At 47.3% G+C, this 57,671-nt stretch carries 35 protein-coding genes and 1 pseudogene (1 of these 36 running past the window's edge); 19 read left to right on the forward strand and 17 right to left on the reverse strand.

What is annotated here, in order from left to right:
* Positions 1 to 212: 212 nt before the first annotated feature.
* Entirely contained in the window at positions 213 to 3,881 is a 3,669-nt protein-coding gene (locus QUB14_RS13950; RefSeq protein WP_445251842.1) for a CHAT domain-containing protein, read from the reverse strand.
* Between the two features lie 569 nt (positions 3,882 to 4,450).
* On the opposite strand from QUB14_RS13950, the gene QUB14_RS13955 reads away from it, so the two are divergent.
* Positions 4,451 to 10,192: an AAA family ATPase gene (locus QUB14_RS13955; protein ID WP_333217572.1), complete on the forward strand. Its 5,742-nt coding sequence runs from the start codon at positions 4,451 to 4,453 to the stop codon at positions 10,190 to 10,192.
* A 141-nt stretch (positions 10,193 to 10,333) separates the two neighbouring features.
* Here QUB14_RS13955 and QUB14_RS13960 read toward each other — a convergent pair whose 3' ends face one another.
* Entirely contained in the window at positions 10,334 to 10,528 is a 195-nt protein-coding gene (locus tag QUB14_RS13960; protein WP_333217609.1) for a hypothetical protein, read from the reverse strand.
* 192 nt (positions 10,529 to 10,720) lie between these two features.
* On the opposite strand from QUB14_RS13960, the gene QUB14_RS13965 reads away from it, so the two are divergent.
* The 4 genes and pseudogenes from QUB14_RS13965 to QUB14_RS13980 all read left to right on the forward strand — a co-directional run.
* On the forward strand, positions 10,721 to 11,353 hold the full coding sequence (locus QUB14_RS13965) for an alpha-ketoglutarate-dependent dioxygenase AlkB (RefSeq protein WP_333217573.1): 633 nt from the start codon (positions 10,721 to 10,723) through the stop codon (positions 11,351 to 11,353).
* Between the two features lie 618 nt (positions 11,354 to 11,971).
* Positions 11,972 to 12,865 carry an isoaspartyl peptidase/L-asparaginase family protein gene (locus QUB14_RS13970; RefSeq protein WP_333217574.1) on the forward strand — a complete coding sequence of 298 codons (894 nt, stop codon included), beginning with the start codon at positions 11,972 to 11,974 and terminating at the stop codon, positions 12,863 to 12,865.
* Between the two features lie 203 nt (positions 12,866 to 13,068).
* Entirely contained in the window at positions 13,069 to 14,343 is a 1,275-nt protein-coding gene (locus tag QUB14_RS13975) for a carbamoylphosphate synthase large subunit (RefSeq protein WP_333217575.1), read from the forward strand.
* A 315-nt stretch (positions 14,344 to 14,658) separates the two neighbouring features.
* Positions 14,659 to 14,826, forward strand: a pseudogene (locus QUB14_RS13980) (type II toxin-antitoxin system Phd/YefM family antitoxin); the annotation flags it as partial.
* 18 nt (positions 14,827 to 14,844) lie between these two features.
* Here the strand turns inward: QUB14_RS13980 and QUB14_RS13985 are convergent.
* The 5 genes from QUB14_RS13985 to hisD form a co-directional block, all read right to left on the reverse strand.
* On the reverse strand, positions 14,845 to 15,456 hold the full coding sequence (locus QUB14_RS13985) for a hypothetical protein (protein ID WP_333217576.1): 612 nt from the start codon (positions 15,454 to 15,456) through the stop codon (positions 14,845 to 14,847).
* Positions 15,456 to 15,809 (reverse strand): STAS-like domain-containing protein, encoded by a 354-nt coding sequence (locus QUB14_RS13990; protein ID WP_333217577.1) that lies wholly within the window; start codon positions 15,807 to 15,809, stop codon positions 15,456 to 15,458. The genes QUB14_RS13985 and QUB14_RS13990 overlap by 1 nt, the downstream gene beginning before the upstream one ends.
* A gap of 15 nt (positions 15,810 to 15,824) precedes the next feature.
* Complete coding sequence (locus QUB14_RS13995) at positions 15,825 to 16,634, reverse strand: ATP-binding protein (protein WP_333217578.1); 810 nt, start codon at positions 16,632 to 16,634, stop codon at positions 15,825 to 15,827.
* A 163-nt stretch (positions 16,635 to 16,797) separates the two neighbouring features.
* Complete coding sequence (locus QUB14_RS14000; protein ID WP_333217579.1) at positions 16,798 to 17,226, reverse strand: universal stress protein; 429 nt, start codon at positions 17,224 to 17,226, stop codon at positions 16,798 to 16,800.
* A 326-nt stretch (positions 17,227 to 17,552) separates the two neighbouring features.
* Complete coding sequence (gene hisD / locus QUB14_RS14005; protein ID WP_333217580.1) at positions 17,553 to 18,866, reverse strand: histidinol dehydrogenase; 1,314 nt, start codon at positions 18,864 to 18,866, stop codon at positions 17,553 to 17,555.
* Positions 18,867 to 19,761: 895 nt separating this feature from the next.
* Here hisD and rpsT point away from each other — a divergent pair.
* From rpsT to QUB14_RS14040, 7 genes are all read left to right on the forward strand, one after another.
* Positions 19,762 to 20,064 (forward strand): 30S ribosomal protein S20, encoded by a 303-nt coding sequence (gene rpsT, locus QUB14_RS14010; protein ID WP_190660452.1) that lies wholly within the window; start codon positions 19,762 to 19,764, stop codon positions 20,062 to 20,064.
* Positions 20,065 to 20,288: 224 nt separating this feature from the next.
* The gene (locus QUB14_RS14015; RefSeq protein WP_333217581.1) at positions 20,289 to 21,068 is read left to right on the forward strand and encodes a TatD family hydrolase; all 780 of its coding nucleotides are present in this window, start codon (positions 20,289 to 20,291) and stop codon (positions 21,066 to 21,068) included.
* On the forward strand, positions 21,037 to 21,219 hold the full coding sequence (locus QUB14_RS14020) for a hypothetical protein (RefSeq protein ID WP_333217582.1): 183 nt from the start codon (positions 21,037 to 21,039) through the stop codon (positions 21,217 to 21,219). Before QUB14_RS14015 ends, QUB14_RS14020 begins: the two co-directional genes overlap by 32 nt.
* A gap of 451 nt (positions 21,220 to 21,670) precedes the next feature.
* Positions 21,671 to 25,057 (forward strand): DNA-directed RNA polymerase subunit beta, encoded by a 3,387-nt coding sequence (rpoB, locus tag QUB14_RS14025; protein ID WP_333054817.1) that lies wholly within the window; start codon positions 21,671 to 21,673, stop codon positions 25,055 to 25,057.
* Between the two features lie 142 nt (positions 25,058 to 25,199).
* On the forward strand, positions 25,200 to 26,288 hold the full coding sequence (locus QUB14_RS14030; protein WP_333217583.1) for a helix-turn-helix domain-containing protein: 1,089 nt from the start codon (positions 25,200 to 25,202) through the stop codon (positions 26,286 to 26,288).
* Between the two features lie 83 nt (positions 26,289 to 26,371).
* Positions 26,372 to 28,246, forward strand: coding sequence for a DNA-directed RNA polymerase subunit gamma (locus QUB14_RS14035; RefSeq protein ID WP_333217584.1), 1,875 nt, complete (start codon positions 26,372 to 26,374; stop codon positions 28,244 to 28,246).
* Positions 28,247 to 28,705: 459 nt separating this feature from the next.
* Positions 28,706 to 32,839 carry a DNA-directed RNA polymerase subunit beta'' gene (locus QUB14_RS14040; protein WP_333217585.1) on the forward strand — a complete coding sequence of 1,378 codons (4,134 nt, stop codon included), beginning with the start codon at positions 28,706 to 28,708 and terminating at the stop codon, positions 32,837 to 32,839.
* Between the two features lie 311 nt (positions 32,840 to 33,150).
* On the opposite strand, the gene QUB14_RS14045 is transcribed toward QUB14_RS14040, so the two are convergent.
* On the reverse strand, positions 33,151 to 33,546 hold the full coding sequence (locus QUB14_RS14045) for a response regulator (RefSeq protein WP_006632892.1): 396 nt from the start codon (positions 33,544 to 33,546) through the stop codon (positions 33,151 to 33,153).
* Positions 33,547 to 35,155: 1,609 nt separating this feature from the next.
* Between QUB14_RS14045 and gyrA the strand changes: the two genes are divergently transcribed.
* From gyrA to QUB14_RS14060, 3 genes are all read left to right on the forward strand, one after another.
* Complete coding sequence (gyrA, locus tag QUB14_RS14050; RefSeq protein WP_333217586.1) at positions 35,156 to 37,708, forward strand: DNA topoisomerase (ATP-hydrolyzing) subunit A; 2,553 nt, start codon at positions 35,156 to 35,158, stop codon at positions 37,706 to 37,708.
* 217 nt (positions 37,709 to 37,925) lie between these two features.
* Entirely contained in the window at positions 37,926 to 39,359 is a 1,434-nt protein-coding gene (locus QUB14_RS14055; protein ID WP_333217587.1) for an ATP-binding cassette domain-containing protein, read from the forward strand.
* 125 nt (positions 39,360 to 39,484) lie between these two features.
* On the forward strand, positions 39,485 to 39,637 hold the full coding sequence (locus QUB14_RS14060) for a high light inducible protein (protein WP_015179166.1): 153 nt from the start codon (positions 39,485 to 39,487) through the stop codon (positions 39,635 to 39,637).
* A 214-nt stretch (positions 39,638 to 39,851) separates the two neighbouring features.
* Here the strand turns inward: QUB14_RS14060 and rpoD are convergent, their stop codons facing one another.
* The 5 genes from rpoD to trxB all read right to left on the reverse strand — a co-directional run bounded on the left by rpoD (position 39,852) and on the right by trxB (position 45,385).
* Positions 39,852 to 41,018, reverse strand: coding sequence for an RNA polymerase sigma factor RpoD (gene rpoD / locus QUB14_RS14065; RefSeq protein ID WP_190735350.1), 1,167 nt, complete (start codon positions 41,016 to 41,018; stop codon positions 39,852 to 39,854).
* 685 nt (positions 41,019 to 41,703) lie between these two features.
* A complete protein-coding gene (locus tag QUB14_RS14070; protein ID WP_223300711.1) occupies positions 41,704 to 41,868 on the reverse strand; it encodes a hypothetical protein in 165 nt (54 codons plus the stop codon).
* 255 nt (positions 41,869 to 42,123) lie between these two features.
* Positions 42,124 to 42,285 carry a hypothetical protein gene (locus QUB14_RS14075; RefSeq protein ID WP_333217588.1) on the reverse strand — a complete coding sequence of 54 codons (162 nt, stop codon included), beginning with the start codon at positions 42,283 to 42,285 and terminating at the stop codon, positions 42,124 to 42,126.
* A 579-nt stretch (positions 42,286 to 42,864) separates the two neighbouring features.
* Positions 42,865 to 43,749, reverse strand: coding sequence for an ABC transporter permease (locus QUB14_RS14080; protein WP_190660478.1), 885 nt, complete (start codon positions 43,747 to 43,749; stop codon positions 42,865 to 42,867).
* A 265-nt stretch (positions 43,750 to 44,014) separates the two neighbouring features.
* Complete coding sequence (gene trxB, locus QUB14_RS14085) at positions 44,015 to 45,385, reverse strand: thioredoxin-disulfide reductase (RefSeq protein ID WP_333217589.1); 1,371 nt, start codon at positions 45,383 to 45,385, stop codon at positions 44,015 to 44,017.
* 638 nt (positions 45,386 to 46,023) lie between these two features.
* Between trxB and QUB14_RS14090 the strand changes: the two genes are divergently transcribed.
* Positions 46,024 to 46,989 carry a methyltransferase domain-containing protein gene (locus QUB14_RS14090; protein WP_333217590.1) on the forward strand — a complete coding sequence of 322 codons (966 nt, stop codon included), beginning with the start codon at positions 46,024 to 46,026 and terminating at the stop codon, positions 46,987 to 46,989.
* Between the two features lie 230 nt (positions 46,990 to 47,219).
* Positions 47,220 to 47,459, forward strand: coding sequence for a helix-turn-helix transcriptional regulator (locus QUB14_RS14095; RefSeq protein WP_333217591.1), 240 nt, complete (start codon positions 47,220 to 47,222; stop codon positions 47,457 to 47,459).
* A 59-nt stretch (positions 47,460 to 47,518) separates the two neighbouring features.
* On the opposite strand, the gene QUB14_RS14100 is transcribed toward QUB14_RS14095, so the two are convergent.
* A complete protein-coding gene (locus QUB14_RS14100; RefSeq protein WP_333217592.1) occupies positions 47,519 to 48,628 on the reverse strand; it encodes a diguanylate cyclase in 1,110 nt (369 codons plus the stop codon).
* Positions 48,629 to 49,017: 389 nt separating this feature from the next.
* Positions 49,018 to 49,512: a DUF427 domain-containing protein gene (locus QUB14_RS14105; protein ID WP_333217593.1), complete on the reverse strand. Its 495-nt coding sequence runs from the start codon at positions 49,510 to 49,512 to the stop codon at positions 49,018 to 49,020.
* A gap of 113 nt (positions 49,513 to 49,625) precedes the next feature.
* Between QUB14_RS14105 and QUB14_RS14110 the strand changes: the two genes are divergently transcribed.
* Both QUB14_RS14110 and QUB14_RS14115 read left to right on the forward strand, forming a co-directional pair.
* Positions 49,626 to 50,903, forward strand: a complete 1,278-nt coding sequence (locus QUB14_RS14110; protein ID WP_333217594.1) for a GH25 family lysozyme — start codon at positions 49,626 to 49,628, stop codon at positions 50,901 to 50,903.
* Between the two features lie 431 nt (positions 50,904 to 51,334).
* On the forward strand, positions 51,335 to 53,293 hold the full coding sequence (locus QUB14_RS14115) for a cation:proton antiporter domain-containing protein (RefSeq protein WP_333217595.1): 1,959 nt from the start codon (positions 51,335 to 51,337) through the stop codon (positions 53,291 to 53,293).
* Between the two features lie 48 nt (positions 53,294 to 53,341).
* On the opposite strand, the gene QUB14_RS14120 is transcribed toward QUB14_RS14115, so the two are convergent.
* Positions 53,342 to 56,041, reverse strand: a complete 2,700-nt coding sequence (locus tag QUB14_RS14120) for a CHAT domain-containing tetratricopeptide repeat protein (RefSeq protein ID WP_333217596.1) — start codon at positions 56,039 to 56,041, stop codon at positions 53,342 to 53,344.
* 318 nt (positions 56,042 to 56,359) lie between these two features.
* Positions 56,360 to 57,671, reverse strand: the 3' portion of a protein-coding gene (locus tag QUB14_RS14125; protein ID WP_333217597.1) for a S8 family serine peptidase. The gene runs 416 nt beyond the window's last position; the window shows 1,312 of its 1,728 coding nt (coding positions 417-1,728); its start codon lies beyond the right edge, outside the window; its stop codon occupies positions 56,360 to 56,362.

Below are 57,671 nucleotides of genomic sequence, written 5' to 3' on the forward strand. Positions count from 1 at the left end.
AAGGGAGCCATCGCCCGGAGGTCGCTCCGGGCGGGGCCGGAGCGCCTTTGTTAAGAAAGATGTGAGTAAGGCATAGCCTTAAGAAGGGGGGGATAAGAGTCTTATCAAAGTCAACCCCTACTCCGCAACAACCAGGGGGATTTAGGGGGATCGAGATATGTGCAACTTCACATTAAATTGGTATTACGATTGCTTTGTTCCTCGCAATGACATTACCAAGGACTCCCAATCATTGTAAAGCCCGACCAATAATAAGGATGGGAGAGGTTTTCATTAGTCAGTGTAGCTAATTCTGGCGGCAATTCTAACTTCTTATTTGAGTTAGACAAAATTAAACGGCCATTTTGAATGCGAACTTGACCTTTGATCATAGCAATTTGAGCCTGCCGCAACGCTTCCGCTTTAATCGGCGCGACCTTCAACTGATGGTAAAATTCAGCCATTAACCCTAAAGTACCTTCATCGCTGACGTTCCAAAGGGTGGCTAAAACTGACTTCACCCCTGCTTGCACAGCTAACCCCGCAAAACCTAATTCGGTGCCATCATCACCCACAGCAGTTTTGCAAGCGCTCAACACCAATAGCTCAACTTTAGGTGGCTGATTCCATCCTAGCTGGCGCACGCGATCGAGTGTTAACCTGCTATCTGATAACTGAATGTAAGAATTGCTCGGTGCTCCTGGCTTAAAGTATCCGTGAGTGGCGAGGTGAATAATCCGATAGGGTCTCTCTTGGCGCTGTGACCTAAGATTGTTGAGAGTAAAGGTTTGGTTGAGGAAGGATTTGCCTTTCCATTCGGAGGCAATAGCGTTAAGTTCTGCGGGCACTGCTAGCAAGGGTGGGTTATTAGTAAATTGTGAGGCTCCCATTGCTAAAACTTCAGCATTTTTAACACTTGCATAGCTAGTATCGGTTAAGTTGACGCTGGGAATGAGTCCGATGCTGTATTTTTCTACTAGAAATTGGGAACCGTCATGGAGGGCGGCTAAGGGGAGCAATCGCAACCCCGCATCCATACTAAAAACTAGCGTATCGATGCCCTCAGCTTTCAAATCAGCTTCCAAGGGCGCAATCATCCACTGGTAAAGTTGTTGGGATGCTGGCAAATAGCTCTCAGTATTGATGTTTCTGAGATTAAGGAGTTCAGACCTCAAATTGGCGACGACTTGCATCAAAGCTTCGCGCCGGGCGGCGGGGATGGCTTTATGAATAGGGATGCCGCTAGGGGGGACTATAATCAGGTCTAATTGTTCAGGGCGGGATAAGGCGTAGATAATGGCTGGTTTTTTACCAGTTTGGCTGGCGATGATTCTAGTTCTTTGCTGTATGGCCGTAAAAGATTGCAAATCGCGCCTAGTTTCCTGGTTAATGTATGACCCCACTTTTTCGCTATAGAAGATATCGATAAAGAAACTGGCTTGTGGGATATCGCCTTTATCGATCAGTCGTGTGATATCGCTGGGGCTAACTATATTTAGAGGCGATGCCGTTTGGACAACTTCGCTTACCCAATCGGATCTGTAGTTAAAAAGAGATTCAATTCTATTAATGATACTCAGGTTGTCAGATTGAGCGATCGCATTGGTAATTGAAATATCCGGTAATGTCGTTTGTTCTGATATTGGAGATGGCGCGGGTTCCGGTGTTGGAGATGGTGTTGGTGATGTTGGAGATGGTGTTGGTAGTGATGTTGGAGATGGTGTTGGTGGTGGTGTCGGTTGTGGTGTCGGTTCCGGCGTTGGTTGTGGGGTTGGAGATGGTGTCGGTTGTGGTGTCGGTTCCGGCGTTGGTTGTGGGGTTGGAGATGGTGTCGGTTGTGGTGTTGGTTCCGGTGTTGGAGATGGTGTCGGTTCCGGTGTCGGTTCCGGTGTTGGAGATGGCGTTGGTTCCGGTTCCGGCGTCGGTGTCGGTGTCGGTTCCGGCGTTGGTGTCGGTTCCGGTGTTGGAGATGGCGCGGAAGTAACGATCGTAATATTGCCCTGAGTGTAAGTGCTTGGCGGCACTGGCACTGCAAACTGTGGCGAAATTGTCTGGGAACCTGATGTAATGGCTCCCGCCGTCCCATTCGTTGTCGCATCGCCGACAATAAAAGGTGTAGTCGTGCCCCCTGCGTGGCGAATAATAATCGCGCCGCCACTTGTGCCATTAGCGCTGGAAATGCTCACATTTACACCGTTACTTACTGTAAAAGTGCCGCTGACTGTGAGAAGATTGCCAGCCGTGAGGTCAATACTGCCGCCAGTAGACTGAAGAGTGCCTGTAACGGCGATGTCGCTGGCAGCTTTGAGAGTAATATTACCCCCAGAAGTCGCGATCGCATCCAGTGCAATGTCCCCTGCTGATTCCAAAATCACAGGCCCGCCTGCTGTCGAAATCGCTCCCACTCCGATGCTATTGCCCGAAGCAACACCCGGTGAAGCAAAAAATGTCTCCCCTGCGGTGACATTCGGCGGCAGATTCGCAGCATTCGCCAAAGTCGAAACGCCCGATCGCAGAATTAAAGCTGCACTACCTGAAAGCACCGCCGCATCTGGATCGGCAGAATTTGACAAAGTAGTATCTGGCCCAGTGATAGTAATATCTCCCGCCGCGATCGCGCCTTTTGCTTCTACCTTAAGTGAGGTTCCAGTATAATCGCCAAATCTCACATCTCCCTCGGAGCTAATAATCGGGTCGTACAAACTCAAAAAACTGCCACCGTTGCCAGACAATGTGAGAATACTTACATTACCTCCTGCAGCGAAGTGAGCATCACCGGAAACATTGCCATTGCTCAATAATGTGATATCTCCTGCGGATTGGAATGCAGGGTTAGGATAATTTAGCGCGAAGATATCAATATTTTGATTACCTTGTATAGTAAGATTGCCGCCCGCGATCGCCCTGAAAGCGTTATTTCCATCCCGCACCCGCACCGTATCTCCTGCCAACAGATACAAGTTATTCTCAGTAAGTAGCTGGCTTTCTACCAAAGTGAGATTACGTGCTGCCGAGAGTGTAGCATTCTGACTATTAACAGTAGAACTAGCGATCGCCGCATCCCCGCTTTCCACCCTCAAACCCCCCGTCAAAACCACTTCTCCTGCACCGTTAACGGAGATACCAGTAGCAGAGTTCCTACCTGCGCCCGCAAGCAATTGCGGAAGAGACAAAGGCAGAGATAATTGCCCATTCTGTGCCAATAATCCCCCGTCAAAAGCCCCTATTTCTAAACTTAATAAATGCCCTTCTTGACTAAGCCTAACAGCATTCTCACCGGGAACAGCAGCGACAATAATATTACCTTGGGGAGCATTGAGGGAACCAGTGTTGACAACTGTGCCGCCAATTAAACTTATACTTTGCCCCGGCATGACTGCTAAAGTACCTGCATTGATGATACTTCCCGGTTGGCTGAGATTAAAGTAAAAAGTGTTTGGAGTTCCTATCAGCGTACTGTAATCGTTCGCTCCGGCAACATTGAAAAAACCGGAATCAAAACCGATGTTAGTAGCAGTAGTAGCTGTAAAGGCAGCCGGAATATTCAAGCTAGCATTAGAACCAAATATAATACCAGAGGGATTTATTAAAAACAGGTTAGAATTGCCGCCACTTCCTTGAATTAAACCGTTAATAATAGAAGGATTGCCGCCTACTACCCGTCCTAAAATGTTGCGAATAGCGGGAGTAGACATAAAATTAGCAATCTGCCCTTCGCTAAGCCCAAACTCTTGAAAACTGTGGAAAAGATTCGCTCCATCTCTAGAAGTTTGACCGCCTGTAATATTCAAGCGGTTGCCGTTGTCAGGCGTGACAGTAGTGCCAGTGCGATCGGGTGCGGGAACAATGGGTTGTCCTTGTCCCACCGCTGTACTCAAAATAGTGCCTGCGATCGCTAGCATTGCAGCACCATGTATAGAAAAGAAGGCTAGTTTCATTAGCTTTTAGCTGGCAGAGAGATCACGTATCTGACAATTATAACTTTAAGGTATTAGCTGATCAGTGCGGTCAATTGCGGCGCCGGCTTAGCTATTAAGAAGGTCGTCACCATCAGGGCGGTTGCTTTACCTAAAAATCACATTCTGCACCCTCAACTGTCAGAATCGGTTATTACTTGTTTTTATCCAGCAATAAAGCTATAATTTATAGCTTTAAACCGTACATTGACGGATAAAAAACTTTTTCAATGCCTAATTTATTACTTAAAAAATATAGTTTTATGCGTAATTATGCTGTGTGCAACCCCAGGCTGCGTAAGGTGGGCTGAAAATCAAAGCAAAAGTGCGATCGACTGTTGTGCACAATACAAATTAGGCGATCGCAATCCGGGCAACCAGAAAGTATTTGCAGGCTGCTACCCGAAAAACTAAACATTTGTTAACAAACCTTTTTTTGGCCTTTCTAACGCGCTATTCTCTACACAAAGCTGGTGCGTTTTGAGTTAGCTTTAATTTTTAGCCTAAAAATCAATATGCTCTCTATTGCAGGCGTTGCCGCCCAGACACTTCTCTATGAAAGTGCCAACTCTCTGGTTTACCGAGCCATTCGGGAAGCAGATAACCAGCCGCTTATCCTCAAACTTCTCAAAGAAAGCTACCCCACACCTCAAGAATTGGTGCGCTACCGCACCGAATACCGCATCACCCAAGAGTTGAAAGAGGCGGGAGTCGTGCGAGTATATGACTTGCAAAAATACCAAAACAGCCTCGTGATGTTTGTGGAGGACTTTGGCGGCGAATCCTTGAAAATATGGATGCAGCAGCGAAAGTTTACTCTGGAGGAATTTTTGCAAATTGCGATCGCCACCACAGAAGCATTAGGGCAAATTCACAGCGCAAACATTATCCATAAAGATATTAACCCCTCAAATATTGTTTACAACCCGGAAACGAAACAATTAAAAATTATCGACTTTGGTATTTCCACTCAGCTAACGCGAGAAACGCCAACCCTGAAAAACCCCAACATTTTAGAAGGCACATTAGCCTATATTTCACCCGAACAAACGGGGAGAATGAATCGCACTCTCGATTACCGCACTGACTTTTACTCGCTCGGCGTCACCTTCTACGAATTGCTGAGTGGAAAACTGCCTTTTAAGACAGAAGATGCTTTAGAGTTGGTTCACTGCCACATTGCCAGACAGCCACTTTCCCCCCACGAAATCGAGCCAGTAATTCCCCTAATTGTATCTCAAATAGTCAGTAAATTGATGGCAAAAAACGCGGAAAACCGCTATCAAACCGCCTTGGGAATAAAGCAGGATTTAGAAATGTGTCTGGTTCAATTACAAGAAACCGATAGCATAGAAGAATTTGACTTGGGAACGCGGGATATTACAGACCGTTTCCTGATTCCCGAAAAACTCTACGGCAGAGAAAGTGAAGTTGATAATCTATTAGCAGCCTTTGAACGAGTCAGTACAGGTAGCGCCGAAATGATGCTGGTGGCTGGCTTTTCTGGAATTGGTAAAACCGCAGTAGTGAACGAAGTCCACAAGCCAATCGCCAGACAACGGGGCTATTTTATTAAAGGCAAATACGACCAATTTGGGCGCAATACTCCTTTCAGTGCATTTGTGCAAGCTTTTCGGGAATTGATGGCGCAATTATTATCAGAAAGTGATGCTCAGGTACAAACATGGAAAACCAGGGTTCTGACAGCAGTAGGCGAGAGTGGGCAAGTGCTGATTGACGTAATTCCTGAATTAGAACGCATCATTGGCGCTCAAGATCCTGCACTAGAACTGTCGGGGAGTGCCGCCCAAAATCGCTTCAATCTGCTGATGCAGAAATTTGTACAAGTATTTACCCAAGCCGAACATCCCTTAGTGATATTTTTGGATGATTTACAGTGGGCAGATTCGGCATCGCTGAAATTGTTACAACTGTTGATGGAGGATAGGGGGCATCTGTTAGTATTGGGTGCTTATCGGGATAATGAAGTCTCCCCTGTTCATCCGTTTATGTTGACAGTGGAGGAGATTATTAAGTCTGGGGCAGTGGTTAATACTATTACGTTGGAACCGTTGAGTTTAGCAGATATGAATCTGTTGGTAGCAGATACGCTGATTTGCGGTTTATCTTTATCTCAACCTTTGACAGAATTGGTTTATCAAAAAACCCAAGGTAATCCCTTTTTCTCGACTCAATTCCTGAAGGCGTTGCAGGAAGATGGTCAAATTACTTTTGACTGGAATGTACGGCATTGGCAGTGCGATATTGCTCAAGCTAGACTTACCCACGCCTCGGATGTGGTGGAGTTTATGGCGGCGCAATTGCAGAAGTTGCCCAGAGAAAGCCAGGATGTTCTCAAGTTGGCGGCTTGCATTGGAGCGCAGTTTGATTTAGATACATTGGCAATAGTCCACGAAAAATTAACCGAACAAACGGCATCAGCATTGTGGAAAGCTTTGCAAGAAGGACTCATTTTACAGATTACAGAAGGCTATAGCTTAATTCAAACAGACGTTCAATCCCCGAATCAGTCTGTTACTAACCCAATTTATAACTTCCTGCACGATCGCGTCCAGCAAGCGGCTTATTCATTGATTCCCAACTATCAAAAACAAGCCAATCATCTCAAAATCGGACAGTTACTCCTGCAAAATTTATCAGAGAGCCAAATAGAGGAAAAACTGTTTGATATTGTTGGGCATTTGAATCTAGGAATTAAGGCGATCGCCCAACCAAGCGAACGGGAAGCCTTAGCACAACTTAACTTAAAAGCCGGACAGAAAGCCAGAAGCTCTACCGCCTACACTGCAGCAAAGATCTATCTCCAAACAGGGATTGAACTCTTGAGGACCAACTGCTGGCAAACTCAATATGAATTGACCCTAAATCTTTACGTTGCTGCTGCCGAAGCCGCCTATTTGAATGCTGACAGTGAAGGCATGGAACAGATGGCAGCACTGGTGTTGCAAGAAGCTAAGACGATTTTAGACAAAGTTAAAATTTACGAAATTCAAATCGCTAGTTACGCAGCCCAAAGTCAGATGTCGGAGGCGATCGCAGTGGGCACAAAGGCACTGAAGCAATTAGGGATTGAATTACCCACCGAACTTGACAAAGCTTTGATTAGTAAAGCGCTACAAAACCTGGCCAGCCAACTCCAGGGTAGACAAATTCAAGAACTGGTTGACTTGCCTGTAAGGACAAATCCACAAACTCAGGCCGCTATGCAACTTTCTGGGATGTTACATACAGCAATTTTCCAGGCAATGCCGGGTTTGCTGCCACTACTTAGCTCCACTATGGTGAGTTTATCGCTCCAATTTGGGAATGCACCCGCATCGCCGGTGGGGTATGCAATTCATGGTATGGTGCTGTGTGCCTTTTTGGGAGAGGCGAAAACGGGCTATGACTTTGGGCAATTGGCACTCTCATTGCTAGATCGGTTCAATGTACGGGAATTCAAGTCTCTAATTCTGGTTTTGTTTGGGGCTTTTATTCAGCATCACCAAGAATCTCTCAGAGCAACGATACCGATACTGAAAGATGGCTTTAGGGCAGGCATCGAAACTGGCGATTTTTTATACGCTAGCTACAGCATAAACGCTTACTTTTATTCTCATTTCTTCGCTGGGGTAGAACTAGACACTTGGGAAACCGAAATACTAAGTTACAGCGCTGCCTTGGCTCAAATGAAGCAATATTCTGCCCAGATTTTTTTGGATATTACGCAGCAGACAGCGAAGAACTTGAGGCAAGCCCATATTCTGTCGGATTGCCTAATAGGGACTGCATACGATGAAACAGTGATGATTCCTAAGCATCATCAGACCAATGACCTGTCGGCGCTCGCTTTTATCTACATCTACAAACTACTGCTTGCCTACTTCTTTGGGAATTACACGACTGCCCTAGACTATATTGCCCAAGCCAAACAGTATTTGATGGCAGTATCGGGATTGGTTCTTGTTCCCATTTTCCATTTTTATGCAGCCCTGACGAACTTGGCACTTTTCCCCACCCAGCCAGAAGCCAAGCAAGCTGAAATTCTCGCCGTTGTGGAAACTCATCAAAGCACTCTACACCAATGGGCGCAAAATGCTCCGATGAATTATCTGCATAAATGGTATTTAGTTGAGGCTGAACGGCAACGGATATTGGGTAATAAAGCCGAGGCGATTGAAATGTACGATCGCGCCATTTCTGGAGCCAAAGAAAATAAATTCCTCAACGAAGAAGCACTAGCTAACGAACTAGCAGCCAAATTTTATCTAGAATGGGGTAAAGAAAAATTTGCTCAAATCTACATAATTGAAGCGTATTATTGTTATATCCAATGGGGAGCAGCTGCTAAGGTAACGGATTTAGAAACGCGCTATTCCAACTTATTGATACCTCTTCAATCGCCAAATAAAAACACTAAAAATACTGCATCCGTGACGACCACTGGTTCTGGTTTCAACTTAGATATCACCACAGTAATGAAAGCTTCTCAAGCGATTTCCGGTGAAATAATGCTAGATAAGCTAATGTCGATCTTGATGAAAATTTTGATGGAAAGTGCCGGAGCGGAAAGAGGATATCTAATTTTATCAAGTCATGGAAAACTGTTAATTGAAGCTGAAGGGAAAATAGATGACAATCCCGTTACCGTGTTGCAGTCAATCTCAGTTGAAACCTGTCAAGAACTTTCCAAAGCGATTGTCAATTATGTTGCCCGCACTCTAGAAAGCGTGGTACTAGATGATGCTGCCCGAGAGGGACAATTTACCAACGACCCCTACATCCAAAAGCATCAGCCCAAATCAATTTTATGTGTGCCGCTGATTAACCAATCTCAAATCATTAGTATTGTTTACCTAGAAAACAATCTCACAGCCGGATCTTTTACGCCAGAAAGAGTGGAACTATTAAAAGTGTTATCTGGACAAGCGGCGATCTCGATCCAAAATTCTAAGCTTTATACAGAAGTCCGCGAAAGTGAGAACAGACTCGCTCAATTTTTAGAAGCAATCCCAGTGGGGGTGTCAGTGCTGGATGCTTCTGGCAACTTTTACTATAGTAATCGCCTTGCTATTCAATTATTGGGTAAAGGAGTTATTCCTGAAGTCACCAGCGAGCAACTACCAGAGGTTTATCAACTCTATAAAGCTGGAACAGAGGAGGAATATCCCTCGGCCGAATTGCCAACTACGCGGGCGTTGATTGGCGAAAGTGCCACTGTAGATGATATGGAAATTCACCAAGGCAACAAGATTATTCCGATAGAGGGTTGGGGTACTCCCATCTATGATGAAAAGGACAACATTTCTTATGCAATTGTAGCCTTTCAAGATATCACGGAGCGTAAAAAAGCCGAAACTGAGCGAATCAGATTTACAGATGAATTGTTCCAACTCAACAAAGCTTACGAGCGCTTCGTCCCCAATCAGTTCCTCCAGTTTTTAGAAAAATCAAGCATTATTGATGTGGAATTGGGCGACCAAGTGCAGTTAGAAATGTCGGTGCTATTTTCCGATATTCGCGATTTTACTACGCTTTCGGAAAGTATGACACCGGAGGATAATTTCAAATTTATCAATTCCTATCTTTCTCGTATGGAACCTGTTATTAATGAAAATAAGGGGTTTATTGATAAATATATTGGCGATGCGATTATGGCGCTGTTTAGTGGGGAAGCTGATAATGCTGTGAAAGCGGGAATTGCCATGCTGGACTGCCTCGTAGAATACAATCAAAATCGCGCTAATTCTGGCTATGTGCCAATTCAGATTGGGATTGGCATCAATACTGGAACTTTGATGCTGGGAACGGTGGGCGGTCAAAATCGCATGGACGGGACGGTAATTTCTGATGCGGTGAATTTAGCTTCTCGCGTGGAAAGTTTGACGAAAAATTATGGGGTGTCGCTATTAATCACCCAGTCAACTTACTCGCGTTTAGAAAATCCATCCGATTACGCAATCCGCACCCTCGATACGGTAAAAGTCAAGGGAAAATCTGAATTAGTAACAGTTTATGAGGTGTTTGATGCTGATGGGCCAGAAATTAAAGCGGGCAAGTTAGCTACGCTAGAATTGTTTGCAGAAGCGAGGGCAAATTACTTGGAAGGGAAGTTAGCTGAGGCGGGGCGGCTGTTTTCCGAGTGTTGGCGTCAGAATCAGGGCGATCGCGTTGCTAAAATTTATTGGGAACGCTGTCAGTCTGCATTGATGAGTCGCAGCACAAAAATTAAAGACCGGCTACACAATTTAGATTAATGATAAAAGCCCAAAGCTCGATCGCTACATTGTTGGAGGGGGATCTCATTTTCATTTTTCACGAGTGGTATTGGGGCGACGGTTGAGTGCAGTCTCGCTTCGAGGAAGTGTCGATGCTGCCACTGAATCTGGGGCAAACCGCTAGTTTGTTGCGGCTGCGGGAGTTTGTGGCGGGTAAGCAGAAAGCCTCAGAGTGATGTGAAGGCCGATCGCTTCATTGAGGACTAGAATTAGGTCAAGATCGATCAAAGCAGCGATCGCGGGCAAGGAAGGCAAAAGCAACAGTAACCGAATTTTTCTGGCATTATCTAAACTTATGTCCCTGTGTAAAAACATACCGGAACATATTCTAGACTTTTCGCCCAATTCGGTATGCAACATTAGCTCTAAGTTTGGGAAAAGTAATTATCCTTGTCTTGTTAAAATGCTAAAATTAGCTTTACATGATTAATGGTAAAGCTGGGCAGTGCTTGTGTCAACAAATGTATATTTATAAATTTCAGTAAAACGTAATCAGCGAGCAGATTTATGTATACTCAACTTTCATTGTGGGAAGAGCCAAAAGCAGAAAGCCAGAAACATGGTCAGCAATTATCTCTGCCTGATGCCGAAGTAATCATGTACCGCGACTTCTTCAATAACAATGAGAGCACCCAGATATTTGCGGAATTGTACGGCACTATTAATTGGAAGCAAGAGGTGACTCTGCTTTTTGGCAAGCAAGTCGCTATACCGCGACTTACCGCATGGTACGGAGATGCAGGTAAATCTTACACTTACTCCAACATAAAAATGGAGCCTAATCTATGGACACCTACACTCATAACAATCAAATCTAAAATAGAAGCAATAGCAGGTACATTGTTTAACAGCGTGTTGCTTAATTTATATCGCGACGGCAAAGATAGCGTAGCTTGGCACAGTGATGATGAACCAGAACTTGGTGAAAACCCAGCGATCGGTTCTGTAAGTTTTGGGGCTACTCGTCGTTTTATGCTCAGGCACAAATACCAAAAAGAAATGAAATTAGAAATTCAATTAACTCCTGGAAGCTTCCTGCTGATGAAAGGACAAACCCAGCATTTTTGGCAACACCAAATCCCGAAAGCAGCCAAAGTTACTGAACCAAGAATCAACCTTACTTTCAGGAAAGTAAGGTAAACGAATTAATGGTAATTTGCCGATGCGTTTATCTGCCTTTAGTTGCGGTTTTAATAAAAAAACATTGCAGCTTTTGTTAACAGTAAAAGTAGCGATTTTAGCACAGCAATAACAGTACCGCCGAATTAGCGATCGCACGGGAGTGCCGCTGCTAAGGCTGAATGTGGGTCAAACGGCTAGTTTGTTGCGGCTGCCCCGGTTTTTGGCGGGTAAGCAGAAAGGCTCAGACTGATGTGAAGGCCGATCGCACTTATTTTCTCTCAAAGTCTCATTCTTCACGTTTAGCAATTTTGCCTGTTAAGGTGTAGTGCATCCCCTTAAGTTTTACCTCATCTTTATTCCCTAACTCTTTCAAGTTCCTTAACTAACTCGAAGCTAAATGTGATCAAACTATTGACATAACTTTAGCAACATATATATTAATAATGCGTAAATAGCTAGGTCGGGAGGAGTACAAATCTCGACAAAAATAATTATATCTGAAGATAGACGAATCCTAAATTAAACACAGCTAGGCTATATAACTAGCATCAAATAAAATACTTAAAAATTGCTTATAATAAATTGATTGATATAAGGAATTTTTAAGTAGAGCTTCAGATAAAAAAAAGGAAATTTATGGTACTAAGCATTATTGTTCACGGTGGAGCAAAAACCATCACCGAAGAGAAGGTTGCAGCCAACAATGCAGGCTGTACCGCAGCTGCAGAAGCTGGTTGGGAAGTGCTGGCAAGGGGGGGTACAGCAGCAGAAGCTGTTGAGGCAGCTATCCGGGTTTTGGAAGCTGACCAGACATTTAACGCAGGCTTTGGATCGGTTCTCAACAACCAGGGACAGGTAGAGCTAGACGCAGCGATGATGGAAGGCGGTTCATTAGCTTGGGGAGCGCTCGCCAATGTTCAAGGCGTGCGCCATCCCATCTCGGTGGCGCGAAAGATTATGGATAAAAAACCCATGTTCTTAGTAGCGGATCACGCAGAACATTTTGCAGCAGAAAATGGAGCCGAGATGTCTGCAAAAGAAGACTTAATCGCGGATGAGCAACAGGAAGAGTGGGAGGAGGAAAAAGAAGTTATTGACCGCCCCAATACCGTTGGCTGTGTAGCTTTAGACAGCAGCGGCACCTTAGTTGCCGGTACCTCAACAGGCGGCACTATGAATAAGCCCGCCGGTCGCGTCGGCGACAGCGCCATTATCGGCTCAGGCTTGTTTGCTGAAAATAAACACGGCGGTTGCTCCACGACAGGCGATGGTGAGTCGATTATGCCAGTAGTTCTGGCTAAGATGGCGATCGACATTCTAGCGTCCGGCAAGCACCCAGACGAAGCAGCGAAGATGGCAATTGAGACTCTGGCATCTAAGGTGGCAGGAGAAGCTGGTTGCATCCTCATTGACCCTCAAGGGCGGGTTGGCTGGGCGCATAATTCAACGGACATGGCTTGTGCTTATAGAACCTCAGAAATGGACAAGGTGGCTGTGTTCACTAAGAAAAAACAACTCGTCCATCATTGAAATTATTGAGGTTGCATTCTCCCTAGTTGGAGAGAGTTAAAATTCCCCAACTAATATCTTGTTTCCTAGGTATTAACTAGCTGGACATCAATAAACATTTTTTCAATTTGTAGGGCGGGCATTGCCCACCCTACTTTTAATTGGGTCGAGCTACTTAGTGGCCGGCAAAACAGTTCAATTCACACTCGACTTGAAGGTTTCTTATGAACTCAACATACGACTTTCCTTACTTTCAGGGTAATTCTCTTTCCGATTTGTTTGCTCCAGACATCACAGATGGACGTTATGCGTTCATCCTCAATTACCCTGCAACTGCCAGTTGGGCTGCTTACCCCAACAGAAAAAAATACTTTATTCAAGACGGCAGCAGTGAAGCCACCAAAACTTCTTTCGACAAGATTGGTCAGAAGGAACCTTGGAAAAATCTGGCTGTGTTAGGCGATGCCATCCCAGGGATTGTGATTAATCAGCCGCCGAACTCGCTGATGGAGTATTGGCGGGAGCATTTTGGCTTCAGCTACAGCAGTATGGAGATGATAGACTGCTCAACTTATCTCGAAGATCTCAGCGTAAGCGATCGCTTTGACAAACTCCTGACTCTATTTCCCTTCGACAATCTCAAACCTGAAAAACACGCCGTCCATCCCGACATCCACTACCACTTGCTCAGCAAAGCAACGCTCGCAGAATTAGGGGTGCAATGTCCGAAATACCAAACCTACAATCTGCACGAAGTCAATCTCGAAAGCATTCAGTTACCAGAGCAATTCCCCTACTTGATTAAAACATCCCACGGACTTTCTGGAGAAGGCACTTATATTATCAAAAGCGCCAGCGATCTGAACTACTGCTTGCAGGAAGTGAGGAAATATCTCGATATCAAGTTGCTGGATACGATTATTGTCTCGGAATTCGTCAAGAATGAAGTGCAGAACTATTGCGTGCAGTTCTATGTAAGCAAAACGGGAAATATCACGCTTATCGGCACTACCAGCCAACTTGTCACTCCAGAGGGCAGCTATTTAGGGGGACTAATTCACTACCGCGAAACCGACATGAGTAGGTTTTTTGAGATGATTGCCGCTATTGGTAAATATGCTCACCAACAGGGTTATTTCGGCGTTATTGGCTTCGACGTGCTGGAAGACTCTGAGGGACAGTTGTATGCCATTGATGCCAATTTCCGAGTTAATGGCTCGACTCCGCTTTGTGTGCAGCGCCATACCTTACTGGGGCTGGGAAAGGAGGTGGCTAAATATTCCAGTGACTGGCGAATGGATGGAACTTTGGAATCCATTCTTGTCACACTGAAACCCGAACTCGATCGCAAGGACTTGATAATCTTGTCAGCTTTAGAGAAGGTTAAATACGGGAAAATCTACACGGAAATTTACGGGATAGTTGCGGGTGAGGATATGAAGGACATGGAGCACATCGAGCAGAATTTGCACAGTAAGGGATTGCAGCAATTGGGTTAATATCTACTCTACCGATTGCAGCGTTTGGGGTGGTGGTGCCGATCGAATTTATTAAATTTTTAAGTGCTTTGGAACAGAGATAGACGTTGATGTGCGATCGAACCTTTTGCAGCATTTTCAGCCCAGAGAGCCATTTTTAAGTTTGCTTGGGGGAGGGATAATGGTTGTGCAGTCATTTTTTTCCTATGGGAAAGCTATAATAGTGCCTCTTAAAGATGATTGTGACTATAAAAGCTAAGTCTTGTCAATTCGAAGAAAGTCCAAAGTATTGGGAAGCCAAAAACCATGTCACTCACATAAACCCAAGTAACTTATACTGAAGCTCAGACCAATCTTGATGAACTGTGCGAACAAGTCATAAGCGATCGCGATGCCATCATCACCCGCTCTGACGGCGAAAATGTAGCCTTAATTGCCACTGACGAATTGGCAAGCTTAATAGAGACAGTATATCTGCAGCGATCGCGTGTTGATTACTTATGAAGCATTTGGTCTTATTTCTTATCTAGTAATCAGCTTACCTTGATTTCTTGCTGCCGTAATTACATTACGGTTAGCAGTAAAAACTTTGATCCCAGGAACAGTCACATAATCACCATCATCAGTAATTACTTGAACTATCCCTGCTTTATCCATCGCTTCCAAAATCAGGAGATCGTAGCCATCTAAAAGCTGAGTTTGAAATCTGGTTAAAGATGCGTTAGTTGTAGTTTCATCAACTGTTACATCAGTCGATACAGCAATAGATGTTACCTGACTCCAAGCAGCTACAACTTCAGCTACTACGTTAGCTCTTTCTGTTGAGTAATTATGGCGATATTCTTTTGTCTGTAATGTAGTCGAAAAAATTTTTCGTTCCGCCTGTTCAATATTATGTGCTAACTCTGCTAAGGAAAGACCACAATATAAAAGCAATCCTTGAGCAGAAATAATTTTTCTTAAATAAGCAGAATAATCATTAATTTGATTTTGATAGTGAGGAGCCGAGGTACTGGCTTTAGTGTAAGTCAGCCAGTACCAGACATTAGTATCTACCAGAAAAATGTCATCTTTTTGAGGCGTGTCAAACTGGATATTCACTACCTCAGCCTTGACTGCATATTGGACTGCCATTATACATTTCCCACCTGTTGACTGACAATTTCATTGATTGCATTGCGGGTTGCATCATCTGTTGCGTAGTAGCGTTTTGAGTTCTTAATTACCTGTTTAAGTATCTGATTGCCTACGGGGTTGAGATTAGAAAATTTTAACAGACTGTTTAAAGTATCTGGGGAGATATCCCTAAGTAGCTGTCCAATAGCAAAATTGAAAAAGGGAGATGCAAAAATCTCTACACCATCAAAATCTAGTTCCACAGCGTGCTCTGCCAGTAGTTCTGGGTAAGTCAACTCATACACCTTCATACCGTCATCGGGTGTCATGCAAGTTTTGCCAATCAGAGTGCCAATCTTGTAAGATTTCATATTTCAGAATTTCCCTCAGAAAAGTGGGGTTTCGCCGTCGGTGTCAGAAGCCAGCACATAACTAGCTTCATCACATTGGAGGGTAATGTTAACCAGTGTCCCTCCGAAAAAAGTTTGGCGATTTTGGTAAGTTTCCTCATCTTTGTTAATCAGGACATACCCATTGTGACTGAAAAACTCCAACTTTCCTCTATTCATCTTTACAAATCTTTTCAAAGAGTCAAGTCCAACGCCTCCAGCGACATTACCGCGCCTGGTGGTATTTCCAGCTTCAAATGCCCATTTTAGGGCTTCGTCTGCTGGTAAATCAGGGAGATTTCGGAATAGGCGGACATTTTTGGGAATCCCAACACCGAAGTCAACTACAGTCAGTTTTAGTTCCTTTAGCGTGGGGTAGTGCTGTCCACAGCTAAAGACTCCGATATCTGTTTGCCCATGCTCAAAGGCGTTGGCGTAAATCTCCCAAACGGTTCCTACTATGACGTTTCGCAAGTTTTGACTTATATCAACCCAGTCTCGTCCTAGCCATTTTTCTGCTAGGTAGTCAACCAAGCCATCTTTATCTTGTTTTTTATCTTCTCGATAAGGGATAGAATTACCCTGCCAAGGTTCTTGATTCTCACAGAAAGCATAAATGAATCCGTTTTGTTTAAGATTCATTTTTACGTTGTTATGAATACTATCCCGATCAATGCTTAATTTTATCGAGCGGGATTGAATGAGACGAATCAATCCTCCCAGAAAAGCAACTGCATTTGGTTTCAGAAAATAACATTTAGAAAAGTCAATAATTACTTCTGAGCAATCCTCATTTAGTTGCTCCAAAAGTTGAAACAGTTTGTCAAAATCCTTCAGATCATCATTGATTGTAGGGATGTTGAGAGTCAGGCTCATGATTATTCTATGGAAGGCTTGATCCAGAAAGAAATTTAGTAAAATATCAATCAGCCGATCGCACTGTCAACCTCTGCGGTTCAATTCCCCCTACCTACCTAGCCCGCACCACCAACACCGAACAAGGAGCTTCAGCGACAACCTCTGCACTCACCGAACCCTCTAAAATCCGCTTTAAACCAGTCAAACCGCGACAGCCGATCGCAATTAAGTCTACTTTATAAATATTAGCCAAACGCAAAATTTCCTCTGCTGGTTGTCCCGAAACAATCTCCAATTCGCTCTGGCAAGGCAACTTTTCCTGATAAGATTGCAGCAACTTCTCTACCTCTCGGTAAGCAATCTCATCTCCCTGAGCATGAGGTCGATCGACAACCGCGTCAAAATCCGACGTACCAGAACTGACAACATGAACTAGAATCACCTTTGCCGTCGGTTCTAGCTGAAATTGTCCTACAACTTGCAGTACCTGAGTCGCTAACTCTGAATTGTCGATCGCTACCAAAACAGTATTCAATACCATGCACCTTTAAATTTCAGATATTTAGACTTTAAATTTTTCGTTGATTGTCGCCTACTTTCCACAATTTCGTCGCGCTTCCCACCAACATCATTATTGCCTACCCAGAAACCCGGTTTCTTAACATAATTGCGTCATTTAAGCAAGATTCTGGAAGAAACCGGGTTTCTTAAACCCGCATTGCGTAAGTAGATAGGTGCAAATAAACTGAGCCGCTTGTCACAGAATGTAAAGCTACCATAATCGCAAGAGAATTGCTTCCTTTCATTGCATTTCACTCGCTTTTGACGACCTATGTATTTTGCCTATCATCTACTTAAATTTACCATCTAAAACTCACCCTTTCCCTCATTTTCAGTCCGCAGCCGCACCGAATCAGCGTGAGAAGGAAGCCCCTCTGCTTCCGCCAAAACATTAATCGCCCTACTCACCTTCTTAAGTGCAGTCGGCGAATATTGAATCAAACTCGAATGCTTCATAAAAGTTTCGACACCAAGCGGCGACGCATAGCGCGGAGCACCAGAAGTCGGCAAAGTGTGATTCGGGCCAGCCAAATAATCACCTACAGCTTCCGGCGTCGAGCAGCCCAAGAAAATCGCCCCAGCGTGGCGAATTTGGTCGAGCAAAGCCCAAGGATCTGCAACTTGCAATTCCAAGTGTTCCGGGGCAAATTCGTTAGAGAGTTCCGCCGCCGCTTTGAGCGAGTCAACTACTACGACTAAACCATAGTTGGCGATCGCCTTTTCTGTTAAAGTTCGGCGCGGGTGATTTGCCAACTGTCTGTCTACCTCAGCCACCACCTTCCTAGCCAGCACCGAATCCGCCGTCAGCAAAATTGCCGACGCCATCGAATCGTGCTCAGCTTGAGCCAACATATCTGCAGCCACGTGCACAGGATTCGCCGAACCATCAGCAATAATCAACACTTCCGACGGGCCAGCCAGAGAATCGATCCCCACAGTCCCGTAAACCAGTTTTTTAGCCAGGGTGACGTAAATATTCCCCGGCCCAGTAATTAAGTCCACCTTCGGAATAGTTTCCGTACCGTAGGCTAAAGCCGCGATCGCCTGCGCCCCGCCGACCCGATAAATCTCATCAACTCCCGCTTCCTGAGCCGCTACCAGCACCGCAGGATTCATTTTCTTCTCCTGTCCGGGGGGAGTACACATCACGAGTCTCGGCACCTTGGCGACCTTCGCAGGAACCGCATTCATGATCACCGAGCTCGGATAGGACGCCTGACCCCCAGGAATGTAGATTCCCGCTCGATCGACCGGCGTGTAGCGCTTGCCCAAAACAATCTCGTCATCGCCAAACTGCACCCAAGACTTGGGTACGCGCTGTCGGTGAAACGCCTCTACCTGTTTGCAAGCCAGCCGGATGGCATTTAATAATTCTTTCGACACCTGCTGGTAAGCAGCATCCAATTCGGCGCCGCTGACCCGTAAATCTTCCACATTTAGGGTCATGCGGTCAAATTCAGCAGTGTAGTGCAGCACAGCCTGATCGCCTCTGCGCCTTACAGCTTGCAGCACCTCCCGCACGGTGGCTTCTTTGTGAACGACAAGTTCGTCATGGGTGCGATCGCAGATCCGTCGCAGTTCAGCTTGTGCCTCAACCCACTGAGTAATGATTCGCAGCATGGAGATTAGGAATGCCGTCTATAACTTCACTAACATTTGCTTGACAATTGGGGATTTTTGTGGCGTTCTCCTAGAGAAGTAGGCCACCACCAGTCCACAAGCTTAAACCGCGAGAGTCGCGGCATTTTCCAAGGCTTCAGTGCAGCGTTTAAATCTCTGTCGAGGATTTTGCAACACTGAGGACAAGTCACAACCTTCTCTCTTGAATTGCCCGCCAGAGAACCGGTTGCGGAGGGAGAGGGTGGGAACGCAGAAGGGGAGAGTGTCCGACCCCGATAATATCCGAGAGGGAGAGTGTTCGAGCGGGAGAATTTTGATTCTGCCTTCTACCTTCTACCTTCCGATCCGGCTGTCTTCTACCTTTTACCTTCTACCTTCAGCTTTTTACCTTCTACCTTCGGTAAGTGCTTCTTGCCGAAGCCCAAATAACCCGTATTCTTTGTTATAGCTTAACTTGGATTTTTCAGAGAATTGGATTTTAAGCAGAATAGGTGCTATATTAGTTTTTCCAACACCTGATAATTTTTTTATAAAAAAACGCCAAATTATTGTATACTTGAAAATTGCGCGCAAGAAACCGTGACTTTAACTCGTGACGGTGGAAACACCGCAAAACGCCTCTGTAACACCCATGTTCTACCTTATGGGTATTGTCAGGGGTAAAAAACAGGTAGTTAAATGAGTCAATAAAAAATTATTGCGCGGGCGTCGCCGAAAAGTAGCCACAGACTCAGCTCAATCTGAGCTAATGGAAAGTTGGCTGTCTCACTCCGCCTTTAAAAATCAAGCTTTTTGCGGATCGATCCCGAAAAGGTTGTCCTTCAAAATCCCCGTGTCTTGGGACTCTCTTGAGACTAAGGTGTATCAATGAATACCTACTTCCAGCAACTGAACTATGGCAAATATTAAGTCCGCCGTCAAACGAGTCAAAATCGCCGAACGTAACCGCTTGTACAACAAATCTTACAAGTCAGCGGTCAAAACTTTGATGAAGAAGTATTTCGCTGCCGTAGACAAGTACGCCGCAGCTCCGAGCCCGGAATTAATGCAAGAAGTTCAGCAGCGAATGTCTGAGGCCTACAGCAAAATTGACAAAGCTGTCAAAAAAGGTGTACTCCACCGCAACAACGGCGCTCGCAAAAAGTCCCGCTTGGCAAGAACCCTCAAGCCACATGAACAATCATCGGTAGCATCTTAAGGAAGCAGAAAGTTCGGCAACGAAGCAGTGTACAAGATTGAAGGGATGGATGTTGAGGGAAGAAGTCAAGGGTGAAGAAGTCAAGGGTGAAGAAGGAAGAAGGAAGAAAGAAGACGGAAGATTTTTCCCACACACTCTCTGCCACTCCCACTCCCAGACTCTCTCACCCGCCCTCGCCCTATCCCACCAGGACTCTCCCGTATCACCTCTAATCTGCTTCCCCCATGCAGCTCATCGACACTCACGTTCATATCAACTTTGAGACCTACAAATCTGAATTAGAAGCCATTCGAGAACGCTGGCGCGAAGCTGGTGTAGTTCGGTTGGTTCATTCTTGTGTAGATCCAGAAGAGTTTGCCGGCATTCAAGCAATCGCCAATCAGTTTGCCGAAGTCTCGTTTGCGGTTGGACTCCACCCCCTAGATGCCGAGAAGTGGACAGACGAGACGGCGAGCCAGATTAGGGAATTAGCGAATTCGGACTCTAGGGTAGTGGCGATCGGCGAAACCGGACTGGACTTTTATAAAGCTGACGATCGAGAACACCAGTTTAAAGTGTTTGAGGCACAGCTTGAAATCGCCCAGGAACTTGACAAACCAGTCATTATCCACTGTCGCGACGCCGCCGCCCCAATGGCCGAAATGCTGAGGAACTTTTGGCAAACACGCGGGCCAGTGCGCGGGGTCATGCACTGCTGGGGAGGCACGCCCGAAGAAACCCAGTGGTTTTTAGACCTAGGTTTCTACATCAGTTTTAGCGGAACAGTAACCTTTAAAAAAGCCTTGCAAATACAAGAATCAGCTTGTATGGTAAATAGCGATCGCATCCTAGTCGAGACAGATTGCCCTTTTCTCGCCCCCGTACCCCAGCGGGGAAAACGCAACGAACCAGCCTACGTCTACTACGTAGCCGAGCAAGTTGCTAAATTGAGAGGAGTTTCTCTCTTAACTTTGTCCCAGCAGACAACCGAAAATGCCTGTCAGCTATTCGGCTTTTCAGTTTAGTTATAGCAGAACAGAGAAACGAGGAAAACAGGTCGATTTAGGAGCCAGCGATCGGGACAATTTCATTTCTATCCTGCCGGAAAAACCGGATTCATCCTTTATTGGAGATTCTTTTGGCGTTGGCTGCTGCGATCGGATTTGCGTCCTATAATAAAAAGAACCGCCCGATCGGGCGTTGGCTTAGTATCCGCGACTGCGATGTCGCCCCGGAAATGCCAACACAACGCGAGTACGCTAACCTTCGGGATCGGCAAAAACTTCACGCAATACCTCAAACTTACACACTCAAACTTACACATCAGAAGAAACTTGGAACCTCAGCAATTTGGCAATAGCTGTCAAGTCAATTTTAGGAGTCAAAAGTGTAGGGAATTTACCCCGGGATACCACGATATCGGAGCTAAAAGCATCGGGATCGAAACTAAAATTCGCACAAAAATACTGCGAGCCACCAGCAAAAATAACCGTTGCAGCAGTTGGCAGGCGATCGAAAACATCATATAAATTCTCTCACACAATCAATCAAAAAAACGCAACAAGGTAAAAAAGCCCAGCCTTGGCGCCATGGAAAAAGCTAGAGCCACTGCGGAAAAAGGACCCCCATGACCACTAAAGATTACACAGAATTCGCCTTCACCTTGCCCGATTTGATCGAAATCCAGCGGGCAAGTTTTCGCTGGTTCCTAGAAGCCGGGCTGATCGAAGAACTCGACAGCTTCTCCCCGATTACAGACTACACGGGAAAGCTGGAACTCCACTTCATGGGCAAAGACTTCAAACTCAAGCGCCCGAAATACGATGTGGACGAAGCCAAGCGCAGGGACAGCACCTACTCGGTGCAAATGTACGTCCCCACCCGCCTGATTAACAAAGAAACAGGGGAAATCAAAGAACAAGAAGTCTTCATCGGCGATTTGCCCTTGATGACCGAGCGCGGCACTTTCATTATCAACGGCGCGGAACGGGTGATTGTCAACCAAATCGTGCGTTCCCCAGGCGTCTACTACAAATCGGAAACCGACAAAAACGGTCGCCGTTCCTACAATGCCTCCCTGATCCCCAACCGAGGTGCTTGGCTGAAATTTGAAACAGACAAAAACGATTTAGTCTGGGTCAGAATCGACAAAACCCGCAAACTCTCAGCCCAGGTGCTGCTCAAAGCCCTCGGACTCACAGACGGCGAAATCTACGACTCCCTCCGCCACCCGGAATACTTCCAAAAAACGATCGAGAAAGAAGGACAATTCGGCGAAGAAGAAGCTTTGATGGAGCTCTACCGCAAACTCCGTCCAGGCGAGCCCCCCACCGTGGCGGGCGGCGAACAGCTCCTCAACTCGCGCTTTTTCGACCCCAAACGCTACGATTTGGGCCGAGTCGGCCGGTACAAACTAAACAAAAAATTGCGCTTGACAGTCCCCGATACCACGCGGGTGCTGACATCGCAAGATATCTTGACCGCGATCGACTACTTAATTAACCTCGAATTCGACATCGGCTCCACCGACGACATCGACCACTTAGGCAACCGTCGCGTCCGCAGTGTCGGAGAACTGCTGCAAAACCAAGTGCGCGTCGGACTCAACCGCTTAGAACGGATCATCCGCGAAAGAATGACCGTCTCGGATGCCGACTCCCTCAGCCCCGCTTCTCTGGTCAACCCCAAACCGCTGGTAGCAGCAATCAAGGAATTCTTCGGTTCCTCCCAGCTATCGCAGTTCATGGATCAAACCAACCCTCTGGCAGAACTAACGCACAAACGTCGGCTTTCCGCCTTGGGCCCTGGAGGTCTGACTCGCGAGCGCGCCGGGTTTGCAGTACGGGACATTCACCCGTCTCACTACGGCCGGATTTGCCCGATCGAAACACCAGAAGGCCCTAACGCCGGTCTGATCGGTTCCTTGGCAACCCACGCCCGCGTCAACCCCTACGGCTTCATTGAAACTCCTTTTTATCCAGTAGAAAAAGGACGGGTGCTGCGCGACAAAGCCCCCGTTTACATGACAGCCGATGAAGAAGACGATTTGCGCGTCGCCCCCGGAGACATCAGCCTCGACGAAAACAACAACCTCTTGGGCGAAACCGTAGCCGTCCGCTACCGCCAAGAATTTACGACGACTACACCGATGCAGGTGGACTACATGGCGATTTCGCCCGTGCAAATCGTCTCCGTAGCGACATCGCTGATTCCGTTCTTGGAACACGACGACGCCAACCGAGCTCTGATGGGCTCGAATATGCAGCGGCAAGCTGTGCCGCTACTGAAACCAGAACGGCCCCTCGTCGGTACGGGCTTGGAAGCTCAGGCGGCCCGAGATTCCGGGATGGTTGTGGTTTCCCGGATCGACGGCGAGGTGATTTACATCGACGCTACCCGGATTATTGTCAAACCCCTGGCTGTAGATGCCGAATCGAATTCCAGCGAAGAACATTTCCTGATTAAGGAATACGACGATCTTAAAGTCAAACAGCCGTCGGTTTGGAAGCAAAAATATGCTGGCTGCATCGAACACGAACTGCAAAAATATCAGCGTTCTAACCAGGATACTTGCTTAAATCAGCGTCCGCTGATTTATGAGGGCGATCGAGTCGTAGCAGGTCAAGTTCTCGCCGACGGTTCCTCCACCGAAGGGGCAGAACTCGCTCTGGGTCACAACATCCTCGTAGCTTATATGCCTTGGGAAGGCTACAACTACGAAGACGCGATGCTAATCAGCGAGCGTTTAGTGTACGAAGATGTCTACACTTCGATCCACATTGAAAAATACGAAATCGAAGCCCGCCAAACCAAACTCGGTCCCGAAGAAATCACCCGCGAAATTCCTAACGTCGGCGAAGACGCGCTGCGTCAGCTAGACGAACAGGGGATTATCCGCAAAGGAGCCTGGGTAGAAGCCAGCGACATCCTAGTCGGCAAAGTCACCCCCAAAGGCGAATCCGACCAACCGCCGGAAGAAAAACTGCTGAGGGCAATCTTCGGCGAAAAAGCCCGCGATGTGCGCGACAATTCCCTCCGCGTCCCTAACGGCGAAAAAGGTCGCGTGGTGGACGTGCGGGTGTTTACCCGCGAACAGGGCGACGAACTGCCCCCGGGCGCCAACATGGTCGTCCGCGTCTACGTAGCTCAAAAGCGGAAGATTCAAGTCGGCGACAAAATGGCCGGCCGCCACGGGAATAAGGGTATTGTGTCCCGGATTCTGCCGATGGAGGATATGCCTTATTTGCCCGACGGGACTCCCGTTGACATAGTGCTCAATCCCTTGGGCGTACCGTCGCGGATGAACGTGGGTCAGATTTTTGAGTGCTTGCTGGGATGGGCGGGCGAAAATCTGTCGATGCGGTTCAAGATGGTGCCTTTTGATGAAATGCACGGCGCTGAAAAGTCTCGCGAAACCGTACACGGCAAGTTACAGGAGGCGCGCGAAAAAACCGGCAAGCCTTGGGTGTTTAACGAAAAGCACCCCGGCAAGACTATTGTCTACGATGGCCGAACTGGGGAACCGTTCGATCGCCCGATCACAGTCGGCATCGCCTATATGCTGAAGCTGGTTCACTTGGTAGATGATAAGATCCACGCCCGCAGCACAGGCCCTTACTCGCTGGTAACGCAGCAGCCTTTGGGCGGCAAAGCGCAGCAGGGGGGTCAGCGGTTCGGAGAAATGGAAGTCTGGGCTCTGGAAGCGTTCGGCGCAGCTTATACTTTGCAAGAGTTGCTGACTGTGAAGTCGGACGATATGCAGGGGCGGAATGAAGCGCTGAATGCGATCGTCAAAGGCAAAGCTATTCCGCGCCCCGGTACGCCGGAATCTTTCAAGGTGCTGATGCGGGAGTTGCAGTCTTTGTGCTTGGATATTGCCGTGCACAAGGTGAATACGTCCGACGAGGGCAGCGAGCACGTTGAGGTGGATTTGATGGCAGATGCTGGGGGCAAGCGATCGCCCTCCCGGCCTACTTACGAATCGCTTTCTCGTGACGAACTTGACGAGGATTAGGCATTAAAGATTAAAGATTAAAGATTTTTTGACAGCATTCAATTCTTTAATCTTTAATCGACAATCTCAAATTAAAATGCCTCAGCAGTGTTCGTACCACTGCTGAGGCGAATCAACGCTCTAAACAGGAGAGACGCTGAACATGAATATTGTAACAGTTGTCCCAGGAATTCAAGGAGAAGTTGACCGGGCGACGGGCTGTATTAATTGGCAAGGGAGCAAGTTTGGCAACGGTTACGCGCGCAAGTGGATCGATGGCAAAACAGTATTAGTCCACCGTTTAGTCCTCGAATCGAAAATAGCAGGGTTCCTCGGTTCCGGTTATTTTGGTTGCCATACCTGCGACAATCGAAGCTGCATCAACCCGGCACATCTGGTAGTAGGTACTGCTGCTGAGAATACCGGGCAGATGATTGGGCGCGATCGCAAAACTCCCAGACGCAAAAGTATTCCCGGTATTGGCATATTGTCGATCGCACAACTGCGGGAAATTCAGACTAAATATTTATCTGGAACCATCAAGAACCACCTAGCAAAAGAGTATGGAGTACAACATGAAACTATTACTAAGATACTTCAGACAAATATTCCCGATAACTTCACTACAGTTTCACCCAATTTTTTAGGAGAAATTCAAGACAGCGGCTGCATCATTTTCCAAGGTTCAAAAGACGGTCCAGGTTATGGCAGGTACTTGAAAAATGGAAAATCAAAATCAGTGACTCGTGCTGTTTTAGCCGAGAAATTAGGATATGAACTTCCGACTTCGATGGATGCTTGTCATACCTGCGACAATCCCAGTTGCATCAATCCAGAACACCTTTGGGCTGGAACTCGCACTCAAAATTTGTTAGATGCTTCTAAGAAAGGACGCACTCAAGGAAAAAGTCATCCTCTTTCCAATGCCAAATTAGATTGGGAAAAGGTGCGAGAAATTCGACAAAAGCTAGCAGCAGGAGAGAGGATGAAGGATGTAGCACAGGAATACAGTGTCGGCCGCAAAACCATACACGATATTAAGTATCACGTCACTTGGAAAGAAGAAGGTCAAGAAGTTCCAGTTCCCCGCATGGGTGGACATCTCGAACGCAAGCTAACTTTTGCTCAAGCTATTGAGATCCGAGAAGGAATTCAAGCCGGAGAATCCATTGCTAAAATTGCTCAGGAATTGGGGGTATCCAGAAATGTCATTTCTGATATCAAAAGGAATGTCACATATAGAGGAGAATAAAATTGATTTAAGCCGCAAAACAAGCAAAAAAAAAAGATAAATTACCACAAATAATCGACTGTAAATCATCAATCGGAGTCAAAATGGCTAAAATAGAACAACGCTTTGATTACGTCAAGATAGGGTTAGCTTCACCAGAAAGAATTCGACAGTGGGGAGAGAGAACTTTACCCAACGGTCAGATAACCGGTGAAGTGACAAAACCCGAAACAATAAATTACCGGACATTAAAACCTGAAATGGACGGCTTGTTTTGCGAGCGCATTTTTGGGCCTGCAAAAGATTGGGAATGTCATTGTGGTAAGTACAAACGAGTTCGCCATAGAGGGATTGTTTGCGAAAGATGCGGTGTAGAAGTCACTGAATCTCGCGTCCGCCGCCATCGCATGGGATTTATCAAATTAGCAGCTCCAGTAGCTCATGTTTGGTATCTCAAAGGCATCCCGAGTTACATGGCTATTCTGTTAGATATGCCGCTGCGAGATGTCGAACAAATCGTCTATTTCAACGCCTATGTTGTTCTCAATCCCGGCAATGCCGAAAAACTGCAATACAAGCAATTGCTAACCGAAGATGCTTGGCTGGAAATAGAAGACGAACTTTACAGCGAAGATTCCACACTCACAGGTGTAGAAGTGGGGATTGGTGCTGAAGCTTTGCAAGTTTTGCTGCAAAATATTCCGCTAGAAAGTGAAGCGGAAAAGTTGCGGGAAGATATTGCCAATGCTAAAGGTCAAAAACGGGCGAAGTTAATTAAACGTTTGCGGGTAATTGACAACTTCATCGCTACGGGATCTCAACCCGATTGGATGGTGCTCAATGTGATTCCGGTGATTCCCCCCGACTTGCGGCCGATGGTGCAGTTAGACGGCGGGCGTTTTGCAACCAGCGACCTCAACGATCTTTATCGGAGAGTCATCAACCGCAACAACCGCTTGGCGAGACTCCAAGAAATTCTGGCGCCGGAGATTATCATCCGCAACGAAAAGCGGATGCTGCAAGAAGCTGTGGATGCGCTGATTGACAACGGTCGCCGGGGCCGGACAGTGGTGGGGGCAAACAACCGCCCGCTGAAGTCGCTGTCGGACATCATTGAAGGGAAACAAGGTCGCTTCCGGCAAAACTTGCTGGGGAAACGGGTTGACTACTCCGGGCGTTCGGTGATTGTGGTGGGGCCGAAACTGAAAATTCATCAGTGCGGTTTGCCGAGGGAAATGGCGATCGAGCTTTTCCAGCCTTTCGTCATCCACCGCTTGATCCGCCAAGGATTGGTCAACAACATCAAAGCTGCCAAAAAACTGATCCAGCGCAACGATCCCAGCGTTTGGGACGTGCTTCAGGAGGTGATTGAAGGACACCCGGTAATGCTAAACCGGGCGCCGACCCTCCACCGTTTGGGGATTCAAGCCTTTGAGCCGATTTTGGTGGACGGGAGGGCAATTCAGCTTCACCCGCTAGTCTGTCCGGCTTTTAACGCTGACTTTGACGGCGACCAAATGGCCGTGCACGTGCCTTTGTCTCTGGAATCTCAGGCGGAAGCGCGCTTGCTGATGCTGGCTTCTAACAACATTATGTCGCCGGCAACCGGAAGACCGATCGTTACTCCTTCTCAAGATATGGTGCTCGGTTGCTATTACTTGACAGCCGAAAATCCTGACGCTCAAAAAGGAGCCGGTCACTATTTCTCCAACCTTACCGACGCGGTTGTAGCTTACGAACAAGGAATCGTTGACTTGCACTCTTATGTGTGGGTGAGGTTTCAAGGCGCCATAGAAAACGCAGAACCCGAGGGAGAACCGCTGAAGGTGGAACGCTCTACCGACGGTATAGTGACGAAAGAATACAAGTTCCGCCGGGTTCGGGAAGACGGAGAGGGCAAAGTGATCAATCAATTCATTCGCACTACTCCGGGCAGGATTATCTATCACCAAACGATCGAATCGGTAATTAACAATTAGAAATTGGGAATGGGTAAGAGGTAATGGGTAACAGGTAATGGGTAACAGGTAATGGGTAATAACTCGCCAATAATTGCTACCAAATAATAGCGATTGAAGACGGAAAAATTACCCATTACTACTTACCAATACTTCGGCTACGCGGTTCCCGATCGAAGTCGAAGGGCAGTAAAAGTTACTCATTACCAATTAAGTAGGTAGGTGCAAGTAAACTTTATTGTGGGAAGGGCAGGGGAGTGCATTTATCTCCTAGCTTAGCTCTCTTCCTTATACGCTAAACCCACCCCTACAAAAGGCTTGTTGTTTTTTCCCGCCACTCTACTTATCAATTACCAATTACCAATTACCAATTACCAATACTTCGGCTACGCGGTTCCTCCATCCTTCGGATTCGCTCAGGGAAACCGAAGTCGAACGGCAGTAAAAGTTACCAATTACCAATTACCACTCCTCAGAAAAATGACAGAAAATAAGGAAATTGTTTTTCGCAATCGAGTTGTTGACAAAGGTCAGCTCAAAAAATTAATCTCTTGGTCTTTCATGCACTACGGAACGGCCCGTACAGCGCAAATGGCCGATAAACTCAAAGACTTGGGTTTCCGCTTTGCGACACGAGCGGGAGTTTCGATTAGCGTAGACGATTTGCAAGTGCCCCCGTCAAAACGATCGCTCCTCGATGCCGCCGAAGAAGAAATCCGCATCACCGAACAAAAATACACCAGAGGCGAAATCACCGAAGTCGAACGCTTCCAAAAAGTAATCGATACCTGGAACAGCACATCAGAAGACCTCAAAGACGAAGTAGTCAAAAACTTCCGAGCCACAGACCCCCTAAACTCGGTCTACATGATGGCATTCTCCGGGGCGCGGGGAAACATTTCTCAAGTGCGGCAGCTAGTCGGAATGCGCGGATTGATGGCTGACCCCCAAGGAGAAATCATCGACTTGCCAATTAAAACCAACTTCCGCGAAGGACTCACCGTCACCGAATACATTATCTCTTCCTACGGCGCGCGCAAAGGCTTGGTAGATACAGCTTTGCGGACGGCAGACTCTGGCTATCTTACACGTCGCTTAGTGGATGTGTCCCAAGACGTAATTGTGCGGGAAGTGGACTGTGGGACTCAGCGGGGAATTCGAGTACGGCCGATGACGGACGGAGCAACAGTGCTGATTCCCCTCAAGGACAGGCTGCTAGGGCGGGTGTTCGCCAAAGATGTGGTGCACCCCAAAACCGGGGAAATCGTGTCTTACGGCAGCGAAAAAGCCGTGCGAAATCAGCCAATTACCGAGGAGTTGGCGGGGGAAATTGGTAATTCTGGGGTGGCAGAGGTGTATTTACGATCGCCCCTGACTTGTGAATCTACGCGATCGGTTTGTCAGCACTGCTATGGCTGGAGTCTCGCCCACTTGAAAATGGTGGACATGGGAGAAGCGATCGGGATTATTGCAGCTCAGTCGATCGGGGAACCGGGAACCCAGCTCACCATGCGTACCTTCCACACCGGCGGCGTATTCACTGGAGAAGTCGCGAAACAAGAACGCGCACCCTTCCCGGGCGTAGTGAAATTCAAGAACTTGCGTACTCGCTCCTTCCGCACCAGACACGGCGAAGAAGCGCTGGTGGCAGAAAACAACGGCAAACTTGTATTTGAAGGCGACGGATTTGAAGAAGGGAAATCCGGCGCCAAAAATCAAAAACTGAAAATCGAATTGGCGATCGTCCAGGGTTCTACTCTGATGGTCAAAGACGGACAGCGCGCCATTCCCGGTCAAGTTTTGGCAGAAGTGCCGATCGTCGGTCGCGCCGCCCGCAAAACCACTGAAAAAGTGACTACAGACGTGGCTTCCGACTTAGCCGGAGAAGCCAAATTTGCTGATTTGGTGCCTGAAGAAAAAACCGACCGCCAAGGGAACACAACCCGCACAGCCAGCAAAGGCGGGCTGATTTGGATTCTCTCAGGAGAGGTCTACAACTTGCCCCCTGGCGCGGAACCAGCAGTGAAAAATGGCGATCGCATTCCGGCCGAAAGCGTAATTGCCGAAACCAAACTCATCTCTGAACACGGTGGCGTAGTCCGCATCGCTGACCCCAGAGAAATTGAAATTATCACCGCCCAAGTCCTGCTCGACCAAGCAGTCGTGCGGGCAGAAAGCGCAGGCGGCCGCGACCACTACACCATCGAAACATCTTCTAAGCAGCGGTTTTCCCTGAAGACGGCTCCCGGGAGCAAAGTGATTAACGGGGAAGTCGTCGCCGAACTGCTCGACGACAGCTACCGCACAGCTACAGGGGGCATTGTCAAGTACGGGGGGGTGGAAGTCCACAAGCGCGGCAAAGCTAAACTTGGCTACGAAGTCGTTAAAGGCGGCACTCTGCTCTGGATACCGGAAGAGTGCCACGAGGTAAATAAAGATATTTCATTGCTGCTGGTGGAAGACGGCCAGTACGTTGAGGCCGGTACAGAAGTCGTTAAGGATATTTTCTGCCAAACCAGCGGGGCAGTGGAAATCACTCAGAAAAATGACATCCTCCGGGAAATTGTGATCAAACCGGGCACACTCCATGTAGTTGACCGCCCGCCGCTAACATTTGGGGAAGGTCAAATCGTCAACGCCGGTGAAGAAATTTTCCCAGGCTTGGTTGCCGAAGAGTTGGGCTATGCGGAGTATATCGAAACTCCCGAGGGCCCGGCTTTGCTGCTGCGGCCTGTGGTGGAGTTTCCGGTGCCGGATAAGCCACCTGTGCCTTCTCAGACGGCGCTGAATGAGTCGATCTCTTTGAAAGCGGTGCAGCGACTTCCTTATAAGGATGGGGAGCGCGTCAAATCAGTCGAGGGATTGGAACTGCTGCGGACTCAGCTTATCTTGGAAATTGGTTCGGGAGCTCCGCAACTGGCGGCGGATATCGAGCTGCTGCCGGATGAGGAGGATGCTACGGCTTTTGGGGCGGACGGTTCGGGCCCGGCTTGGGGTTCGCCTGAAGACGCTAGTGCGTCGCAAGAGTTGGCGATGGCTGTGGCTGATGGGGGCGATCGAGTTTCAAAGACTTTCCGCTTGCAGTTAGTGATTTTGGAATCGCTGGTGATTCGGCGGGATGTGTCTGCCGATCCGACTCAGGGCAGCACTCACACGCGGCTGTTGGTCGAAGATGGGCAGTCGATCGCGCCCGGGGCAGTAGTCGCCCGCACAGAGATTCTCTGCAAAGAAGCGGGCATCGTTCGGGGCATCCGCGAGGGGCATGGCGAACCAGTGCGCCGACTGTTGGTGATGCGAGATGCGGATTCTATTTCGATCTCTGTGGCGGGTACGCCAGATGTGAGTCCGGGTCAACTGCTGGTGGCTGGTACCGAAATAGCTCCGGGGGTTGTTCTCGAAGAGTCCGGCCAAGTTGTGAAGGTTGTACCTGCGTCGGAGACAGAATCGGCGAAACTCTTGCTCAGGGTGGCTCGTCCTTACCGGGTTTCGGCCGGTGCTGTGCTGCACGTAGACGACGGCGACTTGGTGCAGCGGGGTGACAATTTGGTGATTCTGGTGTTTGAGCGGGCAAAGACTGGGGATATCATTCAGGGTTTGCCACGGATTGAGGAACTTCTTGAAGGGCGGAAGCCGAAGGAAGCTTGTATTTTAGCCAAGCGGCCGGGGACGGCTCGCGTGGTTACGGATGACGATGTTGTGGAACTTGCGGTGATTGAGGATGATGGCCGGATTGAGGAGTATCCTTTGTTGCCTGGTCAAAACCCGATCGTTTCCGACGGACAGCGCGTCGGCGTCGCCGAAGCTTTGACCGACGGGCCTGCTAACCCTCACGAAATTCTGGAGGTGTTCTTCCACGTGCTCAAGGAGCGGCAGTCTACTTTTGAGGCTGCCTTGGAGAGTTTCCAACAGGTGCAGACGTTTTTGGTGAATGAGGTGCAGTCGGTTTATCAGTCTCAGGGCGTGGATATTTCTGATAAACACATCGAGGTGATTGTCCGCCAGATGACCAACAAAGTCAGGATGGAAGATGGCGGCGATACTACTATGCTCCCTGGCGAGTTGGTAGAATTGCGGCAGGTTGAGCAGGTGAACGAGGCGATGTCAATTACTGGTGGAGCGCCGGCGGATTATACTCCGGTGTTGCTGGGGATTACTAAGGCTTCGCTGAATACTGATAGCTTTATTTCCGCTGCTTCGTTCCAGGAGACTACGCGGGTGTTGACTGAGGCTGCGATCGAAGGTAAGTCTGACTGGCTGCGGGGGCTGAAGGAAAATGTGATTATCGGTCGCCTGATTCCTGCCGGTACTGGGTTCAATGCCTATGAGGATGCTGGGGTCCAGGATGCGGGTTTTGATGGTGCTGTGTTTGATGACGACATCCACGATTTACAGGAGGATGTGGTACTTGATGACCGTACTGCGCGCCGTGCTTATACGATCGAGAGCGGTTTTGAGATCGGGCGCCCGTCTGATCTTGAGCCTGATGAGGATTTTGAGGAAGTTGAGGTTGATGAGGACGATTTTGTCGCTGAGACTGAAGATGATTCCTTGGGACCGGATGTTGACGATGATGATGATGATATCGGTTTTGACTTCGATGAGGACGAAGACTAATCATAGTTTTGAGATTGCATGAATGAGCGAAGCGCGTTGCGCTCGCTGAGGATAATTTGGTTCCTCGCCGCAACGCACACTTCGATTTCACTCGTCATAAAAATCTCAAATTTTTCCTCACAAATTACAAGTCCGAACTCATAGCATTGTGCGATGGGACATCCAAAGGAAGAAGGAAGAAGGAAGATTCAGAGTTCAAGAAAACTTTGTAATTCTAAAGTTTTAATTGTTTGTTGGTTCAAACAAACAATTATTTCTTCCTTCTTCCTTTTTCCTTCTTCCTTCTTATTCCTTCTGCATGTATGGTTCACTCAATCAGGTAGCAAAGCCTTGATTTGATTCACAAACTCTTGATGGTCTACCACAGGTTTAGAGATGTAACCGTCGGCACCGCTTTGATCCAGAAATGTTTCTTTATCACCAGCCATCGCGTGAGCAGTCACCAAAATAATCGGCAGCGAGGCCGTTTGCGGGTCAGCTTTGAGCAGTTGAGTAATCTTAATGCCGTCAACAGATTTGCCCTGGTACACGCTGCGCGAAAGAGACACATCCATTAAAATCAAATCAGCTTCGCCGTTGGCAGCAATCTGCATCACCTCTTCAACATTTTCCGTGTGCTTCACGGCTAAGCCCCCCCGCTTAGTCAGAATTTTGGAAAAAACCCGAGCATTAACCAAATCGTCCTCTACAATCAGAACGGTTTTCATAAATAAATATGGGAAGTATAGAAACTTTGTGACTTTAGTCCAAAGAGGAACACGACACGGGGAGTACATTCCCCGTCAAAAATGCAGAGTTTTTAGCGCCATCAGCCGGGAACCCTGCAAAACCCGTATGTATATCCTTGAGCCACTAGCTGTGAGAGGGTTTACAGATGCCTAGAAGCATCCAGTACCATCATTTAGACTACTACACACAGACAGTTTAGTTGTTTTTTATAACTAGACCTGGCACTGGTGAGAGTCTCAAGATTCTCAGGTAGCAGGTTTCTAGTACAATCCAGGACGCATGGACGACTCCTCGAAACCGGATTTTTGCTCGTTTTGGCGGGCTATAACGAACTATTGCTATGAAAAAACCCGGTTTCTGACTACCCGTGCATCCTGGACTTATAGTATCCTCTCTTTCGGTCAAGCCTCCGGCTTCTACCATTTTAGATTTTAGATTTTAGATTTTAGATTTTAGATTTTAGATGGGAACTGATTGCGTGGATATCAGTTTGGAGCACGGGCCTACAGTTGCATTATTTTTTGAACTGGTATTAGAATCAATAGTTCGGACAGTTTTTATATAGCCCAATGGCTTAGGCTCGCTTGACTTCGCAGCCCCTGTGGATAATTAAATCAATGTCAGCTCCACCCCTGACTTACATTTAATTCGACTTTTTTAGGCTCCTTGCCCCGCGTAAGCTTGTAGTATCGTTCCAAAAACTGTCCGGAGTATTGTTAGAATCGGGAATGTGTAATAATTATTTTCCTTCCTCCTCATTAGAATCAAACCATGTTTATTTACAATACTCCCGTCGCCACTGCATTCGGAGTAGCGAATCTACCGGAGATTGTTGGAGATTCCTAATTCTCAGTTTTAACCCCTCAAAACGGCTTAAAATATCGACGATTCCGTTCATCAAGGGGATGTCAGACTAGGAGATATCGCCAGGAGAGCTTTTGACTGATAATTCATCAATATCGGCATTTTTGACACTCTCACTCTCAGCACGCTCAGAACAAGTACCAGTACCAGAGGTATTCCAATTGGGCTTACTTTTCTTTTTTAATACTTTCAGAGTCCATCACGCTTGCCAAAATACGGTAAGCTCGATCGTCAACCATTGCTGCTTGATCCACGCTACGGCTGTACTGAGACGAGATCAATCTGGGGTTTCTCCTGAATAAAATATTTCTTCGTGTAGATGGTTATTCCTAATTGCAATTAAATTCTATCATAGATTGACGGGGACTCAAGTCCCTCGTGACGCTTTCCTAGGAAGAGCTACAGCCTCACTACGTTCTGAGTTTCTGGCATTCCGTGTTCTCCTGTGAATCAACCTTCTCACGGCAGAAGGTAAATAGACAGGTAGGCGCAAATGAAGGCAACATAGAGGTTAGGGTAAGAGTGGAGAGTAAGAGGCAAGTGTTGCCCGTCTTCGGGACTCTGATTCTGCTTTCACAAGTTAAGTTTATTTTTATTCTTCAACTGGGCGGTTGGGTCGAACTTTCGGTTCGCCTGCGGCAAAGGCTTTTCAATCGAGACAGGCAACCTCGGCATTATTGACAGAGGCTGTTTTCACTCAGGAATTAACGGACACAAAGACTCATGGCTAAACAACTCAACCTACTTTCCGGGCAAGTAATTTCTACGCCTCTGCACGCCGAGATGCAGCAATCGTACCTCGAATATGCCATGAGTGTGATCGTCGGGCGAGCTTTGCCTGATGTCCGCGACGGTTTAAAACCAGTTCACCGTCGAATTTTATATGCGATGCACGAACTCGGTCTGACGCCAGACCGACCTTACCGTAAGTGCGCCCGGGTTGTTGGAGATGTTTTGGGAAAATATCACCCCCACGGCGACCAATCGGTTTACGACGCTCTGGTACGCATGGTTCAGGAGTTTTCGAGCCGCTATCCTTTACTGGCGGGTCACGGCAATTTCGGTTCGGTGGACAATGATCCGGCGGCTGCTATGCGCTATACGGAAACGAGGCTAGCACCGATCGCCCACGAAGCTATGCTAACCCAAGTCGGCGAGGCAACTGTTGATTTTACTGGTAACTTTGACAATTCCCAGCAGGAACCGACGGCACTGCCTGCTCAGTTGCCGTTTCTGTTACTCAACGGCTGTACGGGCATTGCTGTGGGGATGGCAACTAATATCCCGCCGCACAATTTGGGGGAGGTGGTAGACGGTTTAATTGCTTTGATTGAAAACCCGGAACTATCGGACGAGAAGTTGATAGAACTGATTCCGGGCCCGGATTTTCCAACCGGAGGGGAAATCGTCGCTACAGAGGGCATTGTTGACGCCTACACTAAGGGTCGAGGCAGCATTGCGGTCAGGGGTGTGGCCGGGGTGGAAGAGGTGCCAGGTAATCGCAAGGTGCGTACTAAAACGGCGATCGTGGTGACGGAGTTTCCGTTTCAGGTAAATAAGGCGGCTTGGATTGAAAAGGTGGCGGAGTTGGTCAATGCTGGCCGCCTCGACGGTATTTCTGATTTGCGTGACGAGAGCGATCGCGAAGGCATTCGAGTTGTGATTGAACTCAAGCGGGAATTTACCCCAGAAGCGGTTCTGGCTCGCCTTTACCAACAAACTGACCTGCAAACAAATTTTGGAGCGATTTTGCTGGCAATTGTCAACGGTCAACCGCGACAGTTGACGCTCAGACAATTGTTGCAGGAATTTCTCGATTTCCGGGAAGTGACTCTTACCCGCCGCTACAATTACGAGTTGCAGGCTGCGGAACGCCGCTGTCATATTGTCCAAGGCTTAATGTTGGCTTTGACAAATCTCGATACAGCGATCGACATTCTCAGAAATTCTCCTGACGGCTCTACTGCTAAGCAAACTTTGCAAGTTCGCCTCAATTTGAGCGAAAGTCAAGCTGATGCGATTTTGGCGATGCCGATGCGGAGGCTGACTGGTTTAGAAAGGCAAAATTTGCAGTCTGAGTTTGATGAGTTGATGGCTAATATTCAAGAATTGCAGCGGTTGTTGAGCGACAGGCGCGAACTTTTGAAGGCTTTAAAGAAGGAATTTCGATCGCTCAAACGCAAGTACGCTGACCCCCGCCGCACTAAATTCGCCAATGGAACTGCACGCGCAGCAAACGCCGAACCACAATTTTCTGGTAAGAAAAATTCTGCGGTGAAGCAGTTGTCGCCGGCAACGATTCAGCCTAACTTATTGCCAGTTGTAGAGGCAGAGGAAACTATTGTTGAATTTTCGCACAAGCAGTACGTGCGACGCTTGCCGGCTGGGGAACGACCGCGCTCGAAAAGTCGCGAAAAATCGGTTTCAGCTTTAGAAAAAAATGAAGATTTTATTGTGACGGCAAATCTGACGAAAACCGATCGCACTTTGGTCTTCTTAACTCCTAACGGCAAAGCTTACCCGCTGAAAGTGGCCGATATTCCTAGTAGTAGCGCCAAAGACCGGGGAACGCCGATCGTTAGTTTGTTGTCGCCGAGTGCTACTAAAGAAAGTGCCGGTCGCGCTTTGTCGGAAATCACAGTTGCACACTTTATTTTGCCGGAAAATTCGGAAGCGGCGGATTTAGTAACTCTGACTCAGCAAGGGAAAATTAAGCGCTTGCCGATGCAGGAATTTGCTGATTTGACTAATCGCGGCGTTACTGTTGTTAAACTCAAGGAGGACGATCGGCTGCGCTGTGCGAGTCTGGCTAAAGTCGGGGAGCAAGTGGCGATCGCAACTTCAGGAGGCCGAGTCCTCCGGTTTGAGATTGATGATGAACAACTGCCGCCAATGGGCCGCGCGGCCCAGGGTTCTCAAGTAACCAGGTTGCGGAAGCAGGAAGAGTTGGTGGGTTGCATCACTCTCGACCCGAACGACAGTCTGGTGCTATTTTCCGAGTTGGGTTGGGCAAAACGAATGCCTGCAGGTTCTGTCAGACTTACTAACCGGGGCGAAATTGGCACTCAAGCTTTTCGTTTCTCAGAGCCTAAAGATGCTTTAGTTGGCTTGCTGCAGGCGGTTCCGGGTACGGATGTCAAACTTTTTACTAATTCAGGCCGCATGCTGCGATCGGCTATTGATGCTATAGCTTTTTGGGGGAAAGATGCTGCGGGCGATCGAGTTTTTGACCTCAATCCAGGTGAAAAAATTATCAAAGTTATCAGCAGTCAATAGTCATTGGGCATTGGGCATGGGGCATTGGGCATTGGGCATTGGGAATTAATCTGATTTCTGACCTCTGATTTCTGAATTCAACATCCATCCGTTCAATCATTTAAATCCCGTATACTGCTCGTTGCCGAACTTCCTCGTTCCTTGAATACCCCAATTACCAATGCCCCATGCCCCATACCCCATGCCCAATATAAAATCTAAAACCTAAAATTGTTTAATGGCGCAAGTTGTATTAGAAAATATCTACAAAAGTTTTCCGCTCCGCCAAGGAGAACAGGAAAAAGAAGCAAACACCCTCGCCGAAAGTGTCTCGCCTGTGGCAGATCGCCCTTCGTCTAACAGCGTTTTGCGGCGCATTAACTTAACGGTCGAAGACGGGGAATTCATGGTGTTGGTGGGGCCTTCTGGCTGCGGAAAAAGCACTTTGCTGCGATCGATCGCCGGTTTGGAAGTTTTGACGGCCGGCAATATTTGGGTGGGCGATCGGCTGGTTAACGATTTGCCTCCTAAAGACCGAGATATCGCTATGGTATTTCAAAATTATGCTCTCTATCCTCACTTAACAGTTTACGATAATCTCGCCTTTGGATTGCGCCGCTCGGAAAGGGAGAAGGAAGAAGGAAGAAGGAAGAGGGAAGAAGGAAGAGGGAAGAAGGAAGAAGGAAGAGGGAAGAAAGTAGAAGGGATAAGGGAAAAGATACAAGGAGAAGAAGGAAGCATCCCGACGATAGAAAAAATTAGGAATAAGATAGAAGAAGTTATTAATGATTTAGCTTCTAATTATTTTAAAAATCCTCTAATTTACCCTTTGTTTGAGGATTTTTTAGGAGGAGCTACTCGCAAGTTGCCTCCGGGTTTGCGCTATTTGTCGGAACGGGAAAAGGCTGTAGGAAAACGAGTGCGAGAGGTAGCTGAATTATTGCAAATAGAATCTCTTTTAAATCGCTTGCCAAAACAACTTTCGGGAGGGCAAAAGCAGCGGGTAGCTTTGGGTAGGGCGATGGCTAGGAATCCTGAAGTTTTTTTGATGGACGAACCGCTATCGAATCTTGATGCGAAATTGAGGGCGGAAACTCGATCGCAAATTGTGCAGTTGCAGCGACAGTTGCGAACTACAACTATTTATGTGACTCACGACCAAACTGAGGCGATGACAATGGGCGATCGAATTGCTATTATGAATAGAGGTCAGCTTCAGCAAGTAGCTCAACCTCTAGAGCTTTACAACAAGCCGGCTAATTTGTTTGTTGCTGAGTTTATCGGTTCTCCGCCGATGAATTTTTTGTCGGTTGAATTTAGTGCTCCGCTGTTGATTTCTCACCCGCAATTTCGCTTTACTTTACCCGATATTTGGGCAAAAAGTCTACAACAATATGACGGGCGAGGGCTAATTTTGGGAATTCGGCCGGAACATCTGAGTATTAACCCTCCGGCTACCAAAAATCTTTCGGTACAAGTGGAAATTGTAGAGGCTTTGGGACACGAAACTTATTTGGGGGTTTGTTTGACGGATGATCCGGCGGTGCGAATGCAAGTGCGGGTTCCTCCTGAGCGATCGATCCGAGTTGGCGAGGAGCTTTGGCTGGCCATCGCCCATGACAAAATTCACTTGTTTGACCCCGATACCGAGTTGGCTATTTTTCCTCGTTAGGTAAAATTATCAAGGTCGATCGACCGTTGTGACAGATATCACCAATCACAAGCTTGCATTTGTATCAAGGAATGTTATATTTATTTACATAAGCCTTACACAAGTTAACGAAAGGAGTTCGCACTATGCAAGAACAAAAACGCAACGCTTGGAACTGGGGCTTCAGCGAGGGAGCCGAAAATTGGAACGGTCGTTTGGCGATGATTGGTTTCTCTGCCGCTGTCATCATCGAATTGGTTTCCGGTCAAGGCCTGCTTCACTTTTGGGGCGTGATGTAATTTTCTAGTTAAGACTTTTGTGACACTGCAAAGCTTGGGAGTTCCGTAACGGACTCCCTAAATTTTGGCAGCGCAATTTTGGCAGCAAATAGCCACTTGCTCCGGGCAGTTAGCAGCACAAAATCTAACAGCTATAGCTCAAACCGGGGCGGGGGGTCTCCCCCCCAAAAACAACAGTGCGAATCACTCTTTTGGGTGATGCTAGCAAATTACTCTAGCGGATATATTCTTTTAAGATGCTGTTGCGGTTGGGATGGCGCAACTTCCGCAGGGCTTTAGCCTCGATTTGGCGAATCCGCTCACGAGTGACGTTAAAGATTTGACCAATTTCCTCCAAGGTCTTCATCCGTCCATCATCTAAGCCGTAACGCAGCCGCAGTACATCCCGTTCTCGGGGGCTGAGAGTATCCAAAACGCTTTCCAAGTCTTCTCTGAGCAAGTTTTTGGAGACTTGATCTTCTGGTGTTTCCCCGTCTGATTCAATAAAATCTCCCAGACGTGAGTCTTCCTCTTTGCCGATCGGAGTTTCTAAAGAGATGGGCAACTGTGCGGACTTAGCAATGAACCGCAACTTCTCGATCGTCATCTCCATGCGGGTAGCAATTTCTTCTTCCGTAGGCTTGCGACCCATTTCCTGAGACAGGAGTTTGGTAGTTTTCTTGATCCGCGAAATGGTTTCGTAAAGGTGAACCGGCAGGCGGATAGTGCGCGATTGGTCGGCGATTGCCCGGGTGATGGCTTGACGTATCCACCAAGTTGCGTAGGTAGAAAACTTGTAGCCTTTTTCGTGATCGAATTTTTCAGCAGCCCGGATCAGACCCAAAGAGCCTTCCTGAATCAAATCTTGGAAAGACAAACCGCGATTCATGTATTTTTTGGCGATCGACACCACCAAACGCAGGTTTGATTGCACCATTTTTTCCTTTGCCCGACGGCCGACGTGGAGTCGGTGACGGAATGCAGGAAGTGCCATATCTACAGCATTTGCCCATTCGCTGTCTTTGGGTTCGCGGTTATACTCTTCGAGCAGTTGTTCTCGAACTCGCTCTAATTCCAGCAAATCTGCAATCTTGCGCGCTAGTTCAATCTCTTCGTCCGCTCGCAGCAGTCGAATCCGACCGATTTCTTGCAGGTAAAGACGAATAGAGTCTTCAGTATAATGCTTTTTCTTTGCCTGTGCCCGACGGCGGGCTTTGGCGCCTTTGCCAGATTTAGGGTCTTCCTCAGATTGAGAGTCTAAGAATTCTTCTCGATCGTCTTCTTCGTCGATAAAGAGTTCTAACTCGCTCTCAGGTAGAACGCTTTCGGCGCCCCGAAGCAACTCGATTGTTTCCATTTCCGGTGTAATTGTGGTTTCGAGTACGGTGTTAGCCTGGATCATGCCGTCTTCCTCATGCTCCTGAATTAAAGAATAAATAACAGTGGAATAGTGTCTGTTTGTAGTTTAGACAAGTTAGCCAGTATTGACATTCCCGCAGGAAAAAATAGTGGGATTTTCGGTCTGCTAGCTGAATCTGTTACCGAAACTGCACCAGTTTTATGAGTCAAAGTTCGAGTTCGGGTTTGAAGCAGGCAGCGCATTCAATCGATCGCAGATTTTAACATCGCGGCCTTAAATTGAGCTGGCGGCTTTTTCTTTCGGAGCGAGTTACCACATCATCTGCAATACCTTGCCCAGAGAAGCAAACCATGAACTACGATCGATCTCACTTCCAAAAATACTGGCTTTTTTACTCGGTACTTCGAGTTTTTACCCGTACAAGTTTTCCGGCACGGAACCCTCTAACTTTTGTATTCGAGGTGTCGAACTTTTGATTCGCCTTGCTTTACTCGGGTTGTCGGACATGACAGTTGCGCGGCAAATTTTCGCCACCTTGGATGTTGGTCTGCTGCCTCAAATGCAACAGCAGAGGGTTGAAGCACCAAACCGGGAGAATCGGATCTTGCAAAGACCTTCCCGATTGTAGCCTTTCTCACAAAAAATGGAAGTTGTTTTCCATTGTTGGTCAAGAACTAGGAAAACTCTGTCAGCTTAGCTTGACAATACTAACTTATGTCCGGCTCTGCTAAATCCTGAGAACGGCCCGCAAAAACTTTGGCACGATCGAACGGCGCTGTTTTCTGCGTATATCTGGGTGAACGGCTGCGGCGTAGTTGGCCAGACAGTTAGCAGACAATTTTTGAGTTGCCCAAATTGGAACCAATACAATCCGTGTAGATACACCCATCATTACCCTGTTTCCCTGAATTGAATCATACGCAATCTGCGATTGAATAAAGCTCGTAGCTTTAGTTTTAAGCCGGCAACTCTGGATTAGAGACCGACTCTGACCCCCAATGAAGCGTTGCGGGTTGAGTAATGCAACAGGGGCTTTCATTGTTAAGTTAGCTCAAATCTCAGAAATTGGGTTTAATTTTGATGTTAAATCACATTAAGTTCTTAACGTCACATTCTTATTTAAGCAGTTCTACACGAGTTTGTCGCGTCAGTGGCCAAAACCACCAGGATAAATTCTACTGAGAGTTAACGCGCCGCGCAACTCTCGGCTGCGGATTTCTCTATTTTTTTTTGCTTTCGGTTCGCACTTGCGCGATCGCACATACTCACAAACAACACAATTTGCCATCTCCCGGAAGTATAACTTCATGATTCCTTTAAATATATCGTGACAGTATGAAGATCCGATAAAGCCCCTCAATCAATTTTAGGTAGCATTCCCGAATTGTCTTGATTAATTTCAAGCAGACGAAACAAAAGCCACAGCGGGCGTTGCTGCAACAGTCGGCCGACGATAACTCTGCCAGGGAAGAAAAATTTACCCAGTTAGCGATGTGCTTGCTATGGTTAGAGAAGGCCTAAACTCCAGGATACTTAAAGCAATCGAACGGTAGGACGTTGGTGCGATGCTCAAAATTTTGTTATTATTTACAGCGTGTCATCAGAAAGCACAGAGCCTTGCTTTATCCTCTACTCGGGTTTAAATTATGTGGCTTGACCTTTAGGGGATGAAGCTATCAAGAAAAATTTCAGATCCGTGTCTATATTGACAACCCAACGAAGGTTTACTAGAAAGAATTAACCTTCTTGAGAGAAAGATTTAGTAATTAATCTGGCAGATATTACCATCTCTTTATAGCGCCTGTTGTAGTCAGGACTTCAGTTTTTTTTATATTTGTGAATAAGCACTAAAGTCCTGACTGCGAACTTAATTTAACCGCGAAACAAATTACTGCTGATTCCGCAGGCGAGGGTTCACAAATTCGTTTAATCCTTCCCCCACCAAAGACAGTCCCACCACCATTAAAGTCATCGCCAAACCGGGAAACAAAGCTGTCCACCAAATGCCAGTAGGTAGCGCATCTAAAGCTAAACGCAAGTCGTGTCCCCATTCGGGAGTCGCTTCGGGAAGTCCTAATCCGAGAAATCCCAAACCTCCTAATGTTAATATGGCATCGGCAGCGTTGAGCGCAAACAGCACAGGTACGCTCTGAATCACATTCAGAAACAGGTAGCGCGAAAGCACTGTCCAAGTGTCAGCACCCATTGCTCGCGCGGCTTCGACAAACAATTCTGTTTTGACGCTGACGGTGTGATTCCTGACGACGCGGTAGTATTGAGGGATGTAGGAAATGCTCAGGGCGATCGCAGCATTCAAAACTCCTTTTCCCACTACAAATGCTAGCGTCAAAGAAAGCAGCAGCCCCGGCAAAGTATAAATTGTATCCATTAAAAATAACAACACTCGATCGAGCTTACCGCCCAAATAACCGCTAACCAAACCCAGCGGCACACCGATAAACAAACTCAAAGCAGTGGCTAAAATTACCACTTGCCAAGCCGCGCGAGAAGCAAACAGCGTGCGGGAAAACACATCGTAGCCGCTGCGGCTAGTACCGAACCAATAATTCGCCGACGGCGGTTCGTGGATGGGGTTAATCAAAGCCTCGGTAGGATTTTGCAGCCATCCCCAAGCTTGCATAGCTGGAGACAAGATGGCTACCAATACAAACACGGCAGTTATTGTCAAACCTGCCCACATCATTTTCATTGACAGGCTTGAGGGCGAGGCACTGTTGAGAAATCGCGGCAGTCGGAGGCGGCTTTGAGCCATAATGACGATCGACCTATATAAGACTTTTCGATTTTAGTAGCACTCCGGCGAAAAAACTCGGAACACTCCAAAATCCTCTTTCTCATTCGCCAAACACTCGCGACAAACCGGGTTTTTTCGCGCGATAGGGTTAAAAAAAAACCGGTTTCTCCCCTGCACGGGACTGGCGCGCAGGGGAGAAACCGGGTTTTTGGCAGGTGGGACGCAAGTTGAGTTTAGGTTAAATCTCTCTTGCCGAACCTGAAATCTAAAATCGATCGACTTCCTACAAATTACTGGCAATTAACTCGCGGTACTGGCTTTTCGGCTTAACTCCCTTGAGCTCAGCCACCATATCTTTGTCTTTGAAATACTGAATCGTCGGTGTACCAATCACGCCAGCATTTTCAGCAATTTCTGGATCTTCTTCGATGTCAATTTCCACGTAGTGGATTTTGCCATCGAACTCATCTACTACTTTGTTCAAAATCGGCTTGAGGCTGTGGCAAGGGCCGCAACTCGGAGAGGCATATTTGACCACAATCAGTCGATCGCTATCGTGGAACAACTTCCGCAGAGCATAACCTCCTTCGTGGCGCGTGTCTTGGATATCAAAGTTCGCGCTGGTTTTGCGTACTTTTTGAGCTTCCGGCGCTGCGACGGGTTGCTCGGATTCCTCGGTTTGGCGGAATTCCTGAGCTAAACCATTGGACGACAGCCACCTTTCTGCCAGCATCGCCCCCATACAACCGCTACCGGCTGCGGTGATGGCTTGGCGAAACTCGTGGTCTTGCACGTCGCCGACGGCGTAAACTCCCTCAACGCTGGTTTCTACCGAACCGTGTTTGGTAACGATATAGCCTACTTCGTCGAGTTCTAACTGACCTTGGAACAGTTGAGTGTTGGGAGTGTGACCGATCGCATAAAACAATCCTTTCACCAGCAAATCGCTCTCAGCGCCTGTCACGATATTTCTAAGTCTCACGCCGTCCATTTTGCCGCCCGCTTCGCCCAAAATATCAACTGCTTCGGTGTTCCAGTGCACGGTAATTTTGGGATTGCTCAGCACTCGGTCTTGCATGGCTTTGCTGGCGCGCATTTGATCGCGCCGCACCAGCATATGTACGTGAGAGCCGTATTTTGTCAAATAAATAGATTCTTCCGCTGCGGTATCGCCCGCGCCGATTACAGCTAAATCTACTCCCTTAAAAAGTGGGGTAGCGCCGTCGCAAATCGCACAGGCAGAAATGCCGTGACTCCAAAATACGTGTTCGCTAGGCAGCCCCAGCCGTTTCGCCGTCGCGCCTGTAGCGATTACTATCGTGTGGGTTTTAATTTCTCTGTCTTCCGATCGCACTGTAAACGGACGCTTGGTCACATCTACCGAAATTACATCTTCTGTGTATAATTCGGCACCCCAGCGCACTGCTTGAGCTTTCATCCGATCCATGAGTTCCGGCCCGGTGATGCCTTCGGGAAAGCCGGGGAAGTTTTCTACTTCTGTGGTGGTCATCAGTTGACCGCCGGGGACGCCTCCCGCTTGGTAGCCTTCAAACACTACGGGTTTCAGGTTTGCCCTCCCGGCGTAGATTGCTGCGGTGTAGCCTGCGGGCCCTGAGCCGATAATTACTAGGTTTTCTACGGTTTCGTTGGTCATTGCTATTTACTTAAACTCATAACGACTTCGTTTTACTCATTCTAGCAGGGTTCGATCGAGTTTGGTTTGATGCCATTGTGCGATCGAGCATCTGTAATCTATTTTTGAGGGTCGATCGGTCTTCGGGGCAATTCCAACTACTTTAATAAGCAAAAACAATCTAAAAGTCGATTTAGTTTTAAATGTTCGATCTATTTTGACGGCTGAAATCTTAAGAAAATCTAAAGATGACGAAAATTATTGACTTCATTCTCAATTATTTTACCTATTTACTTGCTTTGAGGCTTGTGGTACGATTTTCACAATCCAGGGGCATTATGACTAATTTAAGTTTTTGATGCTGAAAGCTTTTAAACTCGTCAAATTAACGAACTCTGCAAATGTAATAAGTACAATTGTTTATGCAAAATCCGCATTTGAGGGTTTAAGAATTGTAACGGAGATTTGGGGCAATTTGACAAAATACATGATTTGTGGTATGGAAGGTGAGAGCGGGGGGAAATTTAGAAGGAAATTTTTAACCGCTTCGGAAGCACAGGCGGGACGCCCGTGCCACGATTAACATAGCATTTGGTATTTGTGCCTGAATGGATAAAATCAAGATATTGTTTGTGTGCAGTCAGAATAAGTGGAGGAGTTTGACTGCAGAGAAGATATGGGAGAATGTTAGCGGCTACAGCGTGCGATCGGCGGGAACCGAAAAAGGTGCAAGAATTAGAGTAACTGAGGGTTTGCTGGGCTGGGCGGATTTGATATTTGTGATGGAGAAGAGGCATGGCGATCGACTCCGCAGCAAATTCCCGGAAAGTCTCGAAGGCAAGAAGCTTATTTGCCTGCAAATCCCGGACAATTACCAATATATGGAACCGGAGTTAGTCGAGCTTTTGCAGGCGAAACTGAACCCCTATATGAAAATGTCAGATAACGAGATAAATTTTATGCAGCGAGTTTTGGAACCGGAAGTGATGGATTCCTTGGAAGAGGCGATCGAATACGATTCGATGGACTTTGCTGAGGTTAATGCTGCTTTTGCTCAGAGTGCTGCGGCCTTGGGGCCGGTTTTTGGAAACGTTTTGGATGCAGGGACGGGTACGGCGAGAATTCCGATCGCTCTTTGTCAACTCCGGCCAGCATGGAAATTGACTTGCATTGATTTGTCGGCAAATATGCTGAAAGTCGGGGCGGAAAATGTGGAAAAGGCGGGCGCGCGATCGCAAATTAATCTCGAATTAATTGATGCTAAGGCAATGCCTTACCCTGACAATTATTTTGACATGGTTATTTCCAACAGCATTATCCACCATTTGCCCGATCCGCTGCCCTTTTTTCTGGAAGTCAAACGAGTGTTGAAGCCGCAGGGAGCAATTTTTTTGCGGGATTTGCTGCGGCCGGAAACACCGGAAATCAGGGATAATTTAGTCAAGCTTTATGCGGGAGATTGCAACGCGCATCAGAAACAGTTATTCAGCGATTCGCTGCAAGCAGCATTTACGTTGGATGAAGTTGAGGAGACGATCCAAAATGCCGGGTTGGATGGGTTGAGGATTTATGAATCTTCAGACAGGCACTGGACGGCGGAGCGTGCTTGGTGCGAGTCTTTGTAGACACGGGACGATCGCCCCATAACATTTCAAATGAGAATAGAAGCGATCGCCCCTTACGGTTGCGCGATCTGTTTGTTGTTTAATTAATTGTTTCGGGTCGGAAAAATTAGTATGATTGAACCGCGAAGGACGCGAAGGAAGAGTCAGGAAGAATCACAAGTAGATAATCTTCTCCGAGGAAGGAAGTAAGATGTTTAAGCATCTGATCGGAAAAATCTGCGATCGAAGTTATGCCGAAAAAGCCCGTTCCGCGACCTGAAAATGAAGAGTCGCATTTGAAGAAGCTCAGGGAAGAACTGGAGATGAGTCAGGAAGATTTGGCGCGAGAGCTTGGCGTTTCGTCGCAAACCATCAGCGGTTGGGAGTTGGGAAAGAATGTACCCACGTTCACCGTTAAGCAGATGAAAGGTTTGGAGAAATTGCTCGCTAGCATCGGCAGGTCGATCGGCGACTTGCCAGACAATCTCTGATCGAAACCATTAAACAAGCCCACGGATTTATCCGTGGATCACTTTTTCCAATCTAAAATCTAACATCTAACATCTAAAATCACTCGATCGCGCCCTCGGTCTTTAGCTTGATAAAGTGCGCGGTCTGCCGCTGCAATCAAGTTTTTTTGTGCTGCGCGCGATCGAGGAACCGTACTCGCTACCCCCATACTCAGCGTCACGGAAGAACACACCTCCGAATTAATGTGTTCTATTTCTAGTTCTTTTATCCACAGTCGAATTTTCTCTGCAATCGAGACAGCTATTTCAGGTGAAGTCCGAGGCAAAATCACTGCAAATTCTTCGCCTCCGTAACGAGCTACCAGAGTCTCCCCCGAAACTTCGCCTGTTGAGTAATTTACAGCCTCAACAATAGTTTTCGCTACCTGTTGCAAACAAGCGTCTCCCGCTTGATGTCCGTAAGTATCGTTGTATTGTTTAAAAAAGTCAATATCGCATAAAATTAAAGATAGTTCTGCTGCTTCTTGTCCCAATTCCTGCCATTTTTTCTCGAAGTAGTCGTTAAAACAGCGGCGGTTCGCCACCTGAGTTAACCCATCTGAGTTCGCAAGGCGATACAATTCGGAATTAGCTGATTGTAATTGAGAATTAGCTGCTTCTAACTCGGCTTGTGTTACCGATAAATTGTAATACAGTTGCCTAATATACCCAGTAGCTTGTTGGTGAATTTCGGATAAAGCTACCAATACTTGATGCACGTCTAACAGTCGGTAAACTTGAGGTTCTAACTGCACAACAATCGGCTCGTAAAGCAGTTCGGGCTGCCGCTGCATGGCTCGCTGAGCTGCCACGACAATTAAGGCTACTCCTGGTAAAATCAAAATATCAGTTTGAGCTATTTGATACAAAGCCATAATTGGTCGGCCAGCAAATGTATCTAGTCCGTAAGGGCGGCTCATGCGTTCCATGAATCGCCTGCGCGATATCATCCCTAAAAATTCGCCATTTACGGTCAAGATAACTCCCGGAAGCAGCGGGTGAGCTTGAAAAAACCGGGCTACTTCTTTGGCTAGAGATGAAGCTTCAACTTGAAAATTTAATACAGCCAAATCCTTAAGAGTAGACTCTAAAGATAGATTTTTTGGTAGTTTTTCTGGTGAGTTAGATGGCGGGAGAAATTCAACAGACACAGCGCAGATCCGAATAAACAATAAAGCAGCAACAAAGCTAGTCTCAACTATTAACTTATCTTAGTATTTGTTTCGTACCATTGGCTGTATTTATTACACTCTATAATATTTAAGGGAATACACTAACGCCTGACTTTATTCCCTGCCTGCATTCCCTTGATTCATCATTACTACATTAGAGATTTATTGAATTATTACTTGATTTTTTACGGTTGACTTTTGCGGTGTAAAAAACGATTTGAGCGCCATTACTTAACTCATTTACGCGGGAAACAAACTCAAGAAACCTGGTTGTTAAAAAGGGGTCGATGCTTGTAACAAGGTTTGGCGTAAAAAAAACGTGGTTTCTGCCCCAGTTTTAAACTCAAAACTCAACACTCTACATTCCCTCACCACCCCCAAGTTCCTGGCCCTCCCTTAAACGGGCCGACAATATCTTTGGTAATCCAGCCGCCGTAAAAATCCCCTGGTTGAGATTGCACTAATTCCCCGTCCACATAACAGGCATCCATCTTGCTGGGATAAAAAGCCACATAATCTTTAATAGCTGCAAAAACCTGATTAGGATTGGGATAAAACCAAGCCGCATTTACTACTTCTTTCGACTCTACCGTTACAGTGTAATAACCGGCTTGTCCCTTCCACTCGCACCAAGAACCCTGTAAAGTTTTGTGCAAATATTCCATTTTGATGTCTTCGGGGCAGATATAGTAAACCGGAGGGTGGCTTGTCTCCAATACCCGCTGAGGACGGCGCGTGTCGGCGATCGTCACTCCATTAAAAATTATATGTACGTGTTTGGTCGATTCCTCAAGGCGAGGGGGACGCGGGTAATCCCAAACAGACTCTTCACCAGGGCCGGGCTCTATTCGATCGAAGTTCATTTGCACAATCTCCCCTGCAAAAAAAACACTTAGCGACTTAGCATTACAATTTAATGTACCCTTAATCGAGTCGCTGCTTCAGACCAAACCAGCTTTTCTCAACTCTTCGTAATATGAGTATTCGCGGTATAGATGTTTCCGACTACCAGCCCAATATCAATTGGCAAGCAGTTGCCCGGGATGGTATTGCCTTCAGTTTTGTCAAAGCGACGGAGGGTGCAACGTTAGTGGCCCAAACTTTCGCCCGCAATTGGGCGGCGATGAAAGCAGCGGGGATTCAACGCGGTGCTTACCACTTTTTTCGACCTGCAAGCAGCATTCAAGGACAAATAGATTTGTTCTTGAAAACTGTAAAACTCGAACCGGGGGATTTGCCGGCAGTCTTGGATTTGGAAACTACAGGCGGTTTGAGTGTGGGTGAATTCTGCGATCGAGCAGCAATTTGGTTACAAGCAGTCGAAAAAGCCACCTTGATGCGGCCGATTATCTACACCTACCCCGGTTTCTGGGACAACTTGGGGACAAAACGGTTTGCCGATTACCCACTGTGGATTGCTCACTATACCACTGCTGAAGAACCTTGGGTTCCCGGCGGCTGGAAAACTTGGACTTTTTGGCAGTACAGCGACACCGGCAGCGTGTCCGGCATCTCGGGCAATGTAGACACCAATATTTTTGAAAGCGTCCGAGAAGGCGCCCTAAGTTATAAAGTTGCAGACATCCAGAGGGAATTAAGAATTAAAGGTTTTTATCAAGGCGCGATGGATGGTAAATTTGGAGCCACCACCACAGCGGCGCTCATCTCGTTTCAGAAATCTCAAGGTTTAAATCCAGATGGCATTGCAACCCTCAAAACCTGGGCCGCTTTGATGCGAAAATCTCCCAAAGTAGTTGTCCCCCCTCCAGCGCCGACACCCGCCCCGCAGCCGACTCCCACTCCGACTCCCACTCCCATATCAGACGTGCGGCTGACTCAGATATTTTCGTCTTATCAAGCTAAGGCTAGCCAAGATACTGCCTTAATTTGGTTGCAAAGTCAGGTTCCTACCTCTGTTTTAGGGGAATTTGCTCAAAAATGGCGGGCAACTCCCTTACCTCAAGACAGTAATTTGCGATTGATAGATGTGGGCAAATTTTATCGCGGTTTAGCACAACAAGACCAAGCTTTAGATTGGCTGCAAAAACAAATTTCTCCGGCTATTATTACCGAGTTTGCACAAAAATGGCGCTCTCAATCTATTGTCACTAATTCTCCGATTCGGCTGATTGATGCGTGCAAATTTTATCGGGCCGCACCCCAGCAAAACCAGGCTTTAGATTGGCTGGAAGGGCGAATTTCGCCGGCAATTCTATCGGAGTTTTTTCGCAGGTGGCAGGATGCCAATCGATGATTGATTTTAGATTTTAGAGAGACTCTACAGATGAATCTTGTGATTTTAGAGTTTTTTAGATAGGAGATTGACTCCACAAATGAATCTGAGGGTTTGACCGCTCTGTAATTGAAAAGCCGCCAAATCTTGCTATTTGAGATTTGAGAGTGCTCCACATCAAAACTGGTCAAATCCTCTCCCTCTCTCCCCGCCTCTCCATTAGACTCTCGAACATAACAGACAATATCTCGCTTAGCTACAGCTTGCTGCCATCTTTGACGCCAAGAGAATTATCTGATAAAGTTATAGCGACTATCAAGGTTTTTTAATCTTATTGGGAAAAATGCAGGGCCGTGCCGAGTTTGTAAGCTGCGCCGAAAATAGCGCCTGCACTCCAATTACCCGCGATCGAACATTTAAAACTAAGCGGGCAGCCTGTAACAATTATATCTATGGAAATCCCCTTTAACATCACCCAGTTGATGGTCATGACCGTCATCTGTGGCATCAGCGCTCAAGTTCTGGCCGCCTATCTGAAAGTTCCGGCGATCGTCTTTTTGCTGTTGTTTGGAATTTTAGCCGGCCCAGACTGCTTGGGAGTGCTGCACCCGAATCTGCTGGGCAGCGGTTTGGAAGTTATGGTATCGCTTTGCGTAGCGTTAATTCTGTTTGAAGGCGGCTTGAATTTGGAATTGCGAGACTTGGGCAAAGTTTCCGGCAGCATCCGCAATTTAGTTACCGTAGGCACTTTAATTACGCTAATTGGCGGCGGAATGGCCGCACACTGGTTGGGGGAATTTCCCTGGCCGATCGCATTTTTGTATGCTTCTCTAGTAGTCGTCACAGGCCCGACAGTAATCGGCCCTTTACTCAAACAAGTATCCGTTGACAAACAAGTCGCCGCCTTGCTAGAAGCAGAAGGCGTTTTAATCGATCCTGTCGGGGCAATTCTGGCAGTATTGGTGCTGAATATTATTTTGAACGGCAATCCTGATTTGCTGGTTTTGTTCCGAGATTTAATCGTGCGGCTTTTCGTTGGCGCAGTCGTCGGAGTTGCGGGAGGTTGGCTGCTGGGATTCATTCTCAAGCGATCGCAATTTCTCTCAGAAGACCTCAAAAACTTAGTAGTTTTAGCCGGTTTGTGGGGATTTTTCGGCTTAGCAGAAGAAATCCGCAGCGAATCGGGACTGATGGCAACAGTCCTCTCCGGCATCGTCCTCAGAGCCGCTGCTGTGCCGGAAGAAAGGCTGCTGAGGAGGTTTAAAGGTCAACTCACAGTCCTGGCTATTTCCATGCTGTTCGTGCTGCTGGCGGCCGATTTATCCCTCGCTAGTGTAGTCGCCCTCGGTTGGGGAAGTTTGTTTACAGTTTTAGCTTTAATGTGGGTAGTGCGGCCGATAAATGTTTGGCTGTGTACTTGGAACAGCGGACTGAATTGGCGCCAAAAATTATTTGTTTGTTGGGTAGCGCCTAGGGGAATTGTCTCAGCGTCGATCGCATCTTTATTTGCAATTTTGCTCACCCAGCGGGGAATCAACGGCGGCGACTCGATTAAAGCCTTAGTTTTCCTAACAATTATTATGACAGTTTTCGTCCAGGGACTAACGGCCGGACGGATCGCTCAACTGTTGGGCATCACCTCAAAATCGGCAACCGGTGCTGCAATTGTGGGGTCAAATCCTTTGAGCAGATTAATTGCTCGCTTGTTTCAAGAACGCGGAGAATCGGTGGCAATTATTGACACCGACCCGGAAGCTTGTGAACAAGCAGAACGAGAAGGTTTGCGGGTCTTTTTGAGCAGTGCTCTCGACCACAGCGTGTTAGAAGAAGCCGGACTGGAATCGATGGGAACTTTTTTGGCAATGACTAACAACGGCGAGGTAAACTTAGTGTTAGCTCAGCGAGCGGCCGAAGAGTTTGCGCCGCCGAGGGTTTTGGCAATATTCCCCAAAGATCCGCAAGCAAATACGCCTGCAAATCAGGCTAAAATCAATCAAGCTTTTGTGTCCGATTTGTCGCTGAAGGATTGGAACGAATATTTGAGCGACGGCGAAGTAAAATTGGGGGAAACTGAGTTAAAAAGTGAGGGATTGCAGTTTCAGATTGCTCACTTGCAAGCTTTGGTTCAAGCCGGGGAGTTGGCGCCGCTGCTGTTGGAAAGGCAAGGGTACTTGCAAGTAGTGTCGGCGACTCAGATTTGGCAAGCAGGCGATCGAATTATTTATTTGCTGTACGATCCGACACCGAAATTGTTGAAAAGATTGTCTGGTTCGTCGCAGTCTCGCTTGACTTTGGAAAAGCATCAGGTAGTTGAAGAAGTGCCGATTCCTTCTCCGGTTTTAGAGCAGGTTTTGGAGGAAACGGAAATAGCAAAGGATGCTAAAGTTTTGCAGCCGCCTGTTTCGCGATAGGAGCAGTATCCCCGATCGTACTCTGTAATCTGCTTGTCGCGATCGTCCTTACTCTGCCTCCCCAATTAAAGTAAATGCCGCCCAATTTCGCGGCCCTGGATGAGTTTTCATCGTAGTTAACATTGCTTGCCGCAATGCCTGTGCTTTGTCGGGATTATTTTGCAAATTTTGATAAAACGACTGCATCAATTCGGATGTCGGCGCATCGGGAACCGCCCATAAAGAAACAATCACACTCGGCACTCCTGCCGAAATCAAAGCGCGCGACAAACCAATTACCCCATCCCCGGTAATTCTCCCTTCTCCAGTGTTGCAAGCACTCAAAACGACTAAGTTTGCTTGCAGTTTCATATCGAAAATCTCTTCTGCTGTCAATAAGCCGTCATCGCTGCCAGAAGGAGCCAGGGCGATCGCACTTCCCAATCCCCGCACATCATCCAGCAATCCATGGGTTGCCAGGTGAATAATCGATGCTTGCGGCATTTTTTGGACGATCGCAGCTTTTGTCCCTTGAGCGCCTAAGATCGCTTGAGTATTGAGCAGAGGCGCGATCGCTCTAGCTTCAGCTTCGGCTCCAGGTAGAGGAGACAATTGCTGTTTGGGCTCTCCCGGATAGGCAGACACACTAGGCATAGTTGGATTGCCCAATACTAGAGCCCTGCTGCTGTTGACTGGCTTCTGTGCTAACTTCTGTCGTTGTTGTCGAGTCAAATCCAATACTTGAATCGAGGGGGCGGTGAGAATCGTGTGTTTTTCGATTAAGTAAGTGCCACTGGCATCTTGCAGGGCGGGAAAGGGCACCTGGAACAGGGAGTCTTGGGGAATGAAAATGACGTGGGCATTGGGGTCTTTGGGTAGGAGGCTGGCAATGGGATCGATCAGCAGTTGATGCAGTGTCGGTAAGTTGGGTTGGGGTTGGGTGGAGCCAAAACTGCTGCGACTGCGGACGGCCAGGAATTCTTGATTGCCGACGATCAAGCTTCTTAGGGAGGCGTTGTGTTTTTGCCAAAGGGGTTGGAGGTCAACCTGCCGGAACGCGATCTCGCCGGTAGGTTGAATCACCCAAATGTAGAGCGCGGATTCTCGCCCTACTTGTTTGCCCTCAATCTGAAACTCATCGTAGATGATGGAATACTGCACCAAAGTGGCGTTCTGTGCTTTCGCGATTTGTCCGATTTGCTCTCGATCGGGAGCAGGGGCGATAACCGGATTGGCATCACCAGTTGATAAGCGTTGTGTCAGGAGATCGACAAAGGCACGAGCACGTCCCCGTTCCGCAATTTCTAAGGCGGCGATCGGGTTATTCTGAGCTACCCGGACTTGTTGTAAAGTCCGATAGGTGCCAGCTTGTCTTTCAAAGATGGAGACTTTATTCGCGTCGTTGGAGCCGAGCATTTGCCGCATCGATTCCCAAACTTGAATGGCATTGACGAGCATTTTCTCAGCTTCTGTTAGGTTGCCAGCTTTCAAGAACGCCGCTCCGAGGTTGTTGAGCGCCAAACCCTCCCCCTGGCGGTCTTTAATTTCGCGGGCGATAGCTAACTGTTGCTGTGCATACTCAATGCCTTTGGCATAGTTGCCCAGATCGAGGTAAATGGCTCCCAAATTGCCCAGTGTTAGACCTTCCACTCGGCGGTTTTTAATTTCGCGGGCGATCGCTAAAGTCTGCTGTAAATACTCAATCCCTTTGGCATAGTTTCCCAGAGATTGGTAAACATTTCCTAAATTGCCCAGTGCATTCCCTTCCCCAAGGCGGTCTTTAGTTTCGCGTGCTATGGCTAGCCGCTGCTGTGAATACTCAATGGCTTTGGCCCAGTTGCCCAGAGAGCGGTAAGCAACTCCCAAATTGCCCAGTGTATGCCCTTCCCCGTAGCGGTTTTTAATTTCGCGGGCGATGGCTAACTGTTGCTGTAAATACTCAATCCCTTTGGCCGAGTTGCCCAGATAGAGGTAAGTGGCTCCCAAATTGCCCAGTGCCGTATCTTCCGCAAGGCGGTCTTTAATGGAGCGGGCGATGGCTAACTGTTGCTGTAAATACTCAATGGCTTTGCCATAGTTGCCCAGATTGATGTAAGCGATTCCCAAACGGCTTAGTGCTACCACTTCTGCGTCGCGGTCTTTAATGGAGCGGGCGATGGCTAAACTTTGCTGTGAATACTCAATCGCTTTGGCCAAGTTGCCCAGAGAGTAGTAAGCACCTGCCAAATTGGCCAGTGCCCAACCTTCTATTGGGCGGTTTTTAATTTCGCGGGGGATGGCTAAATATTGCTGTGTATACTCAATGGCTTTGGCCCAGTTGCCCAGAGAGCGGTAAGCAACTCCCAAATTGCCCAGTGCTGCCCCTTCCCCTTCGCGGTCTTTAATTTCGCGAGCGATCGCTAAATGTTGCTGTGAATACTCAATGGCTTTGGCCGAGTTGCCCAGATTGATGTAAACGGCTCCCAAATTCCCTAGTGCTAGACCTTCCATTCGGCGGTTTTTGAGGGCGCGATAAATTGGCAGTGCCTGTTGCCAGGAATTCAGCGCTGCTCTTAATTGACCAGTCTGATATTGTTGGCTGCCCTGCTGCAAGAGCCGATCGGCCTCTACTTGACGAGCATCGGTAGTTTGAGCGATCGCTGGCAAGAGAGAGTCAGGAGTAGTTAATAGCGGGATAGTGGCAAGCAGGAACAGGGAAATGGAAGCTAGGAAAACATGAGTGAGCCTAGAGTGGGTGGATTTGAGTCGCTTAAATGGGGAATACAGCATAGGATTCTAGAGTTGGAATTTAGAGAATTAGCCCGATCGCTCTTTCTGCCGTCGTCGTGCGATCGCCTCAATCTGCCACAGGCGATCGACCTTCATAGAAGCTTACTCTGTCTCCCCAATCTCGCCGCAGGGATGGGGACTCTAATCTGAATTAGACGACTATTTTAGCGCTCGCCCGATCGGTTTGAATCAAACGATTATCCACTGGCATAGTCAAATCCAACATCAAAACCTGGCGTGTTTAGATCGGCCATATTCAGAGCCGTCTGCTCTAATGCTCGATTAATGTCCCCAGGACTTAAGTGGGGATTTGCAATGCTATCCTGTCAACCCATTTCGATTAGCTGTTGTCGTCAAAATGTTCTCAACTTGAGCCGGAGTTAAAGTCGGATTAGCATTCAAAACTAAAGCCGCTACACCCGCTACTTGTGGCGTTGCCATAGATGTGCCAGTTAGGGTGTCATAGGTGCTATAGGGAGTTGTAGAGTAGATGTCTACTCCCGGAGCAACTACGTAATCCAAAGCTGTGGAACCCCCACGGTTCGAGGTGTCAGCCATCCTGCCGTTTATATCAATGCTGCCCACTGCAATTCCCAAGCGATCGGCATTACGAGCTGGATAAACTGGTTGGATGTCGCCCGAATTTCCGGCTGCCATAAACACAACAGAGCCTTTGTTATTTGCATACTGAATTGCGTTATTTACTACGTTGGAAGGGACAACCTCATCTCCAACAATACTGAGGTTAATTACATTTGCTCCATTATCGGCAGCATAGCGGATTCCAGCAGCAATATTATTCCACGAGCCACCACCAACGGCGGGCAACACTCTGACAGGCATAATCTTAGCATTGGGCGCAACTCCTGTGATGCCAAAATCATTTCGTTCCGCCGCGATCGCACCTGCTACGTGAGTGCCGTGACCGTCCAAATTCAGATCCATTGGGTTGTTGTCGCCGGACACAAAATCCCAACCCCGAATATCATCAATATATCCGTTGCGATCGTCATCGATACCATTTCCAGCAATTTCATCAGTATTCTGCCAAATATTGCCATCCAAATCGGGATGGGTGTAGTCAACACCAGTATCCACGACAGCTACAACAATGCCATTTCCTGTAATGTTTTGATTCCAAACTTCCGGCGCATTTATCACATCTACCGCCCACTTATTACCCCCAATATCGGGAATATCGGGGAAAGGATTTGATCGGTTTAAGGTGCTGGAAACTGCTGCATTTGCATTCACTAAACCGTAGCCGTAGTTAGTATTATAAACACCATTATGTGTGGTAATATCTGGCACTACAGGAATAGATGTTGCAGAAAAATTCAGGTTGTAATTAGTAGAGTTGTTGTTGAAGAAGCTAGAGACTTGAACATAGTATGTTCCTGGAACCAGATTGGGTACATTAATCACGTCCGGGATGGTGCCAATCTCAATAGAGCTGGCAATAGTTTCACCACCATCGACACCACCGTTGCGGTTTCTATCGTGAATTAACCTGACATTAGCATCCCTGGTTAAACCATCCAGACGCAGGTTAAAATTGCTCTTAGTGTTGATATCGAAGCGGTAGAAATCGTCGCGATCGCCTGTGCCGACAAAATCAGTTAAGCTGATG

Origin of the sequence: Microcoleus sp. B3-D2 (assembly GCF_036705345.1) — a bacterium.
Lineage (GTDB): Bacteria > Cyanobacteriota > Cyanobacteriia > Cyanobacteriales > Microcoleaceae > Microcoleus.

What these genes read in the sequence shown, in the direction of transcription:
- QUB14_RS14075 (WP_333217588.1), bottom strand. Translation starts at nt 42,285, where the DNA reads ATGAAGTTATACTTCCGGGAGATGGCAAATTGTGTTGTTTGTGAGTAT.
- QUB14_RS14060 (WP_015179166.1), top strand. Translation starts at nt 39,485, where the DNA reads ATGCAAGAACAAAAACGCAACGCTTGGAACTGGGGCTTCAGCGAGGGA.
- QUB14_RS14105 (WP_333217593.1), bottom strand. Translation starts at nt 49,512, where the DNA reads ATGAACTTCGATCGAATAGAGCCCGGCCCTGGTGAAGAGTCTGTTTGG.
- QUB14_RS13960 (WP_333217609.1), bottom strand. Translation starts at nt 10,528, where the DNA reads ATGTTTTTACACAGGGACATAAGTTTAGATAATGCCAGAAAAATTCGG.
- QUB14_RS14000 (WP_333217579.1), bottom strand. Translation starts at nt 17,226, where the DNA reads ATGGTATTGAATACTGTTTTGGTAGCGATCGACAATTCAGAGTTAGCG.
- QUB14_RS14095 (WP_333217591.1), top strand. Translation starts at nt 47,220, where the DNA reads ATGCCGAAAAAGCCCGTTCCGCGACCTGAAAATGAAGAGTCGCATTTG.
- QUB14_RS13970 (WP_333217574.1), top strand. Translation starts at nt 11,972, where the DNA reads ATGGTACTAAGCATTATTGTTCACGGTGGAGCAAAAACCATCACCGAA.
- QUB14_RS14030 (WP_333217583.1), top strand. Translation starts at nt 25,200, where the DNA reads ATGAATATTGTAACAGTTGTCCCAGGAATTCAAGGAGAAGTTGACCGG.
- QUB14_RS13965 (WP_333217573.1), top strand. Translation starts at nt 10,721, where the DNA reads ATGTATACTCAACTTTCATTGTGGGAAGAGCCAAAAGCAGAAAGCCAG.
- QUB14_RS14120 (WP_333217596.1), bottom strand. Translation starts at nt 56,041, where the DNA reads ATGCTGTATTCCCCATTTAAGCGACTCAAATCCACCCACTCTAGGCTC.
- QUB14_RS14045 (WP_006632892.1), bottom strand. Translation starts at nt 33,546, where the DNA reads ATGAAAACCGTTCTGATTGTAGAGGACGATTTGGTTAATGCTCGGGTT.
- QUB14_RS14080 (WP_190660478.1), bottom strand. Translation starts at nt 43,749, where the DNA reads ATGGCTCAAAGCCGCCTCCGACTGCCGCGATTTCTCAACAGTGCCTCG.
- QUB14_RS14115 (WP_333217595.1), top strand. Translation starts at nt 51,335, where the DNA reads ATGGAAATCCCCTTTAACATCACCCAGTTGATGGTCATGACCGTCATC.
- QUB14_RS13950 (WP_445251842.1), bottom strand. Translation starts at nt 3,881, where the DNA reads ATGCTAGCGATCGCAGGCACTATTTTGAGTACAGCGGTGGGACAAGGA.
- QUB14_RS14035 (WP_333217584.1), top strand. Translation starts at nt 26,372, where the DNA reads ATGGCTAAAATAGAACAACGCTTTGATTACGTCAAGATAGGGTTAGCT.
- QUB14_RS13955 (WP_333217572.1), top strand. Translation starts at nt 4,451, where the DNA reads ATGCTCTCTATTGCAGGCGTTGCCGCCCAGACACTTCTCTATGAAAGT.
- QUB14_RS14110 (WP_333217594.1), top strand. Translation starts at nt 49,626, where the DNA reads ATGAGTATTCGCGGTATAGATGTTTCCGACTACCAGCCCAATATCAAT.
- QUB14_RS14055 (WP_333217587.1), top strand. Translation starts at nt 37,926, where the DNA reads ATGGCGCAAGTTGTATTAGAAAATATCTACAAAAGTTTTCCGCTCCGC.
- QUB14_RS14020 (WP_333217582.1), top strand. Translation starts at nt 21,037, where the DNA reads ATGCCTGTCAGCTATTCGGCTTTTCAGTTTAGTTATAGCAGAACAGAG.
- gyrA (WP_333217586.1), top strand. Translation starts at nt 35,156, where the DNA reads ATGGCTAAACAACTCAACCTACTTTCCGGGCAAGTAATTTCTACGCCT.
- QUB14_RS14015 (WP_333217581.1), top strand. Translation starts at nt 20,289, where the DNA reads ATGCAGCTCATCGACACTCACGTTCATATCAACTTTGAGACCTACAAA.
- QUB14_RS14040 (WP_333217585.1), top strand. Translation starts at nt 28,706, where the DNA reads ATGACAGAAAATAAGGAAATTGTTTTTCGCAATCGAGTTGTTGACAAA.
- hisD (WP_333217580.1), bottom strand. Translation starts at nt 18,866, where the DNA reads ATGCTGCGAATCATTACTCAGTGGGTTGAGGCACAAGCTGAACTGCGA.
- rpoD (WP_190735350.1), bottom strand. Translation starts at nt 41,018, where the DNA reads ATGATCCAGGCTAACACCGTACTCGAAACCACAATTACACCGGAAATG.
- QUB14_RS13985 (WP_333217576.1), bottom strand. Translation starts at nt 15,456, where the DNA reads ATGGCAGTCCAATATGCAGTCAAGGCTGAGGTAGTGAATATCCAGTTT.
- trxB (WP_333217589.1), bottom strand. Translation starts at nt 45,385, where the DNA reads ATGACCAACGAAACCGTAGAAAACCTAGTAATTATCGGCTCAGGGCCC.
- rpsT (WP_190660452.1), top strand. Translation starts at nt 19,762, where the DNA reads ATGGCAAATATTAAGTCCGCCGTCAAACGAGTCAAAATCGCCGAACGT.
- rpoB (WP_333054817.1), top strand. Translation starts at nt 21,671, where the DNA reads ATGACCACTAAAGATTACACAGAATTCGCCTTCACCTTGCCCGATTTG.
- QUB14_RS13990 (WP_333217577.1), bottom strand. Translation starts at nt 15,809, where the DNA reads ATGAAATCTTACAAGATTGGCACTCTGATTGGCAAAACTTGCATGACA.
- QUB14_RS13975 (WP_333217575.1), top strand. Translation starts at nt 13,069, where the DNA reads ATGAACTCAACATACGACTTTCCTTACTTTCAGGGTAATTCTCTTTCC.
- QUB14_RS14070 (WP_223300711.1), bottom strand. Translation starts at nt 41,868, where the DNA reads ATGATGGGTGTATCTACACGGATTGTATTGGTTCCAATTTGGGCAACT.